Annotated in this window: 55 protein-coding genes, 1 pseudogene and 1 other annotated feature (2 of these 57 only partly in view); of the genes and pseudogenes, 50 read left to right on the top strand and 6 right to left on the bottom strand. The window is 40.3% G+C overall.

What is annotated here, in order from left to right:
* From DB729_RS06475 to DB729_RS06385, 19 genes are all read left to right on the top strand, one after another.
* Positions 1-371, top strand: the 3' end of a protein-coding gene (locus DB729_RS06475; protein WP_109289947.1) for a PDDEXK family nuclease. Its footprint begins 778 nt before the window's first position; 371 of the gene's 1,149 nt are visible here — the last part of the coding sequence; its start codon lies off the left edge, out of view; its stop codon occupies positions 369-371.
* A 75-nt stretch (positions 372-446) separates the two neighbouring features.
* The gene (locus DB729_RS06470; protein ID WP_109289948.1) at positions 447-1,403 is read left to right on the top strand and encodes a competence protein CoiA; all 957 of its coding nucleotides are present in this window, start codon (positions 447-449) and stop codon (positions 1,401-1,403) included.
* A gap of 18 nt (positions 1,404-1,421) precedes the next feature.
* The gene (gene pepF / locus DB729_RS06465) at positions 1,422-3,224 is read left to right on the top strand and encodes an oligoendopeptidase F (RefSeq protein WP_109289949.1); all 1,803 of its coding nucleotides are present in this window, start codon (positions 1,422-1,424) and stop codon (positions 3,222-3,224) included.
* Position 3,225: 1 nt separating this feature from the next.
* Positions 3,226-3,939 carry an O-methyltransferase gene (locus DB729_RS06460; RefSeq protein ID WP_000230406.1) on the top strand — a complete coding sequence of 238 codons (714 nt, stop codon included), beginning with the start codon at positions 3,226-3,228 and terminating at the stop codon, positions 3,937-3,939.
* A 67-nt stretch (positions 3,940-4,006) separates the two neighbouring features.
* Positions 4,007-4,948, top strand: coding sequence for a peptidylprolyl isomerase PrsA (gene prsA, locus DB729_RS06455; protein WP_000727164.1), 942 nt, complete (start codon positions 4,007-4,009; stop codon positions 4,946-4,948).
* Positions 4,949-5,136: 188 nt separating this feature from the next.
* Positions 5,137-6,360: a cell division peptidoglycan polymerase FtsW gene (gene ftsW / locus DB729_RS06450; RefSeq protein ID WP_109289950.1), complete on the top strand. Its 1,224-nt coding sequence runs from the start codon at positions 5,137-5,139 to the stop codon at positions 6,358-6,360.
* Positions 6,361-6,384: 24 nt separating this feature from the next.
* On the top strand, positions 6,385-9,081 hold the full coding sequence (ppc, locus tag DB729_RS06445; protein WP_109289951.1) for a phosphoenolpyruvate carboxylase: 2,697 nt from the start codon (positions 6,385-6,387) through the stop codon (positions 9,079-9,081).
* A 96-nt stretch (positions 9,082-9,177) separates the two neighbouring features.
* Positions 9,178-9,394, top strand: a binding site (T-box leader).
* A 120-nt stretch (positions 9,395-9,514) separates the two neighbouring features.
* Complete coding sequence (trpX, locus tag DB729_RS06440) at positions 9,515-10,510, top strand: tryptophan ABC transporter substrate-binding protein (RefSeq protein WP_084920975.1); 996 nt, start codon at positions 9,515-9,517, stop codon at positions 10,508-10,510.
* A gap of 65 nt (positions 10,511-10,575) precedes the next feature.
* Positions 10,576-11,442, top strand: coding sequence for an ABC transporter permease (locus DB729_RS06435; protein WP_042768661.1), 867 nt, complete (start codon positions 10,576-10,578; stop codon positions 11,440-11,442).
* Positions 11,439-12,197 (top strand): ABC transporter ATP-binding protein, encoded by a 759-nt coding sequence (locus DB729_RS06430; protein ID WP_109289952.1) that lies wholly within the window; start codon positions 11,439-11,441, stop codon positions 12,195-12,197. The genes DB729_RS06435 and DB729_RS06430 overlap by 4 nt, the downstream gene beginning before the upstream one ends.
* A 196-nt stretch (positions 12,198-12,393) precedes the next feature.
* Complete coding sequence (dnaG, locus tag DB729_RS06425; protein ID WP_109289953.1) at positions 12,394-14,154, top strand: DNA primase; 1,761 nt, start codon at positions 12,394-12,396, stop codon at positions 14,152-14,154.
* 2 nt (positions 14,155-14,156) lie between these two features.
* Positions 14,157-15,266: an RNA polymerase sigma factor RpoD gene (rpoD, locus tag DB729_RS06420; RefSeq protein ID WP_000201893.1), complete on the top strand. Its 1,110-nt coding sequence runs from the start codon at positions 14,157-14,159 to the stop codon at positions 15,264-15,266.
* A 14-nt stretch (positions 15,267-15,280) separates the two neighbouring features.
* Positions 15,281-15,610: a metal-sulfur cluster assembly factor gene (locus DB729_RS06415; protein ID WP_033584109.1), complete on the top strand. Its 330-nt coding sequence runs from the start codon at positions 15,281-15,283 to the stop codon at positions 15,608-15,610.
* Between the two features lie 112 nt (positions 15,611-15,722).
* Complete coding sequence (locus DB729_RS06410; RefSeq protein WP_208288051.1) at positions 15,723-16,766, top strand: glycosyltransferase family 4 protein; 1,044 nt, start codon at positions 15,723-15,725, stop codon at positions 16,764-16,766.
* Positions 16,767-16,774: 8 nt separating this feature from the next.
* Positions 16,775-18,100: a glycosyltransferase family 4 protein gene (locus DB729_RS06405; RefSeq protein ID WP_109289954.1), complete on the top strand. Its 1,326-nt coding sequence runs from the start codon at positions 16,775-16,777 to the stop codon at positions 18,098-18,100.
* 32 nt (positions 18,101-18,132) lie between these two features.
* A complete protein-coding gene (locus DB729_RS06400) occupies positions 18,133-18,309 on the top strand; it encodes a PspC domain-containing protein (RefSeq protein WP_007519479.1) in 177 nt (58 codons plus the stop codon).
* A gap of 29 nt (positions 18,310-18,338) precedes the next feature.
* Positions 18,339-18,473, top strand: coding sequence for a DUF4044 domain-containing protein (locus DB729_RS06395; RefSeq protein WP_000863851.1), 135 nt, complete (start codon positions 18,339-18,341; stop codon positions 18,471-18,473).
* 71 nt (positions 18,474-18,544) lie between these two features.
* Positions 18,545-19,855, top strand: a complete 1,311-nt coding sequence (obgE, locus tag DB729_RS06390; RefSeq protein WP_084854109.1) for a GTPase ObgE — start codon at positions 18,545-18,547, stop codon at positions 19,853-19,855.
* A gap of 9 nt (positions 19,856-19,864) precedes the next feature.
* Positions 19,865-20,029, top strand: coding sequence for a hypothetical protein (locus DB729_RS06385; protein WP_000502578.1), 165 nt, complete (start codon positions 19,865-19,867; stop codon positions 20,027-20,029).
* Between the two features lie 35 nt (positions 20,030-20,064).
* On the opposite strand, the pseudogene DB729_RS06380 reads toward DB729_RS06385, so the two are convergent.
* Positions 20,065-20,535 (bottom strand): annotated as a pseudogene (locus tag DB729_RS06380) (arginine repressor).
* 18 nt (positions 20,536-20,553) lie between these two features.
* Positions 20,554-22,827, bottom strand: coding sequence for a Xaa-Pro dipeptidyl-peptidase (locus DB729_RS06375; protein ID WP_109289955.1), 2,274 nt, complete (start codon positions 22,825-22,827; stop codon positions 20,554-20,556).
* 395 nt (positions 22,828-23,222) lie between these two features.
* Here DB729_RS06375 and DB729_RS06370 point away from each other — a divergent pair, with 395 nt between their 5' ends.
* From DB729_RS06370 to sdbB, 9 genes are all read left to right on the top strand, one after another.
* Positions 23,223-26,324 (top strand): DNA polymerase III subunit alpha, encoded by a 3,102-nt coding sequence (locus tag DB729_RS06370; protein ID WP_109289956.1) that lies wholly within the window; start codon positions 23,223-23,225, stop codon positions 26,322-26,324.
* 81 nt (positions 26,325-26,405) lie between these two features.
* Positions 26,406-27,413, top strand: a complete 1,008-nt coding sequence (gene pfkA, locus DB729_RS06365) for a 6-phosphofructokinase (RefSeq protein ID WP_000820879.1) — start codon at positions 26,406-26,408, stop codon at positions 27,411-27,413.
* Positions 27,414-27,477: 64 nt separating this feature from the next.
* On the top strand, positions 27,478-28,983 hold the full coding sequence (pyk, locus tag DB729_RS06360) for a pyruvate kinase (protein ID WP_084920963.1): 1,506 nt from the start codon (positions 27,478-27,480) through the stop codon (positions 28,981-28,983).
* Between the two features lie 157 nt (positions 28,984-29,140).
* Positions 29,141-30,400 carry a UDP-N-acetylglucosamine 1-carboxyvinyltransferase gene (locus DB729_RS06355; protein ID WP_084854117.1) on the top strand — a complete coding sequence of 420 codons (1,260 nt, stop codon included), beginning with the start codon at positions 29,141-29,143 and terminating at the stop codon, positions 30,398-30,400.
* Positions 30,401-30,415: 15 nt separating this feature from the next.
* Positions 30,416-30,967: a GNAT family N-acetyltransferase gene (locus DB729_RS06350; RefSeq protein WP_109289957.1), complete on the top strand. Its 552-nt coding sequence runs from the start codon at positions 30,416-30,418 to the stop codon at positions 30,965-30,967.
* Entirely contained in the window at positions 30,960-32,237 is a 1,278-nt protein-coding gene (gene spxR / locus DB729_RS06345) for a CBS-HotDog domain-containing transcription factor SpxR (RefSeq protein ID WP_000033809.1), read from the top strand. The genes DB729_RS06350 and spxR overlap by 8 nt, the downstream gene beginning before the upstream one ends.
* Positions 32,238-32,252: 15 nt before the next feature.
* Positions 32,253-33,113: a methionyl aminopeptidase gene (locus DB729_RS06340; RefSeq protein ID WP_000631555.1), complete on the top strand. Its 861-nt coding sequence runs from the start codon at positions 32,253-32,255 to the stop codon at positions 33,111-33,113.
* 126 nt (positions 33,114-33,239) lie between these two features.
* Positions 33,240-33,947 carry a thiol-disulfide oxidoreductase-associated membrane protein CcdA2 gene (gene ccdA2, locus DB729_RS06335; protein ID WP_084872987.1) on the top strand — a complete coding sequence of 236 codons (708 nt, stop codon included), beginning with the start codon at positions 33,240-33,242 and terminating at the stop codon, positions 33,945-33,947.
* An 11-nt stretch (positions 33,948-33,958) separates the two neighbouring features.
* A complete protein-coding gene (sdbB, locus tag DB729_RS06330; RefSeq protein WP_084872989.1) occupies positions 33,959-34,504 on the top strand; it encodes a thiol-disulfide oxidoreductase-associated lipoprotein SdbB in 546 nt (181 codons plus the stop codon).
* 34 nt (positions 34,505-34,538) lie between these two features.
* On the opposite strand, the gene pbp3 is transcribed toward sdbB, so the two are convergent.
* Complete coding sequence (pbp3, locus tag DB729_RS06325; protein ID WP_109289958.1) at positions 34,539-35,774, bottom strand: D-alanyl-D-alanine carboxypeptidase PBP3; 1,236 nt, start codon at positions 35,772-35,774, stop codon at positions 34,539-34,541.
* 104 nt (positions 35,775-35,878) lie between these two features.
* Here pbp3 and DB729_RS06320 point away from each other — a divergent pair, with 104 nt between their 5' ends.
* From DB729_RS06320 to ffh, 5 genes are all read left to right on the top strand, one after another.
* Positions 35,879-36,988, top strand: a complete 1,110-nt coding sequence (locus DB729_RS06320; protein WP_000489824.1) for an AI-2E family transporter — start codon at positions 35,879-35,881, stop codon at positions 36,986-36,988.
* Between the two features lie 227 nt (positions 36,989-37,215).
* On the top strand, positions 37,216-38,412 hold the full coding sequence (tuf, locus tag DB729_RS06315; protein WP_001040715.1) for an elongation factor Tu: 1,197 nt from the start codon (positions 37,216-37,218) through the stop codon (positions 38,410-38,412).
* A gap of 142 nt (positions 38,413-38,554) precedes the next feature.
* Positions 38,555-38,887, top strand: a complete 333-nt coding sequence (locus tag DB729_RS06310; protein ID WP_000402068.1) for a putative DNA-binding protein — start codon at positions 38,555-38,557, stop codon at positions 38,885-38,887.
* Positions 38,888-38,889: 2 nt separating this feature from the next.
* The gene (locus tag DB729_RS09545; protein ID WP_000534888.1) at positions 38,890-39,105 is read left to right on the top strand and encodes a hypothetical protein; all 216 of its coding nucleotides are present in this window, start codon (positions 38,890-38,892) and stop codon (positions 39,103-39,105) included.
* 19 nt (positions 39,106-39,124) lie between these two features.
* A complete protein-coding gene (gene ffh, locus DB729_RS06300; RefSeq protein ID WP_000863599.1) occupies positions 39,125-40,696 on the top strand; it encodes a signal recognition particle protein in 1,572 nt (523 codons plus the stop codon).
* 163 nt (positions 40,697-40,859) lie between these two features.
* Here ffh and DB729_RS06295 read toward each other — a convergent pair whose 3' ends face one another.
* Positions 40,860-41,399, bottom strand: a complete 540-nt coding sequence (locus DB729_RS06295) for a helix-turn-helix domain-containing protein (RefSeq protein WP_049536210.1) — start codon at positions 41,397-41,399, stop codon at positions 40,860-40,862.
* Positions 41,400-41,971: 572 nt separating this feature from the next.
* Here DB729_RS06295 and DB729_RS06290 point away from each other — a divergent pair.
* The 5 genes from DB729_RS06290 (at position 41,972) to DB729_RS09455 (ending at position 45,427) form a co-directional block, all read left to right on the top strand.
* A complete protein-coding gene (locus DB729_RS06290) occupies positions 41,972-42,481 on the top strand; it encodes a hypothetical protein (RefSeq protein WP_109289959.1) in 510 nt (169 codons plus the stop codon).
* Positions 42,468-43,529 (top strand): replication initiation factor domain-containing protein, encoded by a 1,062-nt coding sequence (locus DB729_RS06285; RefSeq protein WP_109289960.1) that lies wholly within the window; start codon positions 42,468-42,470, stop codon positions 43,527-43,529. The genes DB729_RS06290 and DB729_RS06285 overlap by 14 nt, the downstream gene beginning before the upstream one ends.
* Positions 43,530-43,755: 226 nt before the next feature.
* A complete protein-coding gene (locus tag DB729_RS06280; RefSeq protein WP_109289962.1) occupies positions 43,756-43,974 on the top strand; it encodes a DUF3173 family protein in 219 nt (72 codons plus the stop codon).
* A complete protein-coding gene (locus DB729_RS06275) occupies positions 43,967-45,157 on the top strand; it encodes a site-specific integrase (protein WP_109289963.1) in 1,191 nt (396 codons plus the stop codon). Before DB729_RS06280 ends, DB729_RS06275 begins: the two co-directional genes overlap by 8 nt.
* A 93-nt stretch (positions 45,158-45,250) precedes the next feature.
* Positions 45,251-45,427, top strand: coding sequence for a hypothetical protein (locus DB729_RS09455; RefSeq protein ID WP_165442229.1), 177 nt, complete (start codon positions 45,251-45,253; stop codon positions 45,425-45,427).
* Positions 45,428-45,508: 81 nt separating this feature from the next.
* Here the strand turns inward: DB729_RS09455 and guaA are convergent, their stop codons facing one another.
* Complete coding sequence (guaA, locus tag DB729_RS06270; RefSeq protein ID WP_109289964.1) at positions 45,509-47,071, bottom strand: glutamine-hydrolyzing GMP synthase; 1,563 nt, start codon at positions 47,069-47,071, stop codon at positions 45,509-45,511.
* Between the two features lie 140 nt (positions 47,072-47,211).
* Here guaA and DB729_RS06265 point away from each other — a divergent pair, with 140 nt between their 5' ends.
* From DB729_RS06265 to DB729_RS06215, 11 genes are all read left to right on the top strand, one after another.
* Complete coding sequence (locus DB729_RS06265; protein WP_109289965.1) at positions 47,212-47,910, top strand: GntR family transcriptional regulator; 699 nt, start codon at positions 47,212-47,214, stop codon at positions 47,908-47,910.
* Positions 47,911-48,046: 136 nt separating this feature from the next.
* A complete protein-coding gene (locus DB729_RS06260; RefSeq protein WP_109289966.1) occupies positions 48,047-49,333 on the top strand; it encodes a peptidase U32 family protein in 1,287 nt (428 codons plus the stop codon).
* Positions 49,334-49,347: 14 nt separating this feature from the next.
* Entirely contained in the window at positions 49,348-49,659 is a 312-nt protein-coding gene (locus DB729_RS06255) for a CHY zinc finger protein (RefSeq protein ID WP_080566831.1), read from the top strand.
* Positions 49,660-49,890: 231 nt separating this feature from the next.
* The gene (locus DB729_RS06250) at positions 49,891-50,091 is read left to right on the top strand and encodes a F0F1 ATP synthase subunit C (protein ID WP_001054551.1); all 201 of its coding nucleotides are present in this window, start codon (positions 49,891-49,893) and stop codon (positions 50,089-50,091) included.
* A 32-nt stretch (positions 50,092-50,123) separates the two neighbouring features.
* The gene (gene atpB, locus DB729_RS06245; protein WP_000392938.1) at positions 50,124-50,840 is read left to right on the top strand and encodes a F0F1 ATP synthase subunit A; all 717 of its coding nucleotides are present in this window, start codon (positions 50,124-50,126) and stop codon (positions 50,838-50,840) included.
* Between the two features lie 18 nt (positions 50,841-50,858).
* Positions 50,859-51,353: a F0F1 ATP synthase subunit B gene (gene atpF / locus DB729_RS06240; protein WP_070535199.1), complete on the top strand. Its 495-nt coding sequence runs from the start codon at positions 50,859-50,861 to the stop codon at positions 51,351-51,353.
* Complete coding sequence (locus tag DB729_RS06235) at positions 51,353-51,889, top strand: F0F1 ATP synthase subunit delta (RefSeq protein WP_109289967.1); 537 nt, start codon at positions 51,353-51,355, stop codon at positions 51,887-51,889. The genes atpF and DB729_RS06235 overlap by 1 nt, the downstream gene beginning before the upstream one ends.
* A 14-nt stretch (positions 51,890-51,903) precedes the next feature.
* Positions 51,904-53,409, top strand: a complete 1,506-nt coding sequence (atpA, locus tag DB729_RS06230; protein ID WP_033584144.1) for a F0F1 ATP synthase subunit alpha — start codon at positions 51,904-51,906, stop codon at positions 53,407-53,409.
* A 15-nt stretch (positions 53,410-53,424) separates the two neighbouring features.
* Entirely contained in the window at positions 53,425-54,303 is an 879-nt protein-coding gene (locus tag DB729_RS06225; protein WP_000301227.1) for a F0F1 ATP synthase subunit gamma, read from the top strand.
* Positions 54,304-54,388: 85 nt separating this feature from the next.
* Entirely contained in the window at positions 54,389-55,795 is a 1,407-nt protein-coding gene (gene atpD, locus DB729_RS06220) for a F0F1 ATP synthase subunit beta (protein WP_000094371.1), read from the top strand.
* A 10-nt stretch (positions 55,796-55,805) separates the two neighbouring features.
* Positions 55,806-56,225, top strand: a complete 420-nt coding sequence (locus tag DB729_RS06215; RefSeq protein WP_000940837.1) for a F0F1 ATP synthase subunit epsilon — start codon at positions 55,806-55,808, stop codon at positions 56,223-56,225.
* 43 nt (positions 56,226-56,268) lie between these two features.
* On the opposite strand, the gene DB729_RS06210 is transcribed toward DB729_RS06215, so the two are convergent.
* Positions 56,269-57,282, bottom strand: coding sequence for a lactonase family protein (locus tag DB729_RS06210; RefSeq protein ID WP_084851923.1), 1,014 nt, complete (start codon positions 57,280-57,282; stop codon positions 56,269-56,271).
* A gap of 176 nt (positions 57,283-57,458) precedes the next feature.
* Between DB729_RS06210 and DB729_RS06205 the strand changes: the two genes are divergently transcribed.
* On the top strand, positions 57,459-57,671 hold the start of the coding sequence (locus DB729_RS06205) for a peptide ABC transporter substrate-binding protein (protein ID WP_109289968.1). 1,764 nt of this gene lie beyond the right edge of the window; only the first 213 of its 1,977 coding nucleotides appear in the window; the start codon lies at positions 57,459-57,461; the stop codon falls past the right edge of the window.

Below are 57,671 nucleotides of genomic sequence, written 5' to 3'. Positions count from 1 at the left end.
TCTATCTCTTGGCGCTTGAATCTCAGCTGTTTGATGAGTGCATGATAGGCGGTGAGATTGATTGGAATGGCATCTTTCCAGAGGCGGACAATGTTCAAAATGAGATTGATGTCATTCTGAGAAAAGGACGCTCGATTACCTTTATCTCCTGCAAGATGACAGATTTATCAGTTGAAGCCATCAATGAGCTAGAAGTCTACGCCAATCATTTTGCTGGGGAAAGTTGCCTCAAGTTAATTGTCTGTACGGGAAAAATCAATCCTGTTTATGCCAATCGCTGTCAGGAATACGGGGTGCTGGTCATTAGAAGTGAGCAGATTCCCAATCTCATTCCCATGCTAAAAAAATATTCTAAGAGACAAAAAAGATAAGAAATAGTATCATGAAAGGCTGGATTCCAGTCTTTTTTATTTCTTTTTCGAATAAATGAGAAAAGGAGGTAGATCATGTTTGTAGCCAGAGATGCCAAGGGGGATTTGGTGAATGCCCTCGAAAAAGATGTGACAAAGCAGCTTTACACCTGCCCAGCCTGTGGGGGCGGACTACGATTACGCCAAGGACAGAGTATTCGAACGCATTTTGCCCATAAAAGGTTAAGAGATTGCATCTCTATTTTTGAAAATGAAAGTCCAGAACACTTGGGAAATAAAGAGGCCCTTTATCACTGGGCCAAGAAGGGCAATCAGGTCGCCTTAGAATATAGTCTGCCCGAGATCCAGCAGGTTGCGGATGTTCTCGTCAATGGGAAACTAGCACTGGAGGTTCAGTGCAGTCCCTTGTCTCAAAAGCTTTTAGGCGATAGAAGCCAAGGATACCGCAGTCAGGGCTATCAGGTTATCTGGCTACTGGGAGAAAAACTCTGGTTAAAAGAGCGATTAACACAACTGCAAAGGGGATTTCTCTATTTTAGTCAAAATATGGGTTTCTATGTTTGGGAACTAGATCTCAAAAAGCAAGTTTTGAGACTTAAATACCTTTTACATCAGGACCTACGTGGCAAACTTCATTTTCAGGTCAAGGAATTTCCCTATGGCCAAGGAAATCTCTTGGAAATTCTACGATTTCCTTATCAAAAACAAAAACTGCCTCGTTTTGCAGTTGTGCAAGATTCCACTATCTGTCACTACATTCGCCAACAGTTGTACTACCAAACGCCCTATTGGATGAAGAAGCAGGAGGAAGCTTATTATCAAGGAGACAATCTATTAAACCATCAACTGGACGACTGGTATCCCCAGGTCAGACCGATAGAGTCAGGTGATTTTTTGCAGATTGAAACGGATTTGGCTAGCTATTATAGAAATTTTCAGGCTTACTATCAAAAAAATCCGAAAAATAATCGCCAAAAGCTCTATCCACCAGCCTTTTATCACTTATATTTCTCAAAAAATGTGGTAAAATAGAAAGGATGGAGGAATCTTATGGTATTACAACGACATGAAATAAATGAAAAAGATACATGGGATCTTTCAACAATCTACCCAACAGACCAGGCTTGGGAAGAAGCCTTGAAAGATTTAACTGAAAAAGTACAAACAGCATCTCAGTATGAGGGGCATCTCTTGGATAGTGCAGACAGTTTGCTTGAGATTACAGAATTCTCACTTGACTTGGAACGCCAAGTTGAAAAGCTTTATGTCTATGCGCATATGAAAAATGACCAGGACACGCGTGAAGCCAAGTATCAAGAGTACTATGCTAAGGCAATGACTCTGTACAGTCAGTTAGAACAAGCCTTTTCATTCTATGAACCTGAGTTTATGGAGGTTAGCGAAAAGCAGTATGCTGCCTTCCTAGAAGCTCAACCAAAACTCCAAGTTTACAAACACTTTTTTGACAAGCTCTTGCAAAAGAAAGACCATGTTCTTTCGCAACGTGAGGAAGAATTACTTGCTGGAGCAGGAGAAATCTTTGGCGCTGCTAGTGAAACTTTCGCTATTTTGGACAATGCGGATATTAGCTTCCCATATGTCCTTGATGATGAAGGCAATGAAGTGCAACTCTCACACGGTACTTACATCCGTTTGATGGAGTCTAAAAACCGTGAAGTACGTGGTGGTGCCTATGAAGCCCTTTATGCGACATACGAGCAATTCCAACACACTTATGCTAAGACTTTGCAGACAAATATTAAGGTGCAAAACTACCGAGCAAAAGTTCACAACTATAAGAGTGCTCGCCATGCAGCCCTCGCAGCAAACTTTGTTCCAGAAAGTGTCTATGACAATCTAGTAGCAGCAGTTCGCAAGCACTTGCCACTCTTGCATCGATATCTTAACCTTCGTTCTAAAATCTTGGGGATTTCTGATCTCAAGATGTACGATGTTTACACACCACTGTCTTCAGTAGAATACAGCTTTACTTATGAGGAAGCCTTGAAAAAGGCAGAAGAAGCTTTGGCAGTTTTGGGTGAGGATTACTTAAGCCGTGTCAAACGTGCCTTTAGCGAGCGTTGGATTGATGTCTATGAAAACCAAGGCAAGCGTTCTGGTGCCTATTCTGGTGGATCATACGATACAAATGCCTTTATGCTCCTTAACTGGCAGGACAATCTAGACAATCTCTTTACCCTTGTCCACGAAACGGGTCACAGTATGCATTCTAGCTATACTCGTGAAACCCAACCTTATGTTTACGGAGATTACTCCATTTTCTTGGCTGAGATTGCCTCAACGACCAATGAAAATATCTTGACGGAGAAATTACTGGAAGAAGTGGAAGACGATGCAACACGCTTTGCTATCCTTAATAACTTCTTGGACGGTTTCCGTGGAACAGTCTTCCGTCAAACTCAATTTGCTGAGTTTGAACATGCCATCCACCAAGCAGACCAAAATGGAGAAGTCTTGACAAGTGATTTCCTCAATAAACTCTACGCTGACTTGAATCAAGAGTACTATGGACTCAGCAAGGAAGACAATCCTCAGATCCAATACGAGTGGGCACGCATACCACACTTCTACTATAACTACTATGTATACCAGTATTCGACTGGTTTTGCAGCTGCTTCAGCCTTGGCTGAAAAGATTGTCCATGGTAGCCAAGAAGACCGTGACCGCTATATCGACTACCTCAAGGCAGGTAAATCTGACTATCCACTCAATGTCATGAGAAAAGCGGGAGTGGATATGGAAAAAGAAGACTATCTTAACGATGCCTTTGCAGTCTTTGAACGTCGCTTGAACGAGTTTGAAGCCCTTGTTGAAAAATTGGGACTAGCTTAAGATGGTAGAGTCTTATAGTAAAAATGCCAATCACAATATGCGTCGTCCCGTCGTCAAGGAAGAAATCGTTGAACTCATGCGCCAGCGTCAAAAGCAGGTGACAGGTTCCTTGAAAGAATTGGAAACCTTCGCTCGCAAGGAAAATATCCCAATCATTCCTCATGAAACAGTTGCTTACTTTCGATTTCTCATGGAAAGTCTGCAGCCTAAGAATATTTTAGAAATTGGGACAGCTATCGGTTTTTCAGCTCTTTTGATGGCGGAGCATGCGCCAGATGCTAAGATTACAACCATTGACCGCAATCCTGAGATGATAGGCTTTGCCAAGGAAAACTTTGCCCAGTTTGACAGTCGTAAGCAAATCACCCTCTTAGAGGGAGATGCCGTAGATGTTTTGTCTAGCCTGACAGAAACTTATGACTTTGTCTTTATGGATTCGGCTAAGTCCAAGTACATCGTCTTTCTACCTGAAATCCTCAAACGACTTGAAGTTGGTGGAGTGGTTGTCTTGGATGATATTTTTCAAGGAGGAGATGTTGCCAAGGACATCATGGAGGTCCGCCGTGGTCAACGAACCATTTATCGTGGTTTGCAAAGACTTTTCGACGCAACTTTGGACAATCCAGATCTAACAGCAACTCTAGTTCCTCTTGGTGATGGCATTCTCATGCTACGAAAGAATGTAGCAGATGTACAGCTACCTGATGATAAATGATTTTCAGAAAAATTTAAGAAATTATAGTAAAATAGATAAAGTAACACTTACCGTTAAAGGAGTAAACATGAAGAAAAAAATTATGGCAGGAGCCATCACACTTTTATCAGTGGCAACACTTGCAGCTTGTTCAAATAGTTCTGAAGGAAAAGATTTGATCAGCATGAAGGGTGATGTGATTACAGAACATCAATTCTTTGAAGAAGTAAAGAATAATCCAACTGCGCAGCAAGTCTTGCTCAATATGACCATCCAAAAAGTATTTGAACAACAATATGGATCAGAGGTAACGGATAAAGATGTGGATGACGCCGTTGCTGAGGAACAAAAGAAATACGGCGATAGCTACAACAGCGTGCTTCAACGTGCAGGTATGACACCTGAGACTCGTAAAGCTCAAATCCGTACTAGCAAATTGGTTGAATTGGCGGTTAAGAAGGCCGCTGAGAGCGAATTGACAGATGAGGCTTACCAAAAGGCTTTTGAGTCCTATACACCAGATGTAACAGCTCAAATCATCCGTATGGATAATGAAGACAAGGCAAAAGAAGTGCTTGAGAAAGCCAAAGCAGAAGGTGCAGATTTTGCTCAGTTGGCAAAAGACAACTCTAACGACGACAAAACAAAAGAAAATGGTGGAGAAATCACTTTTGACTCTGCTTCTACAGAACTTCCGGAACAAGTCAAAAAAGCAGCCTTTGCCTTGGATGTGAACGGTGTTTCTGATGTGATTACGGCTACTGGAACACAAGCCTACAGCAATCAATTCTACATCGTTAAAGTAACGAAGAAGACAGAAAAATCTTCTAACTTAGAGGATTACAAAGAAAAATTGAAGACCATCATTTTGACTCAAAAACAAAATGATTCAGCCTTTGTTCAAGGAGTAATTGGTAAGGAATTACAAGCTGCTAATATCAAAGTCAAAGATCAAGCCTTCCAAAACATCTTCACCCAATACATCGGTGGTGGTGACTCAAGCTCAAGCAGTAGCTCTTCATCTAACTAAGCAATGAAAATACAAATCTCATTTGAGGTTTGTATTTTTTATGCTTGAAGACAAAAAATAAGTAAAATTCGAAGGATTAAAGGATAAGAGTTTTTTTCTTTCTGAAAAAGTGGTATAATAGCAATCAAAACTAGAAAATAAAACGGAATTGGGAACAGAAGCGTCTGTTCCTATTAGAGTGGTGAAATATGAAAATTAGTAAAAGGCACCTACTAAACTATTCCATTTTGATTCCTTATTTTCTTCTGTCGATTTTGGGATTGATTGTAGTTTACTCGACAACGAGTGCAACCCTAATTGAAGAAGGAAAAAGCGCTTTTCAATTGGTACGTAACCAGGGGATTTTCTGGGTAGCTAGTTTGGTTTTGATTGCCTTAATCTATAAATTAAAATTAGGTTTCCTGAGAAATGGACGTCTCATTTTTATCGTGATGATTGTGGAGATAGTTCTTTTAGCCCTAGCGCGTCTGGTCGGAACACCTGTCAATGGAGCATACGGATGGATTTCTGTAGGACCTGTAACGATTCAGCCGGCTGAATACCTTAAGATTATCATCATCTGGTACTTGGCACATCGTTTTTCAAAACAGCAAGATGAGATTGCGGTTTATGATTTCCAGGTGTTGACCCAAAATCAATGGCTACCTCGAGCTTTTAACGACTGGCGTTTTGTTCTGCTGGTTCTGATTGGTAGCTTGGGGATTTTCCCCGACTTGGGAAATGCGACCATCTTGGTCTTGGTGGCGCTCATTATGTACACCGTTAGTGGAATCGCCTATCGTTGGTTCTCGACTATTCTAGCTCTCTTGGCAGGGAGTTCAATTTTATTCTTATCTGTCATTCGTCTCGTTGGGGTTGAAAAATTTTCTCAGATACCGGTATTTGGTTATGTTGCTAAACGTTTTAGTGCCTTCTTTAATCCCTTTAATGACTTGGCGGGTGCAGGACACCAGCTTGCAAATTCCTACTATGCCATGGTTAATGGAGGCTGGTTCGGACTAGGATTGGGAAATTCTATCGAGAAGCGTGGCTATCTGCCAGAAGCCCATACGGATTTCGTCTTTTCGATTGTCATCGAAGAGTTTGGATTCGTAGGAGCGAGTATGATTTTGGCTTTACTCTTCTTCTTAATTTTGCGAATCATCTTGGTTGGTATTCGAGCTAAGGATCCCTTTAACTCCATGGTTGCTATCGGTGTTGGAGGGATGATTCTTGTCCAGATCTTTGTCAATATCGGTGGGATTTCTGGTTTGATTCCTTCTACAGGGGTAACCTTCCCCTTCCTTTCACAAGGTGGGAACAGTCTCCTGGTATTATCCGTAGCCATTGCCCTCGTATTAAATATCGATGCCAGCGAGAAACGTGCTAAACTCATTAGAGAATACGAATCTCAAACTGTTGAAGGTCTGTAAGGATTGTATGGAAAGGAAAAATATATGTCTCTTCAGAAATTAGAAAACTATAGTAATAAAGCCGTCATCCAAGAAGAAGTCTTGATTTTGACAGAGTTACTAGAAGATATTACAAAAAATATGCTAGCGCCAGAGACCTTTGAAAAAATCATGCAGTTGAAGGAATTATCAACAAATGAAAACTATCAAGGGCTCAATGAACTGGTGACTAGCCTTTCCAATGAAGAAATGATTTACATTTCTCGTTATTTCTCTATCCTTCCACTCTTGATTAATATATCTGAGGATGTGGACTTAGCCTATAAAATTAACCACCAGAACAATGTGGACCAAGACTATCTAGGGAAATTGTCTACAACCATAAAGATGGTAGCTGAAAAAGAAAATGCAGCTGAAATTTTAGAAAAGTTAAATGTCGTTCCTGTCTTGACCGCCCATCCAACGCAAGTACAACGCAAGAGTATGCTGGACTTGACCAACCATATCCATACTCTTTTGCGCAAGTATCGTGATGTCAAACTAGGTTTGATTAATAAAGAAAAATGGAACATGGATCTCCGTCGTTACATTGAAATTATCATGCAAACAGACATGATTCGTGAGAAGAAATTGAAGGTAACCAACGAAATCACCAACGTGATGGAGTACTATCAAAGTTCATTCCTGAATGCTGTGCCACGTTTGACGGCTGAATATAAGAAACTAGCTAAAGAACAAGGAATTGAGCTCGAACATCCAAAACCAATTACTATGGGGATGTGGATTGGAGGAGACCGCGATGGAAATCCTTTCGTAACAGCGGAAACCCTCAACAAATCAGCCTTGACTCAGTGCGAAGTCATCATGAATTACTACGATGAAAAGATTTATAATCTTTATCGTGAATTTTCACTTTCAACCAGCATCGTGAATGTCAGCGACAAGGTTCGTGAGATGGCGCTTAAGTCACAAGATAACTCCATTTACCGCGAAAAAGAACTCTATCGTCGTGCTCTTTTTGATATCCAAGCTAAGATGCAGGCAACTAAGGCTTATCTCATTGAAGATAAGGATCTTCAGCCTAGATATGCTACTGCAGATGAATTTTATCAAGACTTGTTGGCCATTCGAGATTCTCTCCTTGAGAACAAGGGGGAATACCTGATCTCAGGAGAATTTGTCGAGTTAATGCAAGCCGTTGAAATCTTTGGCTTCTACCTTGCTTCTATCGACATGCGCCAAGACTCTAGCGTCCATGAAGCCTGTGTGGCTGAATTGTTAGCATCTGCTGGCATCAATGACCACTATAGCGATCTCTCTGAAGACGAAAAATGCGCCCTCCTCTTAAAAGAGTTGGAAGAAGACCCTCGTATCCTCTCAGCGACTCATGCTGAAAAGTCAGAACTGCTTGAAAAAGAACTATCTATCTTTAAAGCTGCTCGCAAGTTGAAGGATAAATTGGGTGAAAATGTCATTCGCCAAACCATCATCTCTCACGCGACAAGTGTATCTGATATGCTAGAATTAGCCATCATGCTCAAGGAAGTGGGCTTAGTTGATGCTCAAAAAGCGCGCGTTCAAATTGTTCCCCTCTTTGAAACGATTGAAGACTTGGATCACTCGGAAGAAACCATGAGAAGATACTTCTCTCTTCCATTGGCTAAAAAATGGATTGCTTCAAAAGACAACTACCAAGAAATCATGCTTGGCTACTCCGATAGTAATAAAGATGGTGGTTATTTATCATCATGTTGGACTCTCTATAAAGCTCAACAACAACTGACTGCTATTGGGGATGAATTTGGTGTTAAAGTCACCTTCTTCCATGGACGTGGTGGTACTGTTGGTCGAGGTGGTGGTCCAACTTATGAAGCCATCACATCTCAACCGCTCAAGTCTATCAAGGATCGTATCCGTCTGACTGAGCAAGGAGAAGTCATTGGAAACAAATACGGAAACAAAGACGCTGCCTATTATAACCTTGAAATGTTGGTTTCTGCAGCCATTAACCGTATGATTACCAAGAAGAAGAGCGATACCAACACGTCAAATCGTTATGAAGCTGTTATGGATCAAGTGGTGGACCGTAGCTACGATATCTACCGTGATTTGGTCTTTGGAAATGAACATTTCTATGACTATTTCTTCGAGTCAAGCCCAATCAAGGCAATTTCAAGCTTTAATATCGGTTCGCGTCCAGCAGCTCGCAAGACCATCACTGAAATCGGTGGTCTACGTGCCATTCCTTGGGTCTTCTCATGGTCACAAAGCCGTGTCATGTTCCCTGGATGGTATGGTGTGGGATCAAGCTTTAAAGAGTTTATTGATCAAGATCCAAAGAATATCGAATTCCTTCGTGATATGTACCAAAACTGGCCTTTCTTCCAATCTTTGCTTTCCAATGTAGACATGGTTTTGTCTAAGTCTAATATGAACATTGCTTTTGAATATGCCAAGCTCTGTGAAGATGAAGAAGTGCAGGCTATCTACTACACTATTTTAGATGAATGGCAATTGACCAAGAACGTTATTCTAGCTATCGAAGGTTATGACGAACTCTTGGCAGAAAATTCCTACCTAAAAGACAGTCTAAACTATCGTATGCCTTACTTTAATATCCTTAACTATATCCAGTTGGAGTTGATTAAACGTCAACGTCGTGGTGAATTGTCGGTAGACGAAGAAAAACTAATCCATACAACTATCAACGGAATTGCAACCGGTTTGCGTAATTCAGGCTAATATTCTACAAACTTCCTCTTTTTTCAAGGGGAAGTTTTTGAATTGTTTGAAAAATTCTAAAAATAGCCTTGACAAGTAATTGAAAAATGATATAATTTAAACATTCAGAAAGTAATCATTGAAGTTTTTAAGAGAGTCTGTGGTTGGTGGAAACAGATAGATGAAAGTGATGAAAATTGGGCTGAATGTTATAAAGAATTTGAAATCATAAAAATTCGGTGAGCACACCTTACAGTGCAACTCGTGAATGCGAGAAAGAGCGATAGGGATAGTCCCTATAATTGAGGTGGCACCGCGCATCGACGTCCTCACACAAGTTTTTTGTGTGAGGACTTTTTCTATTAGGAGGATGATGATGATGGAATTTAAACGATGGCATCGCTTGATGATGTGATTTAAAAAGTTAAGATAAAAGAATTAAGGAGAAAGAAAAATGAAAAATAAACGTTTGATTGGAATTATCGCTGGATTAGCAGTATTGGTAGTGGCTAGCTTGATTTATTCATCAATGAACAAGCCAGCAGCTAAGGAAGAGCAAAAGGTTGCTAAGGTTGGTGTCCTTCAATTTGTTAGTCACCCATCCTTGGACTTGATTTACCAAGGGATTCAAGATGGACTAGCTGAAGAAGGCTATAAGGACGATCAGGTAAAAATCGACTTTATGAACTCTGAAGGTGATCAGAGCAAGGTTGCAACCATGAGTAAACAATTGGTGGCAAATGGAAATGATCTTGTTGTTGGGATTGCAACACCAGCTGCTCAAGGACTTGCTAGTGCTACAAAAGACCTACCTGTTATCATGGCAGCTATTACAGATCCAATCGGTGCTAACTTGGTCAAAGATTTGAAAAAACCAGGTGGCAACATCACAGGGGTGTCAGATCATAACCCAGCTGAACAGCAAGTGGAATTGATTAAAACTTTGACACCAAATGTCAAAACAATCGGCGCTCTTTACTCAAGTAGCGAAGATAACTCAAAAACACAGGTAGAAGAATTCAAGGCTTATGCTGAAAAAGCAGGTTTGACAGTCGAAACATTTGCTGTTCCATCAACAAATGAAATTGCTTCAACAGTTAATGTCATGACAAGCAAGGTCGATGCGATTTGGGTTCCAATTGACAACACCATCGCATCAGCATTCTCAACAGTTGTTTCAAGCAACCAAACAGCTAAAAAGCCAATCTACCCAAGTGCTACTGCCATGGTAGAAGCAGGTGGATTAGCATCTGTAGTAGTTGACCAACACGATCTTGGAGTGGCTACTGGTAAAATGATTGCCAAAGTTTTGAAAGGTGAAAAACCAGCTGATACTCCAGTTAATGTCTTCTCAACTGGTAAGTCGGTTATCAACAAAAAACTAGCGCAGGAACTTGGTATCACCATTCCTGAGTCCGTTCTAAAAGAAGCAGGACAAGTGATTGAATAAAGATAAAGGAGGAGCTGGACACATCTCCTCCCATTTTTACTAAAGAAAGAAATGAGTGAAAGATTATGATAGTATCCATTATTTCTCAGGGGATGGTCTGGGCGATTTTAGGTTTGGGAATCTTTATGACTTTTCGAATTTTGAATTTCCCTGATATGACGACTGAGGGCTCTTTCCCACTAGGGGGAGCAGTAGCTGTAACTTTGATAACACAGGGAGTCAATCCGTTCTTAGCGACCCTAGCCGCTGTAGGAGCGGGCTGTCTAGCTGGAATGGCGACAGGTCTCTTATATACCAAAGGAAACATTCCAACCCTCTTATCAGGGATTCTGGTCATGACTTCCTGCCATTCCATCATGCTCATGATTATGGGGCGTGCCAATCTGGGGCTTCTTGGAACCAAGCAAATTCAGGATGTCTTGCCTTTGGATTCAGACCTTAACCAACTTCTGATTGGATTAATCTTTGTAGCTCTTGTTATTGGTCTCATGCTCTTTTTCCTTGATACCAAACTAGGTCAGGCCTACATCGCTACAGGTGACAATCCCGATATGGCTCGTAGCTTTGGTATCAATACGGGTCGTATGGAACTCATGGGCTTGGTTCTCTCAAATGGGATTATCGCGCTTGCAGGAGCCTTAATTGCTCAACAAGAAGGATATGCAGATGTTTCTCGAGGAATCGGCGTGATTGTCGTAGGGCTTGCTAGCTTGATTATTGGTGAGGTTTTGTTCAAGAGTTTGACCCTGGCAGAGCGACTCATGACCATCGTTGTAGGGTCTATTGCTTATCAATTCCTCGTTTGGGGAGTGATTGCTCTTGGGTTTAATACAAGTTATCTTCGTTTGTACAGCGCCTTGATTTTGGCAGTTTGTCTCATGATTCCAACCTTCAAAAGCAAATACCTGAAAGGAGTCAAGTTTAGCAAATGACAGCAATTGTAGAATTAAAAAATGCCACCAAAGTCATCACGAATGGCTTTGACGAGGAAAAAATCATTCTGAATGATGTTTCTCTTGAAATTTTCGAACATGATTTTATTATCATCTTAGGGGGAAATGGAGCTGGGAAGTCAACGCTTTTTAACACTATTGCAGGTACCTTGCCTTTAACAAGTGGAAGTATCCGTATCATGGGCGAGGATGTGACGCATTTTTCACCTGAAAAGCGGGCTAAGTACTTGTCTCGTGTCTTTCAGGATCCTAAAATGGGTACGGCTCCTCGTATGACGGTGGCGGAAAATCTCTTGATTGCCAAGTTTCGTGGTGAGAAGAGAGGACTCCTTCCTAGAAGGCTATCAAGTCATCGGGGAGAGTTTCAGGCTACCATTGAAAAAGTGGGAAATGGTCTTGAAAAGCATCTAGATACTCCGATTGAGTTTCTTTCAGGTGGACAACGTCAGGCCTTGAGTCTCTTGATGGCAACCTTGAAGCGACCAGAGTTGCTCTTGTTGGATGAACACACAGCAGCTCTTGACCCAAAAACAAGTGTGGCCTTGATGCAACTAACAGATGACTTTGTCAGCAAGGATCATCTGACAGCCTTGATGATTACCCACCATATGGAAGATGCACTGAAGTATGGAAACCGTCTGATTGTCATGAAGGAAGGTCGTATCATCCAAGACCTCAATAAAGAAGAAAAAGCTAAGATGAAAATTTCAGACTACTATCAATTATTTGAATAAATGAGTTAAATAATCATCAAAAAATAGAGAAGAGAAACTTAGAAGCATGGAAGTGTTTCTGAGTTTTTTATCTCCTCTTTCTATCTGGAAAAATAAGACAAAGAGAATTACGGAAAGCGTATGAAATGGTTTACTTTTTTTCAGAAATAAGCTATACTAGTTTACGTGAAACTATGATAAGATGGAGGTATTGTGTATGGTTGACAAGCAAGTCATTGAAGAAATCAAAAACAATGCCAACATTGTGGAAGTCATAGGTGATGTGATTTCTTTACAGAAGGCTGGACGGAACTATTTAGGGCTCTGTCCTTTTCATGGTGAAAAGACCCCCTCTTTCAACGTTGTGGAAGACAAGCAGTTTTATCACTGTTTTGGCTGTGGTCGTTCAGGAGATGTCTTTAAGTTTATCGAAGAATACCAAGGCGTGTCCTTCATGGAAGCTGTTCAGCTCTTAGGTGAGCGTGTCGGTATTCAACTAGCTATGCCTATCCAGTCTCGTCCTCAACAGTTTTCTCCTCATCAAGCTCTATATGATATGCATGAAGAAGCAGCACGCTTTTACCATGCAATCCTCATGACGACTAAGATGGGAGAAGAAGCAAGGGCTTATCTCTACAAACGTGGGTTGACGGATGAAGTTCTGAAGCACTTCCAAATTGGACTAGCTCCAGCCGAGAGAAACTATCTTTACCAACGTTTATCTGGCAAGTTTGAGGAAAAGGATTTATTGGAATCTGGCTTGTTTTATTTGTCAGATGACAATCAGTTCTTTGATACCTTTTTCGGACGTATCGTCTTTCCTTTGACCAATGACAAGGGGCAGGTTATTGCCTTTTCAGGTCGTATTTGGCAAGAAACAGATAATCAGACTGCCAAGTATAAAAATAGTCGCTCGACTGCAATTTTTAACAAGAGTTACGAATTGTATCATTTGGACAAGGCAAAAAAGGGAACAGGTAAGATTACAGAGCTCTATCTGATGGAAGGCTTCATGGATGTGATCGCAGCCTACCGTGCTGGTATAGAAAATGCTGTAGCTTCCATGGGAACAGCCTTAAGCAAGGAGCATGTTGACCACCTCAAACGCTTTACCAAAAAAATTGTTCTCAGCTATGATGGTGACAAGGCAGGACAGGCAGCAACAGCCAAGGCACTAGAGGAGTTAAAAGACTTTTCAGTGGAAGTTGTTCGAGTACCTGATGCTATGGACCCAGATGAGTATTTGCAAAAGAATTCTGCTGAAGACCTGGCTTACCTTTTAACCAAGACTCGGATTAGCCCTATAGAGTTCTATATTTACCAGCTCAAGCCAGAAAATAGTGATAACTTGCAGGCGCAAATCGAGTTCATTGAAAAGATTGCACCCCTAATCGCCAAAGAAAAGTCTATCACTGCCCAGAATTCTTATATCCATATTCTGGCGGATAATCTACCTTCTTTTGATTACCAGCAGGTGGAACAGATAGTAAATGAAAGTCGCATTGTTCAAAGGCAGGAAAGAGTCAAAGAGGAGCAACCTCCAGCAGCGATTAGTTTACCTGTAACGCGGCAACTGACAGCAGTCATGAGAGCAGAGGCTCATCTCCTCTATAGGATGGCTGAGAATCCAGTTGTTTTGAATGACTATCGATTAAGAGAAGATTTTTTCTTTGATACCCCAGAATTTCAGATTCTTTACGAATTATTAAGTGAGCAAGGAGAAATCGGCTCAGAGGAGCTTTCTCATCAGACGCCTGAAGTTGAAAATGCCTGGTACCACGTGCTTAGTCTGGATTTGCCAGCTGAGATGTCGCCTCAGGAGCTCGTGGAAGTCGAAGCGACTCGAAACCGTGCCCTCCTCAGCAAGGACAACTTAAGAATTAAAAAGAAAGTGCAGGAAGCTAGTCATGTAGGAGATACAGACACAGCCTTGGAAGAATTGCAACGATTGATTTCCCAAAAGAGAAGAATGGAGTAATAATGGCAACAAAACAAAAAGAAGTAACCACATTTGATGTGCAAGTAGCAGACTTTATCCGTAACCACAAAAAAACAGGAACAGCAACAGACGACGAAATCAATTCAAGTCTGGTTATTCCTTTTACTTTGGATGCAGACGGCATTGAAGACCTTTTGCAACGGATTCAGGATGCTGGAATTTCTATCACAGATAATGAAGGAAATCCAAGTGCGCGTGTTCTTAGTACAGAAGAAGAACCAGAACTCAGTGATGAGGACTTGATTGGCTCAACTTCTGCCAAGGTTAATGACCCAGTCCGTATGTATTTGAAGGAAATCGGGGTCGTTCCTCTCTTGACCAACGAAGAGGAAAAAGAATTGGCCCTAGCTGTTGAGGCTGGTGATATCGAGGCCAAACAACGTCTTGCCGAAGCCAACCTTCGTTTGGTGGTTTCTATCGCTAAGCGCTACGTAGGGCGTGGCATGCAGTTTCTTGACTTGATCCAAGAAGGAAACATGGGCTTGATGAAGGCTGTTGACAAGTTTGACTATTCAAAAGGATTTAAGTTTTCAACTTACGCAACTTGGTGGATTCGTCAGGCAATCACTCGTGCCATCGCTGACCAGGCTCGTACCATTCGTATCCCTGTCCACATGGTTGAAACCATTAACAAGCTTGTCCGTGAACAGCGGAATCTCCTTCAGGAATTGGGGCAAGATCCAACTCCTGAACAAATCGCTGAGCGTATGGATATGACACCTGACAAGGTCCGTGAAATCTTGAAAATCGCTCAAGAACCAGTATCACTTGAAACACCGATTGGTGAAGAGGACGATAGCCATCTTGGGGACTTTATCGAAGACGAAGTGATTGAAAATCCAGTAGACTACACAACTCGTATCGTTTTGCGTGAGCAGTTGGATGAAGTCTTGGATACTCTTACAGACCGTGAAGAAAACGTCTTGCGCTTGCGTTTCGGACTAGATGATGGGAAAATGCGTACTCTTGAAGATGTTGGTAAAGTCTTTAACGTGACTCGTGAGCGTATTCGTCAGATTGAAGCCAAGGCTTTGAGAAAATTGCGTCAACCAAGTCGCAGCAAACCACTTCGTGATTTTATTGAAGACTAAGAGTGAGGAATAACATGACTTATACAGAAGAGCAAATTGAAACGATCAAAACACGCATTTTAAATGCCTTGGAAGAGGTCATCGACCCTGAGTTGGGAATTGATATTGTCAACCTAGGTTTGATTTACGAGATTCGTTTTGATGGTGAAACAGGTCACACGGAAATTGATATGACCTTGACAACTATGGGTTGCCCACTGGCTGACCTCTTAACAGACCAGATACACGATGCGATGACAGAGGTGCCTGAGGTAACCAATATCGAAGTCAAATTGGTCTGGTATCCAGCCTGGACGGTTGAAAAAATGAGTCGCTATGCGCGTATCGCCCTAGGAATTAAGTAATCGATTGGAAAATTACGAGAGACGATTGGAAAAGAGAGGGGCTCCTCCATTTTCCTCTGGTCTCTTCTTTCTTTTACTGATTTTCTTGAAATAAAATGGTATAATGAGTAATATGGAAAACAAAAAATTGCGTATTAATATGCTAAGTTCAAGTGAAAAAGTGGCTGGTCAAGGAGTATCAGGAGCTTATAGAGAATTGGTTAGTCTCCTTCACCGTGATGCCAAAGATCAGTTAATTGTTACGGAGAATCTTCCTGTAGAGGCAGACGTAACCCACTTTCACACCATTGATTTCCCTTATTATTTATCCACATTTCAAAAGAAACGCTCTGGGAGAAAAGTTGGCTATGTGCATTTCTTGCCTGAGACACTCGAAGGGAGTTTGAAAATTCCATTTTTCCTAAAAGGAATTGTCAAACGCTATGTTTTTTCCTTTTACAATCGGATGGAACACTTGGTGGTGGTCAATCCCATGTTTATCGAGGATCTAGTTGCTGCGGGTATTCCACGAGAAAAAATAACTTATATTCCCAATTTTGTAAACAAAGAAAAATGGCATCCATTACCAGCTGAACAAGTTGCACAACTTCGTGAAGAAATGGATCTCGCAAAAGATCAGTTTGTCGTGGTTGGTGCGGGCCAGGTTCAGAAACGAAAAGGGATAGATGATTTTATCCGTCTTGCTGAAGAATTGCCAGAAATTACCTTTATCTGGGCTGGTGGTTTTTCATTTGGTGGAATAACAGATGGTTATGAACGCTATAAGAAGATTATGGACAATCCACCTAAAAATCTAATTTTCCCAGGTATTGTGTCACCGGAGAGGATGCGGGAACTGTATGCTTTAGCTGATTTGTTCTTACTACCTAGCTATAATGAACTATTCCCTATGACCATCTTAGAGGCAGCTAGTTGCGAGGCTCCTATTATGTTAAGGGATTTGAACCTGTATAAGGTCATTCTTGAGGGAGATTATCGTGCTACAAGTGATGTCTCTGAGATGAGAGAAGCAATCCTAGAATATAAAGAAAATCCTGAAGCGTTGAAAGAATTGAAAGAAAAAGCTAAAAGGATATCCAAGCAGTATTCAGAAGAGCGTTTACTGGGAATTTGGTTAAAATTTTATCGGGAACAGGCTGCTCTAGGTAAAAAGTGAGGTAATCTATGCGAATTGGTTTATTTACAGACACCTATTTTCCTCAGGTTTCCGGGGTTGCGACCAGTATTCGAACCTTGAAGACAGAGCTTGAGAAGCAAGGCCATGCAGTTTTTATCTTTACAACAACAGATAAAGATGTGAACCGCTACGAGGATTGGCAAATTATTCGAATTCCGAGTGTTCCTTTCTTTGCATTTAAAGATCGACGATTTGCCTATCGAGGTTTTACAAAGGCACTTGAAATCGCCAAGCAGTATCAGCTCGATATCATTCATACCCAGACAGAATTTTCACTTGGATTATTAGGGATTTGGATCGCACGAGAATTGAGAATTCCTGTTATCCATACCTACCATACCCAGTACGAAGACTATGTGCATTATATTGCTAAGGGGATGTTGATTCGTCCAAGTATGGTAAAATATCTGGTACGTGGTTTCCTTCGTGATGTAGATGGAGTAATCTGCCCTAGTGAGATTGTTCGGGACCTTTTATCTAAATACAAAGTGAAGGTTGAAAAACGTGTCATTCCAACCGGAATTGAGCTAGCTAAGTTTGAACGGCCTGAGATTAAAGAGGAAAACTTGCAAGAACTTCGTTCGAAGTTAGGTATTCAGGAAGGCGAGAAAATGCTACTGAGTCTTTCTCGTATCTCCTTTGAGAAGAATATCCAAGCAGTCCTAGATGCTTTTGCTGAAGTATTGAAAGAAGAAGATAAGGTGAAGCTGGTCGTTGCTGGAGACGGTCCTTATCTGGACAGTCTGAAAGAGCAAGCAGTGAAATTAAACCTGCAAAAACATGTGATTTTTACAGGTATGATTGCTCCAAGCGAGACAGCCTTATACTATAAGGCTGCAGATTTCTTCATCTCTGCCTCAACGAGTGAAACTCAGGGCTTAACCTATCTAGAAAGTCTAGCCAGTGGAACGCCTGTTATCGCTCATGGCAACCCCTATCTTGATAACCTGATCAATGATAAAATGTTTGGTACCCTCTACTACGGAGAACGAGAGCTTGCGGGAGCTATCCTTGAAGCATTAATCGCTACTCCTGATATGTCTGAACAAAAGTTGGCGGATAAGTTGTACGAAATTTCGGCTGAGAACTTTGGAAAACGAGTACATGAGTTTTACCTTGATGCCATTATCTCAAATAACTTTGAACATGAATTGCATGATGGAAAACCTGTCAGTCAGCGCTTTTTAAAAACGATTTTATATCTACCCCAACAGGCTGTTACAAGTCCAGTAAAAGAGTCTAAGCGTATTTTGCGGGCTTCTCGGAAGCAATTATCCAGCATCAGAGATTATTGGAAAGATGAATTCAAATAATAGAATAAGAGGAAAATATTATGAAAAAATTAATGCGAAGTGGAAAAAACCAAATAATTGGTGGAGTCTGTGCAGGAGTTGCCCATTATTTTGATATTGACCCAACAATTGTTCGTGTTGTTTGGGGTGTTCTTGCATTTTGTTATGGAGCAGGAATCCTTGCTTACATCATTTTATGGGTGGTTGCACCGGTTTCGACAGACTATTAAATTAGAATTATATAGAAAAAGGAGAAGTTATGGCTTTTGGAGATAATGGAAAACGTAAAAAAACATTGTTTGAGAAAGTGACACTTGTTGTCGTGCTCATCATGTTGTTTGTAACCCTTGCTGGTATCTTTGCGACAGCACTTGGAGCGTTTAGCAGATTCTAAGCAAGCTGCGAGAATAGAAACAATAACTAATGACTGGGTTCTCCCCAGCCTTTTTAAAGTGAGAAGAAAATATGAGTATGTTTTTAGATACAGCCAAGATCAAGGTCAAGGCTGGTAATGGTGGCGATGGCATGGTTGCCTTTCGTCGTGAAAAATATGTCCCTAATGGCGGTCCTTGGGGTGGTGATGGTGGACGTGGAGGTAACGTTGTTTTCGTGGTAGACGAAGGCTTACGTACCTTGATGGATTTCCGCTATAACCGTCATTTCAAGGCTGATTCCGGTGAAAAAGGGATGACCAAAGGAATGCATGGACGTGGTGCAGAAGACCTTCGTGTTCGTGTGCCACAGGGAACTACTGTACGTGATGCAGAAACAGGTAAAGTCATTACAGACTTGATTGCACATGGTCAAGAATTTATCGTGGCTCATGGCGGTCGAGGCGGTCGTGGGAATATCCGTTTTGCAACACCAAAAAATCCTGCGCCTGAAATCTCTGAGAATGGAGAACCAGGTCAAGAACGTGAGTTACAACTGGAATTGAAGATTCTAGCGGATGTTGGTCTAGTCGGTTTCCCATCTGTCGGAAAGTCAACATTGCTTAGTGTCATCACTTCAGCTAAACCTAAGATCGGTGCTTACCACTTTACGACGATTGTCCCTAATTTGGGCATGGTTCGTACGCAGTCAGGTGAATCTTTTGCAGTAGCAGATCTTCCAGGTTTGATTGAAGGGGCTAGTCAAGGTGTTGGTCTTGGAACCCAGTTTCTTCGTCATATCGAACGTACACGAGTTATCCTCCATGTCATCGATATGTCAGCTAGTGAAGGACGTGATCCTTATGAGGATTACCTTGCTATCAATAAGGAATTAGAATCTTATAACCTTCGTCTCATGGAACGTCCACAGATTATTGTGGCCAACAAGATGGATATGCCTGAAAGTCAGGAAAATCTGAAAACTTTCAAGGAGAAGTTGGCAGCAAACTACGACGAGTTTGAGGAACTTCCAGCCATCTTCCCTATTTCTGGATTGACCAAGCAAGGTTTGGCAACTCTTTTGGATGCGACAGCTGAATTGTTGGACAAGACTCCAGAATTTCCGATCTATGATGAGTCTGATATGGAAGAAGAGGCATACTACGGCTTTGATGAGGAAGAAAAGGCCTTTGAGATTAGTCGTGATGATGATGCTACATGGGTACTTTCTGGTGAAAAACTCATGAAACTCTTTAACATGACCAACTTTGACCGTGACGAATCGGTCATGAAGTTTGCTCGCCAGCTTCGTGGTATGGGGGTTGACGAAGCCCTTCGTGCGCGTGGAGCCAAAGATGGCGATTTGGTCCGCATCGATAAATTTGAGTTTGAATTTGTAGACTAGGAGATTGATATGGGAGATAAACCGATATCATTCCGAGATGCAGATGGAAATTTTGTTTCTGCAGCAGATGTGTGGAATGAAAAGAAACTAGAAGAATTGTTTAATCGTCTCAACCCTAAACGTGCTCTTCGATTGGCACGCACAAAGAAAGAAGAAACACAGTCCAAGAAATAAAAAATTCCCGTGATCTTTTGATCACGGGATTTGTGTTATTCGCCAAAGAAAAATGGTGGTGCGTATTTTTTAAGGCTTTCAAAACAAGCTTGCGCTTTTGTAGCATCTTCACAGATAATCATGCAGACATCATCTCCACAAAGCGTTGCAATGACATCTGGAAAGTCCAAGGAATCAATTACAGATCCAAATGATTGGGCTAAACCGGGTAAAGTTTTCAAAATAACTTGGTGTTGGACAGGACGCAACATAACAAGAGCATCTTCCATATAATTTTCGAGACGTTTTTCCCACTTGGAGATAGAACCTGTATTTAGCACGTAGTAAGAATTATCTTCTTATCGTACTTTTGAAAGGTTCATGGTTTTGATATCGCGTGATAAGGTTGCCTGTGTAACTTGGATATCGTTTTCGGCTAACAAGGCTTGTAATTCCACTTGGGTATGGATTTTGTTTTTTGAAACGAGGGCACGAATAAGTTGGTGTCTGTGTTCAGATTTGTTCATAAGTGTTAATAGCTCCTTTTATGAGGGAATAGTGATAGTAGACTGTGCTAAATCAACAGTCAACTGATAGTCTGTATTATCTCGAATTGTAATCTCAAAGTCTGTTGTGTAGAGAACCAAGCGGAGAGTGTCTCCTTCTTTAAGTTTGTAGATAGTTGGTTGAAGCTCTAGCTTGAAGTCCATCCATTCATTTGGTTGAATTTCTTCGATTGTCAAGAGATCATCTCGGTTTTGAAGATTGAGGTAGCCTTTGGTGATGACACGTTGGGCACTTGGGTTGAATGGCAGTTCACAGAGATTTTCTAACATGTGGTAACGACCATTGTCAATGGTTCGGACTGATTGAACCGCTGGATAGGGTTGAAGGTACTTCTGTTGTCCTAGTTGGAGGACTTGAGCAGACAATAAGCCCTTGTTTGTACTTGATTTGACACGAAGTTTCAGCTCCACTCGACCATTTAAGTGAATGTCTTGACTTACTGGAAGGTCAATGGTGATCTGATTAGCTTTTCCTTGGTAAAGTTCAGTGTTAAAGGTCTGGTAAGTCTTGCCATAACGCTCAAAATCTTTTTGATCATACTGGTTTTGAATCACTTTTTCCTCATTACCAAGAGAGAAGGTATGCAGTTCATCTTGTTTGCCAAAGTTATCAAGTCTCTGCCATGTTTGCGGTGCGGTATTGTCCTGCCAGATGACAGTAGGAAGTTGATAGCCTGAGTCAAGTCCTAACAATTTCTTACTCAACAAGGCATTCATGGACTCGCGGAAGTCAATTGACTGCCAGTTGTTCATATAGACATGGGCACCATGATGGAAAAAGAGGTGCTTGTTGATATGAGTTGGAAGGGCATGAAACATCTGGTAAACATGAAGAGGTTTGACGTTCCAATCCTGAGAACCATGCGTAAAGACGACCTCAGCTTGAACATTGTGAGCATTGAGTAGATAGTTGCGGTCATGCCAAAACTGATTGTAGTCACCAGTCTTGCGATCTAATTGTTCTTTTACCTTCTCTAAGTCTGCCTGATGAACTCCATTGCCACTAATATAATCACCAGCTAGGAGATTACGGGAGTAGGTCAATTCAGCAAGTGAGTCAAAATCCTCACCTGGATAACCATCTGGGCTAGTCACCAAACCATTTTCCCGATAGTAGTTGTACCAAGAGGAAATACCTGCTTCAGCGATAATGACCTCTAAGCCATCAACACCAGTGGTGGCGAGACCATTGGACATGGTGCCTAGATAGGAAATTCCTGTTGTTGCAACTTTGCCGTTTGACCAATCAGCCTTGACTTGACGTTTGCGTGTGTGGTCTGTGAAAGCACGGCAACGACCATTAAGCCAGTCAATCACGTTTTTATATGCTTCAATTTGCCGGTAGTCCCCATTGGTCATGAGACCTTGGGAATCTTTGGTTCCAACACCCGATACATAGAGATTGGCAAATCCACGTGGGAGGAAGTAGTCGTTGAGAGTGTATGAGCTATTGATATGAGCTAACTTTTCTTCAGCTTCAGAGACGGGTTCAGCTTGGCCGATAGGCTCGACTAAATTCAGCTTGGGCTCCTCAAGCTGAATGGTGTGGGCAGGTTTGACCTCAAGCTCCCCTTCCATTTTGTAGAGAGCTTTATCGCTAGCTTTGACGTTGGTCCCTTGGTGATAAGGGCTGGCAGTCATAACTGAAGGAATTTGTCCATCATAACGCGGGCGAATAATGCTGACCTTGACTAAGTCAGGGAGACCGTCTTTATCAGTATCCACACGACTCTCGACATACACGACTTCACGAATGACATCATGAGTAGAGAAGGTTGCCAAGCTCTTACCGTTAAAGTAGTGGTAGTGATTGTCTTCTAAAATGAGTCCGTCACTAACAAATTGGTCGATGAGCGTATTTCCTTTTTTCGTTCGCGTATTGAGTAACTGATAAAGATTTTCGATGAGATCTCCATAAACAATAGGAAATCCAGTTTCTTTACGGAATTGTTCGGCGTCCTCAAAGTCAACAAGATAGTTAAACCCTAAAAGTTGAAAAACTACCGTGTAGAAAACATCAGCAGTTAAATCACGCTCTGATTGGAAAAAAGTTAATAGATCTGTTTCGTTATCCGCAGCCAAAGTGGATAAGGCATAATCCGTGTTAGAATAAGTGAAAAAACTCCAACGGATGAAGTCTTCAAATTGCTTTTTTAAGGGCAGTTGAGGGGACAATTCCAGACCAAGACTTGCTAATTCATCTAATTGTTGAGAACTAAAGGTCGGAAGATAGCTAAATTGATTAAAACGCATGGTTCTCTCCTTTGAAAACAGACTGAATTTATTATATCAAAAAATAAGGAAAAATGGAATAAATAAACTTTAATGCAAGAAATTTCGTGAAGCGGAATACCTATTTAGTAAGTTATTATAAAATGATGAATAAATACTATAATAAAAAGCTCTTTCTTAGAATTTTTTATATGTGAAATTGCATATAGAGTCCGGCTTTATTATACTTTACTTAGTATAAAAATGTCTAAAATGACATTCAAATCCATCTTATAATATTAAAAATTAAAGGGAAGAAAGACGGAGAGGGTGTAAATGCTGATGTTAAAAAGAAAGCATCCGAGTTGCTTCAATATCCAACTTTAAATGGTATAAATGGTATAATAGTAGTAAAACGAAAGCAAGGAGGAGAAGAAATGATTGCACAGCTCGACACCAAGACTGTTTATAGTTTTATGGAAAGTGTGGTTTCGATTGAAAAATATGTACAAATGGCTAAAGAATACGGCTATTCTCACCTTGCTATCATGGATGTGGATAATCTCTATGGAGCCTATCATTTTCTAGAAGCAACTCGTAAGCATGGCATTCAACCTTTAATTGGTTTAGAAATGACCTTGGTCAAAGATGAGGAGAATCTCTCTCTACGTTTTCTAGCCCTATCCACTAAAGGTTATCAAGAGTTGATGAAGTTATCCACTTTAAAAATGACTGGACGGAAAAATTGGTCTGACTTCACCTCCCACCTCGAAGATGTTGCTATTATTGTTCCCTATTTTAATGGGGTCGAACAGTTAGATTTAGGCTATGACTATTATATCGGTGTCAGTCCAGATACTCCTCAAGAAGTCTTTACTAGATCTATTCTTCCACTCTATCAAGTCAACTCTTTTGAAAAAGAAGACCTACAGGTTTTACAAATCTTGTCAGCAGTCAAGGATAATGTCAGCCTAAGAGAAGTGGATCTGCATTCACAACAGGGGATCTTTCTAACTGCCTCAGATTTAGAAGCTCGGTTTAAAAATCGCTTCCCTCAGGCGCTTGCCAATCTCCAGGATTTGATAGAGAATGTAAGCTATCAAATCGACCCAAGTTTAAAACTTCCTCGCTTTAATCCTGAAAGACCAGCGGTGGAAGAGCTTCGAGCAAGAGCTGAGAAAGGCTTGATTGACAAGGGGCTAACCTCAGCTATTTATCATGAGCGACTGAATGAGGAATTAGCTGTGATTCATGATATGGGATTTGACGACTATTTTCTTGTAGTTTGGGATTTGTTGCGTTTTGGACGTTCCCAAGGGTACTATATGGGAATGGGGCGTGGGTCTGCTGTGGGTAGTCTAGTAGCTTACTCACTGGATATTACAGGAATTGACCCGGTTGAAAAGAACCTGATTTTCGAGCGCTTTTTAAATCGTGAGCGTTACACCATGCCTGATATCGATATCGACATCCCTGACCTCTATAGACCAGAGTTCATTCGCTATGTTCGTGATCGGTATGGTAGTCAACACGTGGCACAGATTGTCACTTATTCGACCTTTGGAGCAAAACAGGCAATTCGTGATGTTTTTAAACGCTATGGCGTTCCAGAGTACGAATTAACAAATATTACGAAAAAAATCAGTTTCCGAGATACGCTAACGACAGCCTATGAAAAGAATTTGCAGTTTAGGCAGATTATCAATAGCAAGATTGAATACCAAAAAGCTTTTGAGATTGCTCGAAAGATAGAAGGGTATCCTCGTCAGACCTCTATTCATGCCGCTGGGGTCGTTATGAGTGACCAAGATCTGACAGACTATATCCCGCTCAAATACGGTGAGGATATGCTGATCACCCAATATGATGCACATGCAGTTGAAGCTAATGGCCTTTTAAAAATGGATTTCCTTGGTTTACGTAACCTGACTTTCGTACAAAAAATGCAGGAATTACTAGCAGAATCAGAAGGTATTCATCTGAGAATCGAAGAGATTGATTTGGAAGATAAGGAAACGCTGGCCCTCTTTGCTGCTGGAAATACCAAGGGGATTTTCCAATTTGAACAACCTGGTGCCATTCGACTCTTGAAACGAGTTCAGCCACAAGTCTTTGAAGAGGTAGTAGCCACAACCTCCCTCAACAGACCAGGAGCTAGTGATTATATTGATAACTTTGTCGCTCGGAAGCACGGCAAAGAAAAGGTGACGGTGCTGGATCCTGTCTTGGAGGATATTCTGTCATCAACTTATGGTATTATGCTCTATCAAGAGCAGGTCATGCAGGTAGCTCAGCGATTTGGAGGCTTCAGCCTTGGTAAAGCTGATATTCTCAGACGAGCCATGGGTAAGAAAAATGCTAAAGAGATGCATTTGATGAAGGAAGATTTTATCACAGGAGCTATGAACTTGGGGCATTCAGAAGAAAAAGCTAACCAAGTCTTTGCAGTGATAGAAAAGTTTGCGGGCTATGGATTTAACAGATCCCACGCTTATGCCTACTCAGCGCTGGCTCTCCAGCTTGCTTATTTCAAGACACACTATCCTGCTATTTTCTTCCAAGTCATGTTGAATTATTCCAGTAGCGATTACATTGTGGATGCATTGCAGATGGGCTTTGAAGTAGCCCCGTTAGCAATCAATAGCATTCCCTATCACGATAAAATTGCTCAGAAGAAAATATATCTTGGTCTAAAAGCCATTAAGGGCATCCCAAGAGATTTTTCTTACTGGATCATCGAAAATCGTCCTTTCTCAAGCATTGAAGATTTTGTCACACGTCTTCCCAAGAATTACAAGAAACTGTCGCTTTTGACTCCTTTGGTTGAACTAGGGCTCTTTGATGAATTTGACAAGAATCGCCAGAAAATCTTAGTGAACCTACCAAACTTATTTGTTTTTGTTGAGGAGTTAGGTGGACTCTTTGCGGATACAACCTATAGTTGGACTGAAGCTGATGATTTTACTGAGACGGAGAAATTTTACAAGGAGCAGGAATTGATTGGGGTAGGTATCAGTGCCCATCCTCTCCAAACTCTTGCCAAACAAGCCCTATATCCGACGACCCCGATTGCTAATCTTACTGAGGGAGCTCAAGCTACTCTCCTAGTTGAAGTGCAAAAACTAAAAGTGATTCGAACCAAGAAGGGCGAGAACATGGCTTTCCTACAGGTTCATGACAGTAAGTCTCGGATGGATGTGACTGTATTTTCAGATCAATATAGAAAATTCGCCCCCATCCTCTCCGAAGGGAAATTTTACTATATCAATGGGAAGGTTCAATCTCGAGATGGCCGTTTGCAAATGATTGCACAAGATTTGAAAGAAGCAGTGGCGGAACGATTCTGGATTCAAGTTAAAAATCATGAATACGATAAAGAGATTTCACATATCCTAGAACAATACAAAGGCCCAATACCTGTCATTATCAGGTATGAAGAGGAAGGAAAAACGGTTGTTTCTACACGACATTTTGTAAAAAAAGAGCCTGCTATACAGGAGAAATTAAAGGAAATTACCATGAAAACGATTTATCGCTAAAAATACGAAAAATAGAAGAATTTTCGATTTAAATATGGTATAATCAGTAAGAATGTTAAAAGGAAAAGGAGCAAAAACCAAATGAAACGTATTGCTGTTTTGACCAGTGGTGGAGACGCCCCTGGTATGAATGCTGCCATCCGTGCGGTAGTTCGCCAAGCAATCTCAGAAGGAATGGAAGTTTTCGGTATCTATGATGGGTATGCAGGTATGGTTGCCGGCGAAATTTATCCACTTGATGCTGCTTCAGTAGGAGACATCATTTCCCGTGGTGGTACTTTCCTTCACTCTGCTCGTTACCCTGAGTTTGCACAACTTGAAGGTCAACTTAAAGGGATTGAGCAGTTGAAAAAACACGGTATCGAAGGTGTCGTTGTTATCGGTGGTGACGGTTCTTATCACGGAGCTATGCGCTTGACTGAGCATGGATTCCCTGCTATCGGACTTCCAGGTACAATCGATAACGATATCGTAGGTACTGACTTCACAATCGGATTTGATACTGCAGTTACTACTGCAATGGATGCAATCGATAAGATTCGTGATACATCATCAAGTCACCGTCGTACTTTCGTTGTTGAAGTAATGGGACGTAATGCTGGCGATATCGCACTTTGGGCAGGTATTGCAACTGGTGCTGATGAAATCATTATCCCTGAAGAAGGCTTCAAGATGGAAGATATCGTAGCTAGTATCAAAGCTGGTTATGAATGTGGTAAAAAACACAACATCATCGTTTTGGCCGAGGGGGTTATGTCTGCCGATGAATTTGGTAAGAAACTAAAGGAAGCAGGAGATACTAGTGACCTTCGTGTGACTGAGCTTGGACATATCCAACGTGGTGGTTCACCAACCGCTCGTGACCGTGTATTAGCGTCACGTATGGGAGCACACGCTGTTAAACTTCTCAAACAAGGAATCGGTGGTGTCGCTGTTGGTATCCGTAACGAAAAAATGGTTGAAAACCCAATTCTTGGAACAGCAGAAGAAGGAGCCTTGTTCAGCCTAACAGCTGATGGCAAAATCGTTGTTAACAACCCTCACAAAGCTGACCTTGAACTTGCTAGCTTGAATAAGAGCTTGTCATAATCAACTTTAACTAATCTGGTAAAATGACCATAAAAGGTCAAATTATATAAAGGAGTCACAAATCATGAATAAACGTGTAAAAATCGTTGCAACTTTGGGTCCTGCGGTTGAAATCCGTGGTGGAAAGAAATTCGGTGATGACGGATACTGGGGTGAAAAACTTGACGTTGAAGCTTCAGCAAAAAACATTGCTAAATTGATTGAAGCAGGAGCTAACACTTTCCGTTTCAACTTCTCACACGGTGACCACCAAGAACAAGGTGAACGTATGGCAACTGTTAAACTTGCAGAAAAACTTGCAGGTAAAAAAGTTGGTTTCCTTCTTGATACTAAAGGACCAGAAATCCGTACTGAATTGTTCGAAGGTGAAGCTAAAGAGTACTCATACAAAACTGGTGAAAAAATCCGTGTTGCAACTAAACAAGGAATCAAATCAACTCGTGAAGTGATTGCTTTGAACGTTGCTGGTGCTCTTGACATCTATGATGACGTTGAAGTTGGTCGCCAAGTATTGGTTGACGATGGTAAACTTGGTCTTCGCGTTGTAGAAAAAGACGATGCAACTCGTGAATTTGTAGTTGAAGTGGAAAATGACGGTGTGATTGCTAAACAAAAAGGTGTAAATATCCCTAACACTAAAATTCCTTTCCCAGCTCTTGCTGAACGTGATAACGATGATATCCGCTTTGGTCTTGAACAAGGTATTAACTTCATCGCGATTTCATTCGTACGTACTGCAAAAGACGTTAACGAAGTTCGTGCAATCTGTGAAGAAACTGGTAACGGTCACGTTCAATTGTTCGCTAAAATCGAAAACCAACAAGGTATCGACAACTTGGATGAAATCATTGAAGCTGCTGACGGTATCATGATCGCTCGTGGTGACATGGGTATCGAAGTACCATTCGAAATGGTTCCAGTTTACCAAAAAATGATCATCACTAAAGTGAACGCAGCTGGTAAAGTCGCTATCACAGCAACAAACATGCTTGAAACTATGACTGAAAAACCACGTGCAACGCGTTCAGAAGTATCAGATGTGTTTAACGCTGTTATCGACGGAACTGACGCTACAATGCTTTCAGGTGAGTCTGCAAATGGTAAATATCCACTTGAGTCAGTTACTACGATGGCAACTATTGACAAAAATGCTCAAACTCTTTTAAAAGAATACGGTCGCTTGTCATCTGTTAACTTGTCACGTAATTCTAAGACTGAGGTTATGGCTTCAGCTGTTAAGGATGCGACAAATTCTATGAATATCAAGTTGGTGGTTACTCTTACTAAGACAGGTCACACTGCTCGTTTGATTTCTAAATACCGTCCAGATGCTGATATCTTGGCAATCACTTTCGATGAATTGACTCAGCGTGGTTTGATGTTGAACTGGGGAGTTATTCCAGTAACCACTGATCGCCCATCAAACACTGATGATATGTTTGATCTCGCTGAAAGAATTGCAGTTGAGCAAGGTTTGGTAGAATCTGGTGATGATATTGTTATCGTTGCAGGTGTACCACTTGGCGAAGCTGTTCGTACAAACACAATGCGTATCCGCACTGTACGCTAATCTAACATTAAAACCTATCATTTCAAGCTTTATCGCTTGTGTGATAGGTCTTTTTTTATCGAAATGGAATGTTTAATCAATAGGAATGGGAAAAAAATGAAAATTATGGTATAATAGAACGAAAAGACCTTTTTAGTAAATTTTGAAAGAGTAAAACATGAGAAAAATTGTCATCAATGGTGGACGTCCATTGCAAGGTGAGATCACCATTAGTGGTGCTAAAAATAGTGTTGTAGCACTTATTCCAGCTATTATCTTATCAGATGATATTGTCACTTTAGATTGTGTTCCAGACATTTCAGACGTTGCTAGTCTTGTCGAAATCATGGAAATTATGGGGGCGACTGTTAAGCGTTATGAGGATGTCTTGGAGATTGATCCAAGAGGTGTTCAAAACATTCCTATGCCTTATGGCAAGATTAATAGCTTGCGTGCTTCTTATTATTTCTACGGAAGTCTTTTAGGTCGCTTTGGTGAAGCTACAGTTGGACTTCCTGGTGGATGTGATCTGGGGCCTCGTCCGATTGACCTTCACTTAAAAGCCTTTGAAGCCATGGGTGCTAAGGTCAGCTATGAGGGAGATAATATGAATTTATCTGCCCAAGGTAAGGGGCTTCATGGCGCAAGTATTTACATGGATACCGTCAGCGTTGGTGCAACGATTAACACTATGATTGCTGCGGTTAAAGCTAAGGGACGCACTGTCATTGAAAATGCGGCTCGTGAACCGGAAATTATTGATGTCGCTACCCTTTTGAACAATATGGGGGCCCACATTCGTGGTGCGGGGACTGATATTATCATTATTGATGGTGTTGAGAAACTTCATGGAACGCGTCACCAAGTCATTCCAGACCGTATCGAAGCTGGAACCTATATTTCACTTGCTGCAGCGGTAGGAAAAGGAATTCGCATTAACAACGTTCTCTATGAGCACTTAGAAGGTTTTATCGCCAAACTAGAGGAAATGGGCGTTCATATGACGGTCTCAGAAGACAGTATCTTCGTTGAAGAACAGTCTGGTTTAAAGGCCATCAATATCAAAACAGCTCCCTATCCAGGGTTTGCAACCGATTTGCAACAGCCTATCACGCCACTTTTACTAACTGCCCAAGGTCGTGGAACCATCATTGATACGATTTATGAGAAACGTGTTAACCATGTTTTTGAATTAGCAAAAATGGATGCGGATATTACGACTACGAATGATCATATTATCTACAACGGTGGTCGTAGATTGCACGGGGCAAGCGTAAAAGCTACAGACTTGCGAGCTGGTGCAGCGCTTGTTATTGCTGGTTTGATGGCTGAAGGTAAAACTGAAATTACAAATATTGAGTTTATCCTGCGAGGCTACTCAGATATTATTGAGAAATTGCGTAGTCTTGGAGCAGATATTACACTCGTTGAAGACTAAACCGTTGAGGTGATTATGAATATTTGGACCAAATTAGCAATGTTTTCTTTTTTTGAAACGGAGCGCTTGTATTTGCGTCCTTTCTTTTTTAGTGACAGTCAAGCATTTTACGAGATTGCTTCCAATCCTGAAAATTTGCAGTTTATTTTTCCCAGTCAATCAAGTTTAGAAGAAAGTCAATACGCGCTTGCCAACTATTTTATGAAGACTCCTCTAGGTGTTTGGGCTATTTGTCTCCAAGGAAATCAGGAAATGATTGGCTCCATTAAATTTGAAAAGATTGATGAAATCAAAAAAGAAGCAGAAATTGGTTATTTCTTAAAAAAGGATTCTTGGTCACAAGGTTATATGACAGAAGTGGTTACCAAGCTATGTCAGCTTTCATTTGAAGAATTTGGTTTAAAACAATTATCCATCATCACTCATTTGGAGAATCAAGCTAGTCAAAAGGTAGCCTTAAAATCGGGCTTTAGTCTCGTTCGACAGTTTAAGGGGAGCGATCGTTATACACGAAAAATGAGGGACTATCTTGAATTTCGATACATAAAAGGAGAATTCAATGAGTAAACACCAGGAAATTTTGTCCTATCTGGAAGAGTTGCCAATTGGGAAGAGAGTTAGTGTTCGCAGTATTTCCAATCACCTAGGTGTTAGTGACGGAACAGCCTACCGAGCTATCAAAGAAGCTGAAAATCGTGGCATCGTTGAAACTCGGCCACGAAGTGGAACCATACGGGTCAAGTCCCAGAAAGTGGCTATTGAGCGGCTAACCTATGCTGAAATTGCTGAGGTCACCTCATCTGAAGTTTTAGCTGGTCAGGAAGGGTTGGAGAGAGAGTTTAGCAAATTCTCCATTGGGGCTATGACAGAGCAAAATATCCTGTCCTATCTCCATGATGGTGGTCTTTTGATCGTAGGAGACCGCACTCGCATTCAACTTTTAGCCTTGGAAAATGAAAATGCAGTCCTCGTTACGGGTGGTTTTCATGTCCAAGATGATGTTCTTGAGTTGGCTAATAAAAAAGGGATTCCAGTTCTGAGGAGTAAACATGACACTTTTACAGTAGCGACCATGATTAACAAAGCCCTCTCAAATGTTCAAATCAAAACCGATATTCTGACAGTCGAAAAGCTCTATCGTCCCAGTCATGAGTATGGTTTTTTGAGAGAAACGGATACAGTCAAAGATTATCTAGACTTGGTCCGTAAGAACAGAAGTAGTCGTTTCCCAGTCATTAACCAACACCAAGTTGTTGTTGGAGTTGTTACCATGCGTGACGCAGGAGATAAATCCCCCAGCACGACGATTGACAAGGTGATGACGCGCAGCATCTTCGTAACAGGATTGGCGACCAATATTGCCAATGTCAGTCAACGAATGATTGCAGAAGACTTTGAGATGGTTCCGGTAGTCAGAAGCAACCAAACCCTACTCGGTGTTGTAACACGACGAGATGTCATGGAAAAGATGAGCCGTTCTCAGGTTTCTGCTTTGCCGACTTTTTCAGAGCAAATTGGACAAAAACTCTCTTACCATCATGATGAAGTCGTCATAACTGTTGAGCCCTTTATGTTGGAGAAGAATGGGGTCCTTGCTAATGGAGTCTTGGCTGAAATTCTCAACCATATGACCCAAGACCTCGTTGTGAATAGCGGACGTAATCTCATCATTGAACAGATGTTGATTTATTTCTTGCAGGCTGTACAGATAGATGATACTCTGCGGATTCAGGCTCGTATTATTCACCACACGAGACGCTCAGCTATTATTGATTATGATATTTATCATGGTCATCAGATTGTTTCAAAAGCAAATGTTACGGTTAAAATTAATTAGAATCTAGGAGAAAAAATGATAACTTTAAAATCAGCACGTGAAATCGAAGCCATGGACAAGGCTGGTGATTTTCTAGCAAGTATCCATATCGGCTTACGTGATTTGATTAAGCCAGGCGTAGATATGTGGGAAGTCGAAGAGTATGTTCGTCGACGTTGCAAAGAGGAGAATTTTCTTCCTTTACAGATTGGTGTGGATGGCGCAGTCATGGATTACCCATACGCTACCTGTTGTTCTCTCAACGACGAAGTTGCTCATGCTTTTCCACGTCATTACATCTTGAAAGATGGAGACTTGCTCAAGGTTGATATGGTACTGGGTGGCCCGATTGCCAAATCCGACCTCAATGTATCTAAACTCAACTTTAATAATGTTGAGCAAATGAAAAAATACACCCAAAGCTATACTGGTGGTTTAGCAGACTCATGTTGGGCTTATGCGGTTGGTACACCGTCTGAAGAAGTGAAAAACTTGATGGACGTGACCAAGGAAGCTATGTATATAGGGATTGAGAAAGCGGTTGTTGGAAATCGTATCGGTGATATCGGTGCAGCCATTCAAGAATACGCTGAAAGTCGCGGTTACGGTGTCGTACGTGATTTGGTTGGACACGGTGTTGGTCCCACTATGCATGAAGAGCCAATGGTTCCTAACTATGGTATTGCAGGCCGTGGACTCCGTCTCCGTGAAGGAATGGTACTAACCATTGAACCCATGATCAATACTGGTGACTGGGAAATCGATACAGATATGAAGACTGGCTGGGCTCATAAGACTATAGATGGTGGCCTATCTTGCCAATATGAACATCAATTCGTGATTACCAAAGACGGTCCTGTTATCTTGACTAGTCAAGGTGAAGAAGGAACGTATTAAAATAAAGGAGCTTAGCTCCTTTTTTTGTATCTAGTCGAGATAAAAAAGATAAGCGTAGCAGACTTCTTACAATTTTTTTCTTTTATAGTAAAATAAGATTAGAATTTTGAGAAAGTAGGTAATTCGTTGGAGTCGATTATATTTCTAGTATCCGTTTTTTTAGCAGGTATTCTGTCCTTCTTTTCACCCTGCATCTTTCCTTTGCTACCTGTCTATGCTGGTATTTTACTGGATGATCAGGGAAATTCGAAAAGCTTTCGCTTTTTTGGAAGAGACGTTGCATGGTCAGGTTTAATTCGAACCTTGTGCTTTATTGCTGGAATCTCCCTTATTTTCTTTATTTTAGGATTTGGAGCTGGATTCCTAGGGCACATGCTCTATGCAGACTGGTTTCGTTATGTTATGGGAGCAGTCATTATCCTCTTGGGCCTTCACCAGATGGAAATTTTGCATTTCAATAAACTGGAGGTTCAAAAGACAGTCACCTTCAAACAATCAAAACCTAATCACTATCTGTCAGCCTTTTTACTTGGGATAACCTTTAGTTTTGGTTGGACCCCTTGTATCGGACCAGTTTTGAGTTCGGTCTTGGCCCTAGCAGCTTCCGGTGGCAATGGTGCTTGGCAAGGAGCCGTGTTAACATTAGTATACACATTGGGAATGGCCCTTCCTTTCATTGTTTTGGCCTTGGCTTCGGGCTGGATTATGCCCTACTTTAGTAAATTAAAACCCCATATGATCATACTAAAGAAAATCGGGGGAGCTTTGATTATTTTGATGGGATTATTATTAATGCTAGGGCAGTTAAATGCCTTGTCAGGAATTCTTGGATAAAAGGAGAAAAAATGAAAAAAGTTATTTTTGCTGGATTGAGCCTCATGTCTCTATTCTTGTTGATTGCCTGTGGTGAAAAAGAAACCAGACAGACAAGCAGTCCAAAACAACCTGCTGTACAACAAATCGCAGTCGGTAAGGATGCGCCAGACTTTACCTTGCAGTCTATGGATGGCAAAGAAGTGAAGTTATCAGACTACAAAGGGAAAAAGGTCTATTTGAAATTCTGGGCTTCTTGGTGTGGACCATGTAAAAAAAGCATGCCTGAGTTGATGGAATTAGCTGCCAAACAAGATCGAGACTTTGAAATCTTGAGTGTCATTGCACCAGGTCTCCAAGGTGAAAAAACAGTTCAAGACTTTCCAAAATGGTACCAAGAACAAGGCTACAAGGATATACCAGTTTTATATGATACGCAAGCAACTACCTTCCAAGCCTACCAAATTCGTAGTATTCCAACGGAATACTTGATTGACAGTCAGGGTAAAATCGGAAAAATCCAATTTGGTGCTATTAGCAATGCTGATGCAGAAGCAGCGTTTAAAGAAATGAAATAAAATAAAGAAAAAATCGCGATTGTTCGCGATTTTTTTATAGTTTTTCATTGATAAAGCGGATAAATTGATTCCACCAAACCTTCAAAAAGAAGGCTTTTTCTACTTTCTTTTCAGAAACCATTTCAAAAGATGGTTTTTCAGAAGTGAGATAACCTTGACCGACCAAATCCTGATCGTCATAGGTTAGAGTACCGACAACCTTGCCTTCTTCCAGTGGAGCTATTTCTGATTTTGGTGTGAATTGAAGAGCTGATGTTGTTTCACTTCCAACTCGTTGGACGATTGCAATATCTGACTTAGCAATTGCAGCTACCTTATCTTCTTTCCCATCAAGGACTGTCACTTTGCTATCTTTATAGGTTTCGCCTTTCTGAACGACAGTTTTTAAAGCAAAGTTTGCAGAAACATAATCTAAAAGTGAAGAAGTTGCAGTAAAACGTGCATAAGGGTTGCTATCTTGTTGGTTCGCATTTAAAACAACCGTAATAATACGCATCCCTTTTTCAACGGTTGTTCCAACGAAAGAAGCACCAGCTTTGTCGGTAGTACCTGTTTTCAAACCGTCGACACCACCACGATAGGCTGGCATTCCTTCCAACATATAGTTGGTTGAGTGGATTTCAAGTCCAGCAAAAGTAGAAGTTGGCTTTTTAGTGATTTCCAAAACTTGAGGATAATCTCGGATGAGATTACGAGCGACGATTGCAACGTCGTAGGCACTCAACTTGTTTTCATCGTCTTTTTTAGAACCAGGATATATATTATCGCCAAGGGTCTCATTATTTAAACCAGTAGTGTTTACAATAGTAGCATCTTGGATTCCCCATTCAAGAAGTTTAGCCCTCATCTTGTCTACAAAGTCTTTCTCAGAACCAGCAATCTTTTCTGCTAGCGCAATCGCAGCGCTGTTTGCACTGGATACCATTGTAGCCTCTAATAGTTGTTCAACAGTATAATTTCGAGCTTCCATAGGGACGTTACTGGCCTCAGAATTAGTTGTAAGTTTGTAAGGATAGTCCGAAATATCAACAGGTGTTGACAGACTGATAGTCCCTTGTTCCAAGGCTTCATAGACCAAATAAACTGTAACTAGTTTCGTAATAGAAGCAATTTCTACAGGCTGATTTGCATCTTTTTCGTAGAGGATTTTTCCAGTTGTAGCCTCGACAGCAATGGCATGTTTAGCAGCAACATCAAACTCCTGAGCAGAAACAGTAGAAGCTGTTCCAAAAACAAAAAGTGTTATAAAAGATAAAATTATTTTTTTCATATTAGCTTTATTTTATCATAAAGAAAAAAAATATTCTCGCTTTTTTACTAAAGCCATCTTATCTTTTTAAGAAATATGATAAAATAGAGACAAGGAGGATGCCTATGTTCCGTAGAAACAAATTATTTTTTTGGACAGCTGAAATTTTATTATTAACACTGATTTTCTATCTTTGGAGAGAAATGGGTGCCATCATTACTCCCTTTGTGACGGTTGTGAATACCATCATGATTCCATTTTTGCTTGGTGGATTTTTTTACTACATTACCAATCCAATCGTTACCTTTTTAGAAAAGAGATGTAAGATTAATCGTCTAATTGGTGTCTTGGTCACTCTCTGTGCTTTAATTGGTGCCATCGTTGTAGGTGTTGTTTATCTCTTACCGATTTTGATTAATCAGTTGACAAGCTTGATTATTTCTAGTCAAAACATCTATAGTAGACTACAAGATTTGATCATTGATTTGTCCATGAATCCAGTCTTCCAAAATATTGATATTCAACAAACCATTCAACAACTTAATCTCTCCTATGTGGATATCCTACAGAATATTCTGAATAGCGTCAGCAACAGTTTAGGAAGCGTCCTTTCAGCCTTGTTTAGTACAGTTCTGATTCTCATTATGACCCCCGTCTTCTTGATTTATTTCTTGTTAGATGGACGTAAGTTGCTGCCTATGTTGGAACGAACTGTCTTAAAACATGACAAATTAAATCTCTCTAGCCTCTTAACCAATCTCAATGCAACTATAGCGCGCTACATCAGTGGAATTGCAATTGATGCCGTTATTATCGGATGTTTAGCCTATATTGGTTATAGCGTTATCGGCTTAAAGTACGCTCTTGTTTTTGCTATTTTCTCTGGAATCGCAAATTTGATTCCTTATGTTGGTCCAAGTATAGGCTTGATTCCGATGGTGATTGCCAATGTGTTCACGGATCCTCATCGTATGTTGATTGCGGTTGCTTATATGCTTATTATTCAACAGATTGATGGAAATGTTCTCTATCCACGTATCGTTGGAGGGGTTATGAAAGTACACCCGATTACGATTTTGGTACTCCTCTTACTGTCAAGTAATATCTACGGCGTCATAGGGATGATTGTAGCAGTGCCAACCTATTCTATTCTCAAAGAAATCACTAAGTTCTTGGCGAAATTATATGAAAATCATAAGGAAGCTAAAGAACTGGAAAAATCAGAATCTATTTAGAATCAGGGGAACCTGATTTTTTTGTGAGCATAATACCGCTAGAATGAAATAAGCTTGAATTGTATAAAGAAGCAGAAGAACAGCACTTTGTAAGATTCAGATTAATTCATAAAATATGGGTAAAACACTTGCAATTTAGCAGAAATTTGATAAAATAGTAAGGAAAGTTAGACTGTATTGCCTACTGTCTATCTATAAAATATATTTTATTGGAGGCTTTTACTCAAATGGCAAAAGAAAAATACGATCGTAGTAAACCACACGTTAACATTGGTACTATCGGACACGTTGACCACGGTAAAACTACTTTGACTGCAGCTATCACAACTGTTTTGGCACGTCGCTTGCCTTCAGCAGTTAACCAACCTAAAGACTATGCGTCTATCGATGCTGCTCCAGAAGAACGCGAACGCGGTATCACTATCAACACTGCGCACGTTGAGTATGAAACTGCAAAACGTCACTATGCTCACATCGACGCTCCAGGACACGCGGACTACGTTAAAAACATGATCACTGGTGCCGCTCAAATGGACGGAGCTATCCTTGTAGTAGCTTCAACTGACGGACCAATGCCACAAACTCGTGAACACATCCTTCTTTCACGTCAAGTTGGTGTTAAACACCTTATCGTCTTCATGAACAAAATTGACTTGGTAGACGACGAAGAATTGCTTGAATTGGTTGAAATGGAAATCCGTGACCTCTTGTCAGAATACGACTTCCCAGGCGACGATCTTCCAGTTATCCAAGGTTCAGCTCTTAAAGCACTTGAAGGTGATACTAAATACGAAGACATCATCATGGAATTGATGGATACTGTTGATGAGTACATCCCAGAACCAGAACGTGATACAGATAAACCATTGCTTCTCCCAGTCGAAGACGTATTCTCAATCACTGGACGTGGTACTGTTGCTTCAGGACGTATCGACCGCGGTACTGTTCGTGTCAACGACGAAATCGAAATCGTTGGTATCAAAGACGAAACTAAAAAAGCAGTTGTTACTGGTGTTGAAATGTTCCGTAAACAACTTGATGAAGGTCTTGCCGGAGATAACGTAGGTGTACTTCTTCGTGGTATTCAACGTGACGAAATCGAACGTGGACAAGTTATCGCTAAACCAGGTTCAATCAACCCACACACTAAATTCAAAGGTGAAGTCTACATCCTTACTAAAGAAGAAGGTGGACGTCACACTCCATTCTTCAACAACTACCGCCCACAATTCTACTTCCGTACTACTGACGTTACAGGTTCAATCGAACTTCCAGCAGGTACTGAAATGGTAATGCCTGGTGATAACGTGACTATCGACGTTGAGTTGATCCACCCAATCGCCGTAGAACAAGGTACTACATTCTCTATCCGTGAGGGTGGACGTACTGTTGGTTCAGGTATGGTTACAGAAATCGAAGCTTAATTCGATTAAGTTCCCAGAAGAACAATTATTTAAGTCAGACATTAAAAGAATCTTGCTTTGCAAGGTTCTTTTTTTAGTTCTATTTTTGTAAGAAGGCCTTCTAGTATAGCGATATGATAGATTTTTTGGTATAATAAAGGTTATGGAAATCGAAAAAACCAATCGCATGAATGCACTTTTTGAATTTTATGCTGCGCTTTTGACAGATAAGCAGATGAATTATATTGAACTCTACTATGCTGATGACTACAGTCTTGCTGAGATTGCTGAAGAGTTCGGTGTCAGTCGTCAAGCTGTTTATGATAATATCAAGCGGACGGAAAAGATTCTAGAAGATTATGAGATGAAATTGCACATGTATTCGGACTACATTGTCCGCAGTCAGATTTTTGACCAGATCTTGGAGCGTTATCCTAAGGATGACTTTCTGCAGGAGCAGATAGAAGTTTTAACAAGCATTGATAATAGAGAATAAGTGTGGGAAGTATAGTCATCTACAAAGGTATACCCTGTACACTATTAGCTGCTGAGGACCCTTTTCCCATAAGACTACAAATCCTCTCACCTGATTCTATCTCCCGAGCTCTTCAAGAGGGATTTAGCTGTTGGGGATATCCAAATGAGATAATGAAAGAAGTCACTCCAGAAGAACTTGTTTGTTTACAAGATTTTGGACGTTTTCCACCGAATTAATGAAACATAGGAGAAAAAAATGGCATTTGAAAGTTTAACAGAACGTTTACAGAACGTCTTTAAAAATCTACGTAAAAAGGGAAAAATTTCTGAGGCTGATGTCCAAGAAGCAACCAAAGAGATTCGTTTGGCCTTGCTGGAAGCTGACGTTGCCTTGCCTGTTGTAAAGGATTTTATCAAGAAGGTTCGTGAGCGTGCAGTAGGGCACGACGTCATTGATACCCTTAATCCAGCACAACAGATTATCAAAATCGTTGATGAGGAATTGACAGCCATTTTAGGATCTGATACGGCTGAAATTATCAAGTCACCTAAGATTCCTACGATTATTATGATGGTCGGTTTGCAAGGGGCTGGTAAAACGACCTTTGCTGGTAAGCTGGCTAATAAACTCAAGAAGGAAGAAAATGCTCGTCCTTTGATGATTGCGGCGGATATTTATCGTCCAGCAGCCATCGATCAGCTGAAAACACTTGGACAGCAGATTGATGTTCCTGTTTTCGCTCTTGGAACAGAAGTTCCAGCTGTTGAGATTGTTCGACAAGGTTTGGAGCAAGCACAAGCCAATCATAACGACTATGTCTTAATCGATACGGCAGGTCGTTTACAGATTGATGAACTTCTCATGAATGAGCTTCGTGACGTAAAAGCATTGGCCCAACCAAACGAAATTCTACTCGTAGTGGACGCCATGATTGGTCAGGAAGCGGCTAATGTTGCCCGTGAGTTTAATGCTCAGTTAGAAGTGACTGGTGTTATCCTTACCAAGATTGATGGGGATACTCGTGGTGGTGCGGCTTTGTCTGTTCGCCACATCACTGGTAAACCTATCAAGTTCACTGGTACGGGTGAAAAGATTACAGATATCGAAACCTTCCACCCAGACCGTATGTCAAGCCGTATCCTTGGCATGGGGGATATGCTGACCTTGATTGAGAAAGCTTCTCAGGAATACGATGAGCAGAAAGCCCTTGAAATGGCTGAAAAGATGCGTGAAAACACCTTTGATTTCAATGATTTCATTGATCAATTGGATCAGGTGCAAAACATGGGGCCAATGGAAGACTTGCTCAAGATGATTCCAGGTATGGCTAACAACCCTGCCCTTCAAAATATGAAGGTGGATGAGCGCCAGATTGCACGCAAACGTGCCATCGTATCTTCCATGACACCTGAAGAACGTGAAAACCCTGATTTGTTAAATCCAAGTCGTCGCCGTCGTATCGCTGCAGGTTCTGGAAATACCTTTGTCGAAGTCAATAAATTCATCAAAGACTTTAACCAGGCTAAACAGCTTATGCAAGGTGTCATGTCTGGGGATATGAACAAGATGATGAAGCAGATGGGAATCAATCCAAATAACCTTCCTAAAAATATGCCAAATATGGGAGGAATGGATATGTCTGCCCTTGAAGACATGATGGGACAGGGTGGCATGCCGGATATGTCAGCTCTCGGAGGAGCAGGCATGCCAGATATGAGCCAGATGTTTGGTGGCGGACTTAAAGGTAAAATCGGTGAATTTGCCATGAAACAATCTATGAAACGCATGGCCAACAAAATGAAAAAAGCGAAGAAGAAACGCAAATAAAAAAAGGAAAGCAGAAATGCTTTCCCTGCATATAAAAAAGAACTCTGAATCTGATTCAGAGTTCTTTTTAAGTGCGATTGGCCTATTCCCACTCACTAAAAGTCAGATATTGACTATTTAGGATAGTTGATTTAATAGTGATTGATAATACAATCAATGAGTACTATTTGATATTATTTGAGTCTTTTGTTGTTAAATTGTTGTTATTTTTTTGCCAAGGCCATTTAAAACTTTTTTGTGATTTTCTGAATTTATCAAATGCTATTATCTCATCTGCAAATGTTTTAGATTCAGTAAGCAAAGCATCTAAAATGCTTTCTTCATCTTTGTCAAGTTTGTTTTTGATAGTTAGTCTATTTTTGACTGCTAGTGTATTTGTGGACTCATCTAACAATTCAAGAACTATTGTAGCTTTTAAATCATAAATCTCTTGCTCACTAAAGTTCTTCAAATTGCTTAAGTCATATTTAGATATATCAAATATAATCCTGTCTCCAAAATTGACTTGTCTTCCCAATAGTTCATCAGTGGAAGTATCTAGTATTTTTGATAGTTTTACTATATTTTCGAGAGTGGGTTCAGTCCGACCGTTTTCCCACTTGGCATAGGCGCTCTGCCCAATATCTAACAGTTTAGACATTTGTTCTTGGGTATATCCTTTATTTTTTCGTTTTTCTTTTAATCTGTTTGGAAAATCTAACATATAAATACCTACTTTCAAAAAAATTCCAAATAAGACTATTTTTTTGTTGACAATTAGTCTTATTTGGACTAAAATATAATTAGTCCTATTAAGACTAATTATATCAAACTATACTATGTTTGGCAAGTATTGGGGGTAACTGTCTATGATTGTATAAAAAAGTCTTTGAGGATTTTTCTTTAAAGACTAGTATATTAGTAATTTTGGTTTTTTGTTGCTAGTAGCTAGTAACTAGTAGCAGGAGCAAGCGTAAGCCAGCGACTGCGGTCACTAGTGGTCACTAGCGGTCACTAGCAACTAAGGATAGGTTACTAGTAGCTGGTAGCTAGTAGCAGGAGCGAAAGCGTGAGCCAGCGACTGCGTGTACTAGCGGGTACCAGCGGGTACTAGTAACCTATCAGTAAAACAGTATATTTCACAAACTTTTAGGAAAAAAAGACCTACAATCTCTAATAGGTAGGTCTAAAAGACATTGAAGAGCCTTCAAACCCTTGGGAGAGTAGGTACGGAGTGCATTTTATTGAACGAAATCGCATTGGCGCCTAGAGCCACAAGGGAATAGAGCCTGTTTGATGTCTTTTGCCGAAAGACAAGTGAATTTCAGCAAGGAAAAAAAGATTGTGAAATTTTATCAAACATATAGAAAAGGAAATATAAGAATGGAAAAATTTAAAATAACTGCAACACAATTTATTAAAGGTGAGTTTGAATTTGATAAGGAACAATTTGAGATTCCGAGAATATTAAGAGTTGATTTCTCAAAAGCTAGAGAAAAATATGAATATGTTGAGATTAACGGAGAAAGTACAAAAACTGATAAAATTGAACGGTACACGGTTTATTCTAAAGATGGGGAATTAGCTCAGTTCCTTGAAGAAAAAGGTATGGTTTCTGAGATTGGAGAATTGAAAGACTTTGTATTTGAGATCTCAGGTGATTTGGAGAAAGTCAAAATGTTTAAAGATAAAGGTTTAACTCGTTATATCATTCTGACAGATTATGCTATTAAACCAAAATGGAATCGTTCGAGAGAATGCTTTGATGGTATTAAATTAGAGGTAAGAGAATTTGAAGAGGAGTAATACAGTCACTATTGACTGGTTTGCTAACACAGTAAAACCAGTTGACGATGCTGATTATATTAGGTCTTGTAAATATGTAATTGAAGAATTACTAAAATTAAATTTTAATGATTTTGTTCTCGAGTTGTACGGTACAAACCGATATAACCATCATTTTGCCTATGCAGATATTAAGGTTTATTTTTCTCTTAATGATGATAATTCAATGAATTATGGAATGGGAATATTTACCGAGATGAGGGGGCAAGGATGTAGACAATATGAACAATTTATGAATGGTTCAGTTAATAACTGGAGCGCTTTAATAAGTCGGTATCTTAATGATTGCGCACATTTTACAAGGTTAGATGTAGCGAATGATATTTATGATGGAAGTCTATCTGTTCAAAAAATATACGAATATTGCAAACAAGGCTTGTGTATTAGCTATTCAAAAAAATATGAGTATCACGAAACCGGTAGACTTGAAGATGGCGAAATCGTTGGAGAAACTATAAATATTGGGAAAAAAGGAAGTAACTCGCAACAGTGGGGAGTATATAATAAGCTGATGGAACAAGGAGAGAAAGCAAGCGATATTGGAATTAACTCATGGGTTCGTTCGGAGTTGAGATTATTTGGAGATAAGGCTGTTTTATTTGCTCAAAATATGGCTTCGAAGAAACCATTGAAAGATTTGTTTTTTTCTGTATTAGCAAGTCATTATCGCTTTGTTTTATCAGATAAATACTCAATAGATACAAAAAAATCCAGAAGGGAAACTGTTTCATGGTGGAATGAATATATCCAAACAAAGGAGCGTACAAAATTGAAAACAATCAGAGAAGAGACTACTTTGCTAAAGTCAAAAGAATTTCTAGAAACTCAAGTTGCACGAACGCTTACCAAAGTTTATAAGGCTTATGAGAGTTCCCAAGGTGTAGAATCTGCAAATGCGTATATAAAATATTTGTTAGCTATTGGACTTGAAAAAATGAATGATAAAGATTATACAGAAGTCAAAGAATTTTCGATTGAGCAAAATAACAATTTTTCATGGGGGAAATAAAAATGACTAAAAAAATTGTGATGTTCTTTGATAAAAGATTAGATACTGATCTTCGTGTGATACGATTTAAAAAGACTATACCGATAAGGCAGGAGCTAGATAATATTTATATTTTCATGAATGATAGGAATTTATGGAATAGATGCAAAAAAAAGATGCGTGAAAATCAATCACACATCAAAATAAAAAACCAAGATAATTATAACATAAAGAAAGGGAAAATAGTATGTTTGTTGTAAAAAAAGATTTAATGAAATTAGGATTTTCAAGTTGGCAAGCTATGATGTTAGTAAAACAGGCTAAAGCAAAATTAGCTAGTCAAGGTTTAACTTGGTATGAAAGTAAAGGTTTAGGACGTGTACCACTTGAAACGGTAGAAGAAATCTTGGGTGTGAAAATAGATGAAGCCAGTCTAGTAGATTTGGAAGTAAAAGAAAATGCCTAAAATATCTAGTATCTATCCTATGGGGAATGGCACGTATAGAGCAACTGTTTCTCTAGGTTTTGATGTTCAGACTGGTAAAAGAATACAAAAGTTTAAAAATGGCTTTAAAACGCAAAAGGAAGCTCAAGAGTGGCGCTTACGTATGCTTGCTGACTTTGGTAAAGGTTCTATAACCGTTAATAGCACAATGACTTTTAAAAAGTTTCTTGATGACTATTTTATACCAGATTATAAAAGTCAAGTAAGAAAACGTACTTTTGATATGACACAATCTAAATTTAAAAGACTGTCATATTTTGAAAATATGAAGTTATCAGATATTCAAGCACCTCATGTAAAGCAGTGGCAAAATGCAATGTTTATAGAGGGATTGTCTAATAATTATATTCGTTCTGTTCATCAAATATTACAACAAGTTTTTGATTTAGCAGTTAAATTGGGTATGTTGTCAAATAATGTTGCTAAGACGGTAGGAAACGTAAAAAAAGACCGTCCTAAAGTTGATTTTTGGACGGTGGAAGAATTTCAGCTATTCATTAGTACATTTGATAAATCTAATATCTATGAATTATTGTACTTTACTACATTTTGGTTTTTCTTTATGACTGGAGTTAGAACAAGTGAATTACAAGCAGTTGAATGGTCGAAAATAGATTTTGAAAAAGGTACTGTTTTAATAGACTGTTCAATGTATTATAAAAACCAAAAAGAGTGGTATCTTACTGATACAAAATCTATATCAGGTGTAAGACTTTTGTATCTTGATGATGATACATTAGAACACTTGAAATATTGGAAGAAAGCACAATCTCAGATAGGAGAATGTAAATTTGTATTTTCCATAGCAGATAGTCCGTTGGTAAAATCAACTCTTAAACGTGTTCTAAAATCTCATAGTGATTACGCAAAAATAAAATCAATAAGGATCCACGATTTAAGGCACTCTCATGCCAGCTTTATGCTTTCTCTAGGAATGAATGATTTAGAAATGCAAAATCGTCTAGGACATGCTGATATTAAGACAACACTTGGAACGTACTCTCATTTAAGACCAAATGCTATGAAAGAAGTAGCTACTAGGATGACTGGAAAAGTAGTGGTGAGTGATAATAATATCAGAAAAAGTAAATTTAATGGCAATCAGCATACTAAAAATTTTCAATCTAAAGTTTTGTCTGACTAGCGAAGTCTGTCCGATTAAACTTTAGATTCCTACGGTAAACTATTGAAGTTTACCGTATTATTAGTTATAATTCATATACAAGGGAGCAGTATAATGAAAAAAGAAAATGTTATTGGTGAGTTTGAATATAATAATGATTTTTACCGTGTTTATGAATTGCGTGAAGATAATGAAGATTATGCTAGAATTGTTAGCGACTCTAAGAAAGGTATGTATATAGAAAGTACCAAAAGGGTTAAAAAGATATTAGGTTTAAATACTGAAAAATAGTTTTTGTTGTTAAATTGTTGTTAAAGCAAAATAAAAAGCCTTAGAAATATTGATTTCTAGGGCTTCTTTAGCTCATTAACTCTATTCCCACTCAACGGTTGCAGGTGGTTTACTTGTAATATCGTAGACGATGCGGTTAACGTGGTCCACTTCGTTGACGATACGTACAGAAATCTTTTGAAGGACTTCCCAAGGAATCTTGGCAAAGTCAGCTGTCATACCATCGATAGAAGTGATAGCACGAATGGCAATCGTGTAGTCATAAGTACGACCATCACCCATAACACCAACTGAACGAACGCCTGTGTTGACAGTGAAATATTGCCAGATATCACGGTCAAGTCCAGCTTTAGCGATTTCTTCACGAAGGATAGCATCAGACTCACGAACAGTTTCTAGTTTTTCTTCAGTGATTTCACCCATGACACGGATAGCGAGACCTGGTCCTGGGAATGGTTGGCGCCATACGATGTGGTCTGGCATACCAAGCTCTGTACCGAGGGCACGGACTTCGTCTTTATAAAGAGTGTTCAATGGTTCAATCAATTCAAACTGCATGTCTTCTGGAAGACCACCAACGTTGTGGTGTGACTTGATGGTTTGGGCTGTATCTGTACCAGACTCAATCACGTCAGTGTAAAGCGTTCCCTGAGCAAGGAATTTTACATCTTTTAGCTTGCTTGCTTCGTCATCAAAGACATAAACAAATTCGTTACCAATGATTTTCCGTTTTTGCTCAGGATCAGAAACGCCAGTAAGTTTGTCAAGGAAGCGTTTTGCAGCGTCTGCTTTGACGATATTCAAACCAAACTTACCACCAAGCATGTCCATAACTTGGTCAGCCTCTCCCTTACGGAGAAGACCGTGATCTACAAAGATACAGATTAATTGATCACCGATTGCTTTTTGAAGAAGAACCCCAACAACAGAAGAGTCAACACCACCTGATAGACCTAGAAGAACACGCTTGTCACCTACAGTTTCACGGATTTTCTTGATCTGCATGTCGATGAAGTTGTCCATTGACCAGTCGCCTTTAGCCTTACAGATGTTAAGGGCAAAGTTGCGAAGGATATCATTTCCGTATACAGAATGGCGCACTTCTGGGTGGAATTGGATACCGTAAATGTGCTTTTCTGGGTTTTCAATAGCTGCATAAGGACAGTCAGCAGAAGTGCCAGTACGAACAAAATCAGCTGGAATCTCTGTAACAGCATCGCCATGACTCATCAAAACGATCTGTTCTTCAGGAGTCCCTTCAAAGAGGGCAGAAGTGGTATGAGTAAGTGGTGATTGGCCATACTCGCGGTTACCAGCATCACCTGCAGGAACAACTTTTCCTCCAAGTTTATGAGTTAAAAGTTGCATACCATAGCAGATTCCCAAAATTGGAATGCCAAGTTCAAAAATTTCTGGGTCAATATCAAATGAACCATCTTCGTATACAGAGTTTGGTCCACCAGAGAAGATGATCCCTACAGGGTTAATCGCACGAACCTCTGCAGCTGAGATTTTGTGACTTTTTAGCTCTGAAAAAACACCAATTTCACGAATACGGCGTGAAATCAGCTGGTTGTATTGGCTACCATAGTCCAGCACGATGATTTTTTCGACATCTTGCAAATCAGTTGAAATGTTGCTCATCTTTTTCCTTTCTCAAAAGAAATATCTTTTTCAATATTCTATCACAAATAGGGGCGAATTACCAACTAAACAAGGCAAAGTTTGACTTTTTCTTAGCAAATACGGTACAATGGAGAAAATAAAGAAAAGAAGTGAGAATCATGTTACCAGCTTATATGAAAATCCACGATCAGATCAAGAAGGATATAGATGAGCATCATTGGAAAATCGGGGAGAGACTTCCAAGTGAGCGAGATTTAGCTGAACAGTTTCAAGTTAGCCGGATGACATTACGTCAAGCTATCTCTCTCTTGGTTGAGGAAGGGGTTTTGGAGCGTCGTGTAGGGAGTGGGACTTTTGTCTCTAGTACTCGTGTCCAAGAAAAAATGCGGGGAACGACTAGTTTTACGGAGATTGTCAAATCTCAGGGGAAAGTACCTTCTAGCCAACTCATTTCTTACAGAAGAACCATTCCAAATGAGCAAGAGGTCGCAAAGCTGGGGATTACTCCGACAGAGAATATTATCCGCATGGAGCGGGTGCGTTATGCTGACCAAGTACCACTAGTCTATGAAGTAGCATCTATTCCTGAGAAATTTATTAAGGACTTCAAAAAAGAAGAAGTAACTAGTCACTTCTTTCAAACCTTGCAAAAATATGGCTACCGGATTGGCAAATCCCAACAGACCATTTATGCGAGATTGGCTAAGGAAAAGATTGCCCATTACTTAGAAGTTGAGAAAGGGCATGCGATTCTGGCATTGACTCAGGTTTCCTATCTCGATGATGGGACGGCTTTTGAATATGTTAAGAGTCAGTATGTGGGTGAACGTTTTGAATTTTATCTTGAAAACAACTAGTCTCAGAAGACTAGTTTTTCGTTTTTAAGAAGATTAGAATTGTCAAAACAATCTGTCTAGGCTTGATTTTATCACTTATTTACTATAAAATGAGAAGGAAAAACGTCAAACTTTTATATTGCAAATAGGAGAAAACATGACAAAAACATTAAAACGTCCTGAGGTTCTTTCACCTGCTGGAACTTTAGAAAAACTGAAAGTAGCTGTTCAATATGGTGCGGACGCAGTCTTCATCGGTGGACAGGCCTATGGTCTTCGTAGCCGTGCTGGAAACTTTACCTTTGAACAGATGGAAGAAGGTGTCCAGTTCGCTGCCAAGTACGGTGCCAAGGTCTATGTGGCTGCTAACATGGTAATGCACGAAGGAAACGAAGCTGGTGCTGGAGAATGGTTCCGTAAGTTGCGTGACATCGGGATTGCCGCAGTTATCGTGTCAGATCCAGCCTTGATCATGATTGCAGCAACAGAAGCACCAGGTTTAGAAATCCACCTCTCTACCCAAGCAAGTGCCACTAACTATGAAACTCTAGAGTTCTGGAAAGAACTTGGTCTAACTCGCGTGGTTTTGGCTCGTGAAGTTTCAATGGAAGAATTGGCAGAGATTCGCAAACGTACAGATGTTGAGATTGAAGCTTTTGTCCATGGAGCCATGTGTATTTCTTACTCAGGTCGCTGTACGCTTTCAAACCACATGAGTATGCGTGATGCTAACCGCGGGGGCTGTTCTCAGTCTTGCCGTTGGAAATACGACCTCTACGATATGCCCTTTGGTCAAGAACGTAAGAGCCTTAAGGGTGAAATCCCAGAAGAATTTTCAATGTCTGCCGTTGATATGTCTATGATTGACCATATTCCAGATATGATCGAAAATGGTGTAGACAGTCTCAAGATTGAAGGACGCATGAAATCAATCCACTATGTTTCCACTGTAACCAACTGTTACAAGGCGGCTGTGGATGCTTACCTTGAAAGCCCAGAAAAATTTGAAGCCATTAAACAAGACCTGGTAGATGAGATGTGGAAGGTTGCCCAACGTGAATTGGCAACAGGTTTCTACTATAACACACCTACAGAAAATGAACAGTTGTTTGGTGCACGTCGTAAAATCCCTGAATACAAGTTTGTCGCTGAGGTGGTTTCTTATGATGATGCAACCCAGACAGCAACCATTCGTCAACGGAATGTTATCAATGAAGGAGATCAAGTTGAGTTTTATGGACCAGGTTTCCGTCATTTTGAAACCTATATCGAAAATCTTCACGATTCTAAAGGCAATAAAATCGACCGTGCTCCAAATCCAATGGAACTCTTGACCATTAAGGTTCCTCAACCTGTGCAAGCTGGGGATATGGTTCGAGCTCTCAAAGAAGGTCTTATCAATCTCTATAAGGAAGACGGGACAAGTGTCACAGTTCGTGCCTAGATAAGGAAAAGTGAATGATTCAAGTGCAAGGATTGTTGGTAGATAATGAAAGCAGATGTGTTCACTATCATGGTGAAAAGGATATTATTTCCCTCCAGTGCTATGAGTGTAAAAAATACTATGCTTGCTATCAGTGCCACAATGCTATAGAAACGCATTTGTTTTCACCTTACCCCTTGACGCTTGCGGAGGATCGACCGATTTTATGTGGGGCTTGTATGAGGACAATAACATTTCAAGAATATCAAAAACAAATAGCCTGCCCTTATTGCAAATCTCCATTTAATCCAGGGTGTAAACAACACTATTCCTACTATTTCAAATAAAATGAATCTATCCAAGTTCTAAACTTGGATTTTTCAATTTATTTCGGAAAATATAGAAAAAGTGGAAACACATTTCATCATAAAATGAGAAACTTATCTATACAGTGGTATAAAAATAGCAAAAATAAAAATAAATCATCTGAAACGCTTCCAACGTAAGTAAAAAGTTGACAAAAACAAATTTTAGGACTAAACTAAGTAAGTAAATTTTAAATAAAAGGAGAATTCATCATGAATTTAACATTTTTCGGTCTATGTCTTGCCTGTATGGGTGTATCCCTTGCAGAAGGATTTTTGATGAACGGTTTGTTCAAGTCTGCAGCACGCCAACCAGATATCATCCCACAATTGCGTAGTTTGATGATCATGGGGATTGCCTTTATCGAAGGAACATTCTTTGTAACCTTGGCGATGTCATTTGTCATTAAATAGACAACTCTATTTAGAAATGGAGGTGTCAAACCATGGAAGAAAGTTTGAATCCAACCGTTAATATTGGACCAATATCCTTTGATTTGACCCTGCTTGCCATGTCTCTTGTAACTGTTTTGATGGTTTTTGCCTTTGTCTACTGGGCAAGTCGTAAAATGACCATCCGTCCAAAGGGCAAACAAAATGCTCTTGAGATGATTTACGACTTTGTGATTGGTTTTACCAAACCAAACATTGGAGAATCATACATCAAGGATTATTCCTTATTTCTGTTTTCTCTATTTCTGTTTATCTTGGTTGCCAATAATATCGGCTTAATGGCAAAAGTACAAACAACAAACGGTTATAACTTGTGGACTTCTCCAACAGCCAACCTTGGATACGATTTATCCCTATCATTCTTGATCACTTTGATCGCCCATGTAGAAGGAGTTCGTCGTAGAGGCGTTAAAGAATATTTGAGAGCATTTGTTACACCTGGCTTTATGACTCCGATGAACATTTTAGAAGAGTTCACCAATTTTGCTTCCTTGGCGATTCGGATCTACGGAAATATTTTTGCCGGTGAGGTCTTAGCTGGATTGCTATTAGCCTTGTCACAAAATGCTTTGTATTGGTATCCTTTTGCCTTTATCGCAAACATGTTATGGACAGCCTTTTCAATTTTCATTTCATGTATTCAGGCTTATGTATTTACCATGTTGTCATCTATGTACATTGGTAAAAAAATAAATGAAGGGGAAGAGTAAGTAGAGGAGGATTAGAAGATGGATTTAACTATTAGTACCATTATCGGTGACTTTATTCTTATCGCTGGTTCCTTCCTTTTATTAATCTTTTTAGTGAAAAAATATGCTTGGGGAAATATTTCCAGCATCTTGGATGAACGTGCTGAAAAGATTTCTTCAGATATTGATGGTGCCGAGGAAGCCCGTAAAAAGGCTGAGGAACTAGCTAACCAACGTGAAGCTGAGTTAGCAGGTAGCCGTACCGAAGCTAAAACGATTATCGAGAATGCAAAGGGAACTGCTGAGAAAAGTAAAGCCGATATTTTAGCCGAAGCTAAACTTGAAGCAGGGCGCTTAAAAGAAAAAGCCAACCAAGAAATTGCGCAAAATAAAGCTGAAGCTTTACAAAGTGTTAAGGGCGAGGTGGCAGATTTGACGATTAGTCTCGCTGGTAAAATCATCTCAAAAAACCTTGACAGTCATGCTCATAAGGAACTCATTGATCAGTATATCGATCAGCTAGGAGAAGCCTAATGGACAAGAAAACAGCAAAGGTAATTGAAAAGTACAGCATGCCTTTTGTCCAATTAGTGATTGAAAAAGGAGAAGAGGACCGGATTTTTTCAGACTTGGATCAAATCAAGCAAGTCGCAGAAGAAACGGGTTTACCTTCTTTTTTAGCTCAGGTAGCAGTTGATGAGTCTGATAAGGAAAATACAGTTGGTTTTTTTCAAGACTCTGTCTCACCTTTAATGCAAAACTTTATTCAAGTCCTGGTTTACAATCACAGAGCAAATCTTTTTTATGAGGTAATTGCGGATTGTTTGAATCGCCTTGAAAAAGAGACCAATCATTTTGTAGTCACGATTTCTTCAGCCCATCCTTTAACAGATGAACAGAAGGAACGTCTGCTCCCATTGATAGAGAAAAAAATGTCTCTGAAAGTGCGGAGTGTCAAAGAACAAATTGATGAAGGACTCATTGGTGGTTTTGTCATTTTTGCTAATCACAAGACAATTGATGTGAGTATTAAACAACAACTTCGAGTTGTTAAAGAAAATTTGAAATAGAAAGTGGTGTTCTTTTGGCAATTAACGCACAAGAAATCAGCGCTTTAATTAAGCAACAAATTGAAAATTTCAAACCCAATTTTGATGTATCTGAAACAGGTGTTGTAACCTATATCGGGGACGGAATTGCGCGTGCTCACGGCCTTGAAAATGCCATGAGTGGAGAGCTGTTGATTTTTGAAAACGGCTCTTATGGAATGGCGCAAAACTTGGAGTCAACAGACGTTGGGATTATCATCCTAGGTGACTTTACAGATATTCGTGAAGGCGATACCATTCGTCGTACAGGTAAAATCATGGAAGTTCCTGTTGGTGAGAGCCTTATTGGACGTGTTGTGGATCCACTTGGTCGTCCAGTTGACGGTCTTGGAGAAATCCATACTGATAAGTCTCGTCCAGTAGAAGCGTCGGCTCCTGGTGTTATGCAACGTAAGTCTGTATCAGAACCATTGCAAACAGGTTTGAAAGCTATTGATGCCCTTGTTCCGATTGGTCGTGGTCAACGTGAGTTGATTATCGGTGACCGTCAGACAGGGAAAACAACCATCGCTATTGATGCTATTTTGAACCAAAAAGGTCAAGATATGATCTGTATCTATGTAGCGATTGGACAAAAAGAGTCAACTGTTCGTACGCAAGTTGAAACACTTCGTCAGTACGGTGCCTTGGACTACACAATCGTTGTGACAGCTTCTGCTTCACAACCTTCTCCATTGCTCTTCCTAGCTCCTTATGCTGGGGTTGCCATGGCAGAAGAGTTTATGTACCAAGGGAAGCATGTTTTGATCGTTTATGATGATCTTTCAAAACAAGCGGTCGCTTATCGTGAACTTTCTCTCTTGCTTCGTCGTCCACCAGGTCGTGAAGCCTTCCCAGGGGATGTTTTCTACCTCCATAGCCGTTTGCTTGAGCGCTCAGCTAAAGTTTCTGATGAACTTGGTGGTGGTTCAATCACAGCTCTACCATTTATCGAGACACAAGCAGGAGATATCTCTGCTTATATCGCAACCAACGTGATTTCAATCACAGATGGTCAAATCTTCCTCGGTGATGGTCTCTTCAATGCGGGTATTCGTCCAGCCATCGATGCGGGTTCATCTGTATCCCGTGTAGGTGGTTCTGCACAAATCAAAGCCATGAAAAAGGTTGCTGGTACACTTCGTATCGACCTTGCTTCATACCGTGAGTTGGAAGCCTTCACTAAGTTTGGTTCTGACTTGGATGCAGCAACACAGGCTAAGTTGAACCGTGGACGTCGTACTGTAGAAGTATTGAAACAACCTGTTCATAAACCACTACCTGTTGAGAAACAAGTAACCATTCTCTATGCTTTGACACATGGTTTCTTGGATACGATTCCTGTAGATGACATTGTTCGTTTTGAGGAAGAGTTTCATGATTTCTTTGATGCACAACATCCAGAGATTTTGGAAACTATTCGTGAAACAAAAGACTTGCCAGAAGAAGCAGTCTTGGATGCTGCGATTACAGAGTTTCTCAAACAATCCAGCTTCCAATAAGAATAGAGGTGTCAGATGGCAGTATCTCTAAATGATATTAAAACAAAAATCGCCTCAACAAAAAATACTAGTCAAATCACTAATGCCATGCAAATGGTATCGGCTGCTAAACTAGGTCGCTCTGAAGAAGCAGCGCGCAACTTCCAAGTTTACGCTCAGAAAGTTCGTAAGCTTTTGACGGATATTCTGCATGGTAACGGATCTGGTGGTTCAACTAATCCGATGCTCATCAGTCGCCCAGTTAAGAAAACAGGCTATATCGTTATCACTTCAGACCGTGGCTTGGTTGGAGGTTATAATGCTTCCATCCTTAAAGCCGTTATGGAGTTGAAAGATGAATACCATCCAGATGGTAAAGGTTTTGAGATCATCTGTATCGGTGGGATGGGAGCTGATTTCTTTAAGGCTCGTGGTATTCAGCCAATCTATGAACTACGTGGCTTGGCAGATCAACCTAGTTTTGATGAAGTTCGTAAAATTATTTCAAAAACGATTGAAATGTATCAAAACGAACTTTTTGATGAATTATACGTCTGCTACAATCATCATGTCAATACTCTCACAAGTCAAATGCGTGTAGAACAAATGCTTCCAATCGTTGACTTAGATCCAAATGAAGCGGATGAAGAGTATAGCTTGACATTTGAGTTGGAAACGAGTCGTGATGAGATTCTAGAGCAGTTGTTACCTCAGTTTGCAGAAAGTATGATATACGGGGCTATCATTGATGCCAAGACAGCTGAGAATGCTGCAGGTATGACAGCCATGCAAACGGCGACTGATAATGCCAAGAAAGTCATCAATGATTTGACAATCCAGTATAACCGTGCCAGACAGGCGGCGATTACACAAGAAATTACAGAAATTGTAGCGGGGGCTAGTGCCTTAGAATAAGGCTTTGCCTCCCTCATATCAAAATGAACTTAGGCCCTAGTTGAACTAGGAACCGACAGTATCTTATATAGAATAGGAGAAGGAGATGAGTTCAGGTAAAATTGCTCAGGTTATTGGACCCGTTGTCGACGTCTTGTTCGCAGCAGGGGAAACACTTCCTGAGATTAATAATGCACTTGTCGTCTACAAAAATGACGAAAGAAAAACAAAAATCGTCCTTGAAGTAGCCTTGGAGTTAGGTGATGGTATGGTTCGTACCATCGCCATGGAATCAACAGATGGTTTGACTCGTGGTATGGAAGTTTTGGACACAGGCCGTCCAATCTCTGTTCCAGTAGGTAAAGAAACTTTGGGACGTGTCTTCAACGTTTTGGGAGATACCATCGACTTGGATGCTCCTTTCGCTGAAGACGCTGAGCGTCAGCCAATTCATAAGAAAGCTCCAACTTTTGATGAATTGTCTACCTCATCTGAAATCTTGGAAACAGGGATCAAGGTTATCGACCTTCTTGCCCCTTACCTAAAAGGTGGTAAAGTTGGACTTTTCGGTGGTGCCGGAGTTGGTAAAACCGTCTTGATTCAAGAATTGATTCACAATATTGCCCAAGAACACGGTGGTATTTCAGTATTTACCGGTGTTGGGGAACGTACTCGTGAAGGGAACGACCTTTACTGGGAAATGAAAGAATCAGGTGTTATCGAGAAAACAGCCATGGTATTTGGTCAGATGAATGAACCACCTGGAGCACGTATGCGTGTTGCCCTTACTGGCTTGACAATCGCCGAATATTTCCGTGATGTAGAAGGCCAAGATGTGCTTCTCTTTATCGATAATATCTTCCGTTTCACCCAAGCTGGTTCAGAAGTATCTGCCCTTTTGGGTCGGATGCCTTCAGCCGTTGGTTACCAACCAACCCTTGCTACGGAAATGGGTCAATTGCAAGAGCGTATCACTTCAACTAAGAAGGGTTCTGTAACTTCTATCCAGGCTATCTATGTGCCAGCGGATGACTATACTGACCCTGCGCCAGCAACGGCCTTCGCTCACTTGGATTCAACAACTAACTTGGAACGTAAGTTGGTACAGTTGGGGATTTACCCAGCCGTTGACCCACTTGCTTCAAGCTCTCGTGCCTTGGCACCTGAGATTGTTGGTGAGGAGCACTATGCAGTTGCTGCTGAAGTCAAACGTGTCCTTCAACGTTACCATGAATTGCAAGATATCATTGCTATCCTTGGTATGGATGAACTCTCTGATGAAGAAAAGACTTTGGTTGCTCGTGCCCGTCGTATCCAGTTCTTCTTGTCTCAAAACTTCAACGTTGCCGAACAATTTACTGGTCAACCTGGTTCTTATGTACCAGTAGCGGAAACAGTTCGCGGCTTTAAGGAAATCCTTGAAGGAAAACATGACCATCTACCGGAAGATGCCTTCCGTGGTGTCGGTTCAATCGAAGACGTCATTGCTAAGGCTGAGAAAATGGGATTTTAAGAGGTGATCTATGGCTCATTTAACTGTCCAGATCGTGACACCAGATGGCCTCGTCTATGATCACCATGCCAGCTTTGTATCGGTACGAACTCTGGATGGTGAGATGGGGATCTTGCCACGACATGAAAATATGATTGCGGTTTTAGCGGTTGATGAAGTAAAGGTAAAACGAATCGATGACGATACTCATGTGAACTGGATTGCAGTGAACGGAGGAATTATCGAGATTGCCAATGACATCATTACTATTGTAGCAGACTCAGCAGAACGTGCTCGTGATATCGATATTAGCCGTGCCCAACGTGCTAAACTTCGTGCTGAACGTGAGATTGAAGAAGCACAAGATAAACACTTGATTGACCAAGAACGGCGAGCTAAGGTTGCTTTACAACGTGCCATTAACCGTATCAATGTCGGAAATAAACTATAAAATAAAAATGAACTTGCTTAAGCAAGTTCATTTTTATTTTACATTAATGTTTAAATGTGATGCAAACGGCTTCGGGAACTTGGAAATCGTTAGAAAGCTCAGCTAATCGACCAGTTTCGGGATTACGTTTAAAGACGGTTGCATTATCTGAATCTTGGTGAACTGCAATTAGAAATTCTTGGTCAGGAGTAAGATTGAAATCGCGCGGATTTTGTCCGTGGCTGGGCACAATTTCTAATAACTCCAGACTACCATCAGCTAGGATGCTAAATACAGCAATGGAATCATGACCTCGGTTGGATGCATAGAGATATTTACCATCTTTTGAAAGACGAATGGCGGCAGTAGCATTAAATCCCTCATATCCAACTGGCAAAGTCGAAATGACTTGCATGCGTTCAAATTCACCAACACCATCGTAAATCAAGACTTCAATGGTACTGTTGAGTTCACAGATGAGGTAGGCAATCTTATAATGATGATGGAAAACGATGTGGCGAGCACCTGCCCCAGCTTGGCTGTTATAAGTGTAGAGTTTATTTAGTTTTCCTTCTGGACTAACATCATAGGTTGTTACTTCATCCGTGCCTAGATCACATGTAACGAGATACTGGTCAGGTGTTAGATCCGTAAAGTGTACATGTGGGGAAGCTTGGTTTTCATGAGGGCCTTGTCCGCTATGCTGATCCAGATCTGTTTGGATGAGGCTACCATCTGTTTGACGTTTATAAACTAGAACTTGACCTTTATGATAGTTGGCCCCATAAACGAGATTACGTTTTTCATCTACTGCCACATAACAATGAGGAGCGCCTTCTTCCACCACATGATTTAACAAAGTGCCATCTGTCTTGTAAGCAGCGATTCCACCCAAGCCATCCTGGCTCCCTACGGTGTATAAATGTTGCTGTTGGTCAAAGGCAAGGTAGGTCGGACTTGGTTCAGCAGCAAAGAGTTCAAGGTTTGCAAGCTGGCCTGTTTCTGTATTAAAATCAGCTTTGTAAATCCCTTTAGATAAGCGACGAGTGTAAGTTCCAAAATAAACAGTTTCTTTCATGTCCATACCTCTTAATAATGATAAATTTATTATACCACAAAATGAAATTCTTAACTGACTTTCATCATTTTTTGAAAATTACAGAAAACACCTTAGGGAGATTTATTTAGTTTTTACCTTGCTTTCAAAAATCAAAGTGATATAATAATCATATATTTGATTTAAAGGAGTGCCTTATGAAAAAACGTATTTTTCTAACGGCTGCAGTAGCAGTGTTGTCCTCAGCACTACTAGCAGCTTGTTCGTCTGGTGGTAAAAATGCCAACCAACCTGTGACTTATACTTATGTCTTCTCATCGGATCCCGCAACTTTGGACTACACAGTTTCTGGAAATTCCAGTACCAAACAGGTGACTGGGAATGTCATCGATGGTTTGCTTGAGAATGAC

Origin of the sequence: Streptococcus halitosis (assembly GCF_003143695.2) — a bacterium.
Lineage (GTDB): Bacteria > Bacillota > Bacilli > Lactobacillales > Streptococcaceae > Streptococcus > Streptococcus halitosis.
The sequence above is the reverse complement of the archived record's forward strand: the minus strand, read 5'-3'. Positions and strand labels throughout refer to the sequence as shown.

What these genes read in the sequence shown, in the direction of transcription:
- DB729_RS06470 (WP_109289948.1), top strand. Translation starts at nt 447, where the DNA reads ATGTTTGTAGCCAGAGATGCCAAGGGGGATTTGGTGAATGCCCTCGAA.
- pepF (WP_109289949.1), top strand. Translation starts at nt 1,422, where the DNA reads ATGGTATTACAACGACATGAAATAAATGAAAAAGATACATGGGATCTT.
- DB729_RS06460 (WP_000230406.1), top strand. Translation starts at nt 3,226, where the DNA reads ATGGTAGAGTCTTATAGTAAAAATGCCAATCACAATATGCGTCGTCCC.
- prsA (WP_000727164.1), top strand. Translation starts at nt 4,007, where the DNA reads ATGAAGAAAAAAATTATGGCAGGAGCCATCACACTTTTATCAGTGGCA.
- ftsW (WP_109289950.1), top strand. Translation starts at nt 5,137, where the DNA reads ATGAAAATTAGTAAAAGGCACCTACTAAACTATTCCATTTTGATTCCT.
- ppc (WP_109289951.1), top strand. Translation starts at nt 6,385, where the DNA reads ATGTCTCTTCAGAAATTAGAAAACTATAGTAATAAAGCCGTCATCCAA.
- trpX (WP_084920975.1), top strand. Translation starts at nt 9,515, where the DNA reads ATGAAAAATAAACGTTTGATTGGAATTATCGCTGGATTAGCAGTATTG.
- DB729_RS06435 (WP_042768661.1), top strand. Translation starts at nt 10,576, where the DNA reads ATGATAGTATCCATTATTTCTCAGGGGATGGTCTGGGCGATTTTAGGT.
- DB729_RS06430 (WP_109289952.1), top strand. Translation starts at nt 11,439, where the DNA reads ATGACAGCAATTGTAGAATTAAAAAATGCCACCAAAGTCATCACGAAT.
- dnaG (WP_109289953.1), top strand. Translation starts at nt 12,394, where the DNA reads ATGGTTGACAAGCAAGTCATTGAAGAAATCAAAAACAATGCCAACATT.
- rpoD (WP_000201893.1), top strand. Translation starts at nt 14,157, where the DNA reads ATGGCAACAAAACAAAAAGAAGTAACCACATTTGATGTGCAAGTAGCA.
- DB729_RS06415 (WP_033584109.1), top strand. Translation starts at nt 15,281, where the DNA reads ATGACTTATACAGAAGAGCAAATTGAAACGATCAAAACACGCATTTTA.
- DB729_RS06410 (WP_208288051.1), top strand. Translation starts at nt 15,723, where the DNA reads ATGGAAAACAAAAAATTGCGTATTAATATGCTAAGTTCAAGTGAAAAA.
- DB729_RS06405 (WP_109289954.1), top strand. Translation starts at nt 16,775, where the DNA reads ATGCGAATTGGTTTATTTACAGACACCTATTTTCCTCAGGTTTCCGGG.
- DB729_RS06400 (WP_007519479.1), top strand. Translation starts at nt 18,133, where the DNA reads ATGCGAAGTGGAAAAAACCAAATAATTGGTGGAGTCTGTGCAGGAGTT.
- DB729_RS06395 (WP_000863851.1), top strand. Translation starts at nt 18,339, where the DNA reads ATGGCTTTTGGAGATAATGGAAAACGTAAAAAAACATTGTTTGAGAAA.
- obgE (WP_084854109.1), top strand. Translation starts at nt 18,545, where the DNA reads ATGAGTATGTTTTTAGATACAGCCAAGATCAAGGTCAAGGCTGGTAAT.
- DB729_RS06385 (WP_000502578.1), top strand. Translation starts at nt 19,865, where the DNA reads ATGGGAGATAAACCGATATCATTCCGAGATGCAGATGGAAATTTTGTT.
- DB729_RS06375 (WP_109289955.1), bottom strand. Translation starts at nt 22,827, where the DNA reads ATGCGTTTTAATCAATTTAGCTATCTTCCGACCTTTAGTTCTCAACAA.
- DB729_RS06370 (WP_109289956.1), top strand. Translation starts at nt 23,223, where the DNA reads ATGATTGCACAGCTCGACACCAAGACTGTTTATAGTTTTATGGAAAGT.
- pfkA (WP_000820879.1), top strand. Translation starts at nt 26,406, where the DNA reads ATGAAACGTATTGCTGTTTTGACCAGTGGTGGAGACGCCCCTGGTATG.
- pyk (WP_084920963.1), top strand. Translation starts at nt 27,478, where the DNA reads ATGAATAAACGTGTAAAAATCGTTGCAACTTTGGGTCCTGCGGTTGAA.
- DB729_RS06355 (WP_084854117.1), top strand. Translation starts at nt 29,141, where the DNA reads ATGAGAAAAATTGTCATCAATGGTGGACGTCCATTGCAAGGTGAGATC.
- DB729_RS06350 (WP_109289957.1), top strand. Translation starts at nt 30,416, where the DNA reads ATGAATATTTGGACCAAATTAGCAATGTTTTCTTTTTTTGAAACGGAG.
- spxR (WP_000033809.1), top strand. Translation starts at nt 30,960, where the DNA reads ATGAGTAAACACCAGGAAATTTTGTCCTATCTGGAAGAGTTGCCAATT.
- DB729_RS06340 (WP_000631555.1), top strand. Translation starts at nt 32,253, where the DNA reads ATGATAACTTTAAAATCAGCACGTGAAATCGAAGCCATGGACAAGGCT.
- sdbB (WP_084872989.1), top strand. Translation starts at nt 33,959, where the DNA reads ATGAAAAAAGTTATTTTTGCTGGATTGAGCCTCATGTCTCTATTCTTG.
- pbp3 (WP_109289958.1), bottom strand. Translation starts at nt 35,774, where the DNA reads ATGAAAAAAATAATTTTATCTTTTATAACACTTTTTGTTTTTGGAACA.
- DB729_RS06320 (WP_000489824.1), top strand. Translation starts at nt 35,879, where the DNA reads ATGTTCCGTAGAAACAAATTATTTTTTTGGACAGCTGAAATTTTATTA.
- tuf (WP_001040715.1), top strand. Translation starts at nt 37,216, where the DNA reads ATGGCAAAAGAAAAATACGATCGTAGTAAACCACACGTTAACATTGGT.
- DB729_RS06310 (WP_000402068.1), top strand. Translation starts at nt 38,555, where the DNA reads ATGGAAATCGAAAAAACCAATCGCATGAATGCACTTTTTGAATTTTAT.
- ffh (WP_000863599.1), top strand. Translation starts at nt 39,125, where the DNA reads ATGGCATTTGAAAGTTTAACAGAACGTTTACAGAACGTCTTTAAAAAT.
- DB729_RS06295 (WP_049536210.1), bottom strand. Translation starts at nt 41,399, where the DNA reads ATGTTAGATTTTCCAAACAGATTAAAAGAAAAACGAAAAAATAAAGGA.
- DB729_RS06290 (WP_109289959.1), top strand. Translation starts at nt 41,972, where the DNA reads ATGTCTTTTGCCGAAAGACAAGTGAATTTCAGCAAGGAAAAAAAGATT.
- DB729_RS06280 (WP_109289962.1), top strand. Translation starts at nt 43,756, where the DNA reads ATGTTTGTTGTAAAAAAAGATTTAATGAAATTAGGATTTTCAAGTTGG.
- DB729_RS06275 (WP_109289963.1), top strand. Translation starts at nt 43,967, where the DNA reads ATGCCTAAAATATCTAGTATCTATCCTATGGGGAATGGCACGTATAGA.
- DB729_RS09455 (WP_165442229.1), top strand. Translation starts at nt 45,251, where the DNA reads ATGAAAAAAGAAAATGTTATTGGTGAGTTTGAATATAATAATGATTTT.
- guaA (WP_109289964.1), bottom strand. Translation starts at nt 47,071, where the DNA reads ATGAGCAACATTTCAACTGATTTGCAAGATGTCGAAAAAATCATCGTG.
- DB729_RS06265 (WP_109289965.1), top strand. Translation starts at nt 47,212, where the DNA reads ATGTTACCAGCTTATATGAAAATCCACGATCAGATCAAGAAGGATATA.
- DB729_RS06260 (WP_109289966.1), top strand. Translation starts at nt 48,047, where the DNA reads ATGACAAAAACATTAAAACGTCCTGAGGTTCTTTCACCTGCTGGAACT.
- DB729_RS06255 (WP_080566831.1), top strand. Translation starts at nt 49,348, where the DNA reads ATGATTCAAGTGCAAGGATTGTTGGTAGATAATGAAAGCAGATGTGTT.
- DB729_RS06250 (WP_001054551.1), top strand. Translation starts at nt 49,891, where the DNA reads ATGAATTTAACATTTTTCGGTCTATGTCTTGCCTGTATGGGTGTATCC.
- atpB (WP_000392938.1), top strand. Translation starts at nt 50,124, where the DNA reads ATGGAAGAAAGTTTGAATCCAACCGTTAATATTGGACCAATATCCTTT.
- atpF (WP_070535199.1), top strand. Translation starts at nt 50,859, where the DNA reads ATGGATTTAACTATTAGTACCATTATCGGTGACTTTATTCTTATCGCT.
- DB729_RS06235 (WP_109289967.1), top strand. Translation starts at nt 51,353, where the DNA reads ATGGACAAGAAAACAGCAAAGGTAATTGAAAAGTACAGCATGCCTTTT.
- DB729_RS06225 (WP_000301227.1), top strand. Translation starts at nt 53,425, where the DNA reads ATGGCAGTATCTCTAAATGATATTAAAACAAAAATCGCCTCAACAAAA.
- atpD (WP_000094371.1), top strand. Translation starts at nt 54,389, where the DNA reads ATGAGTTCAGGTAAAATTGCTCAGGTTATTGGACCCGTTGTCGACGTC.
- DB729_RS06215 (WP_000940837.1), top strand. Translation starts at nt 55,806, where the DNA reads ATGGCTCATTTAACTGTCCAGATCGTGACACCAGATGGCCTCGTCTAT.
- DB729_RS06210 (WP_084851923.1), bottom strand. Translation starts at nt 57,282, where the DNA reads ATGAAAGAAACTGTTTATTTTGGAACTTACACTCGTCGCTTATCTAAA.